We start from the raw sequence: 57,671 nt of genomic DNA, 5'->3' as shown, positions 1-57,671 counted from the left end.
TCGCGCCGCATCTTGCGTTTGTTGAGCCACGACAGCGGCCCAAGGCGAAAGTAATAGGCTTCACGCCCCAGAAAGATGTTCGATGGCACGTCCAGATGATCGGCAAGCGCAAGGTTTTGATACACCGTCTCGATCCCGTGGTTGCGCGAATCGATGGGCGCGCGGAACTGCACATCCTGGCCTTCGAACAGGATCGACCCCGAGGTCGGCCGCTCCACGCCGGTGATGTTGCGCACGAAGGTCGACTTTCCCGCGCCGTTGTCGCCGACGATGGCGACATGCTCGCCGCGGCGAATCGTGAAATCCGCCCCGGTCAGCGCCTCGACCCCGCCATAATGCTTGGTCAGGCCCCGCGTCTCGAGAACGACGCCTTCGTCAGTTGCCATGTTCTCCCCCCGCGCCCTGTCGGGCCTCGTCCCCGGCTTGACAGGCGCGGGGCAGTTGGTGTTGCTTGAAATATTATTGAATGCAATCGACAAAAGTGTCAAACGGGAGGAACAAGATGCTCAAGTCTCGTCTAGCGGCCGCGACCGCCATCGCACTGGCTCTGGCGGTGGGCACAGCCCATGCGCAAGACATCACCATCGGCTACATCACGAAATCGGCCACGAATGCGGGCTGGATGATGATCAACCAGGGCGCACGCGACGCGGCCGCCGAAGAAGGTGTGAACATCGTCGAGGTGGGCCCCGCCTTTGCCGATGACCTGACCAGCCAACTCGAGGTTTTCGAGAACATGGTGTCACAAGGGATCGACGCCATCGGCATCGCACCGGCCGACAGCGCGGGCATTGCGCCGGCGGTCAATGATGCGCTTGCAGCGGGCATTCCGATCATCGCCATCGACACCGGCGTTTCCGGGGCCGAAGTCACGTCTTTCGTGGCGACCGACAACCTTGCCGTGGCAAAGGTGCAAGGCGCGGTGGCGGCGACGCTGATCGAAGATGGCGACATGATCATCTACGTCACCGGCAGCCAGGCACAGTCCACGGGTCAGGATCGGCGCAACGGGTTCTTGGCGGGCTTCACCGCCGCGCGTCCGAATTCTCAGGTTCTCGAGGTTCCGACCGAGTGGAATTCCGAACAGGCTCAGGTCGGGGTTGAGGCGCTTTTGAACCAGAACAGCGACGTGAAGATGATCGTCCACGCATGGGATGGTGGCACGATGGCCTCTGTCGCGGCCCTGACAAACCTTGGATACGGTCCGGGCGACGTGAAGCTTGTGGGCTTTGACGGTGCCTCCGATGCCATCGCCGCGATGGATCAGGGCTGGGTTCATGCCAATACGGCTCAGATGCTCTATCAGATGGGCTATCAGGGCATCCGGGCCGCGGCCGCTGCGGCGCGGGGCGAACCGGTCGCCGCGCGGATCGACACGGGCTTTTTCCTGGTCACGCCTGCGACCTCTGGCGTCTACAAGCAGATGGTCGGCATCCAGTAATCCGCGACCACACGGCATCGGGGCCGGCCCTGTCGGGGCCGGCCCTTCGCGCATCACGGAGAACGAGCCATGGCCGACATCACCGGCGCAGAAGGCCAGCAAACGCACCCCGCCATGCGCTGGGCCCGGGATATCCTTTTGCGCTTTTTGCGGGCGGAATGGTCGGGCGCGCTGATCGCCATTGTCGTTCTTGCCATCGCGATCGAGATGGTGACCGACGGGCGCCCCTTTTTCCACCCGACCAACATCATGACGATCCTCAACAATTCGGCTGCTCTGGGCATTGTTGCGGGTGGCATGACGCTTGTCATCCTGACGGCCGGAATCGACCTTTCGGTTGGATCGGTCATGGGCATGACGGCCGCGTTGATGGGATATCTGGTCAGCTACCTCGGCGTCGATCCGTTGCTGGCCATCGCCATGGGCATCGCATGCGGGATGGGGGTGGGTTTCATCCACGGCGGGCTGGTCGCATGGTTCGGCATGCCGGCATTCATTGTCACCCTTGCGGGGCTTTCGGTGTGGCGTGGCACCGGCCATCTTGCAACCGGGGCGCAGGCGACACCGCAACTGCCGTCGACCTTTGACACATTCGGCCGCTGGAACCCGTTCGAGCCACTGCGCAGCGCCTATCAGGCGGGTGAATTGTCGGCCTTCTGGCAGCCCATGGGCGCCTTTGTCGATGACAACTGGGTCAACTTCTTTCGCACCTTTCAGATGAGCGCCCTGTTGTTTGTGGGCTTTTTCATCCTTCTGGCACTCATCACATCGAATACGCGCTTTGGCCGCTATGTCTATGCCATCGGCTCGAATCCTTCGGGTGCGCGGCAGGCGGGCATCCCCACCACGCGCTACATCGTCATGGTGTACATGGTCGCGTCGGTTTGTGCGGTTCTGGGGGCGCTGCTGTTTCTGGGGCGCGCGCCTTATGCCAAATCGGACTATGGGCTGATGTGGGAGCTTGAGGCGATCGCGGCCGTGGTGATCGGCGGCACCTCGCTTTTCGGCGGCCGTGGTTCGGTCTGGGGCACGTTCATGGGTGTGATCTTGCTCAAGCTGATCAACAACGGCCTGACCCTGGCCCAGCTCAACACCTTTTGGCAGATGGTGGTCACGGGGATCATCATCGTGCTTGCCGTCGCACTCGACATCGTGCGCCAGTCGCGCGACCCCATGCTGGTCAAGCGGTTCCTCGCCGCCCTTGCGGCCGCGATGACCTTTTTGACGCTGATGACACCCGCCAGCCTGTGGGTGCGCGCGACCATCGCCTTGATGGAACACAACGCGATGCAGGAGCTTCAGGCGACAGGCGCGACCCTGGCACCGCCGCAGGCGCAGCGTGTGATGAACCCGACCGCTGTGGAAGCGGCGCTGGCGGCACAAGCCGATGCCGGTTTGCCCTCGGCTGCGCTGATGGTGGTCTTGCTCGTGGCCCTTGCCGCGGTCGCGCGGCCCGACCACCGCGTGACGATCGCGGCACTCATGGCGCTGGGGGCTGGGCTCGCGGTCGTGCTGACGGCGGGCTATGCCACGGCGGCGCCCCTTGTGATGCTTGGGGCTGTCGCGCTGATCGCACAGGCCCTTGTCAAGCCGCTGGGCCGGCAGGCCCGCTAGAACCCATGGCTCTGCTGCCTGCGGTGTTGGGCCTGCCTGAGCGCCTGTGCGCGACCCCGACAGTGGCACAGGCGGCATGAACCGGGCCAAAAACCACGCGCAGCAGGGCGTCTTGAACCCGTTCGGTCAGACCCAACCGCCCGGGATTGTCAGTGTTGCGCCAGCAATGCGGCGCTGATGGGGGCTGTGGCCGCGTAGAGCTCACGAAACCGGGCAAAACGGGCCTCAGCACAAGATGCAAGGTCTTGATCGGGCTCAAAGACCTGTTCGACAGGCACAAGGTCTCGGGTTGTGGCCGCGAGGTCAAGAAAGCTGCCCGATGCCACGGCGCCCATGGCAAGTGCGCCCACTGCACCGGCATCGGCCACAGCCACGCGCGCAATCGGCCGCCCCAAGGCATTGGCCCTGATCTGGCACCATGCATCCGACCGCGACCCGCCCCCGCCATGGCGCAACACGGGCGCGACATGCGCACCCGAGCGTTCGACCGCTTCCAGCGCAAGACGTGCGGAAAAGGCCACGCCTTCCAACACCGCCGCAACAAGTTCGGCGGGTCCATCGGCCCCCGACAGCCCGGCGAAAGCGGCGCGTGAGGTCGCGGTCCAAAGCGGTGCGCGCTCGCCGTCGAGATGGGGCAAGAATAGCGGGCTGTCGCCCCTGATCCGGGTTTGTGCGGCCAGAGTGTCGAGTTGCGCGTGATCCAGCCCCAGCATCCGTGCAATCCAGTCGCGGGCGGCTCCGCCCGATTGGGTTGGTCCCGCATGCAGCGTGATGCCACGCCATTCCGGAAAGACGATGATCCCGGGCTCTGCGGTCCGCTTGGCCGAGATCAGCCCAAGGACCTCACTCGTGCCGGAAAGATACATGGCCTGCCCTTCATTGGCGACACCCAGCCCGATCATGGCCGCCCATGCGTCCATCGTGCCCGTGGCAATCGGCACGCCCCGAAAGGGGCCATCGCGGAGCGCGCCCGTGACGCAAAGCGGGTCGAGAAGCGGCGGCAAAACTTCGGCCGCGCGGGGGATGAGCGACAGCATCGTCTGCGCATACCGCAGATCGGTCCCCGCCAAGCCAATTGCGGAAAGCGGGTCAGACGCGACCGCACCCGTCAGTTGGGCGATCACCCAATCCTTGGGCAAAAGCACATGCCGCGTTGCAGCCCAGATTTCAGGCGCGGTCTGTGCCATCCACGCCATGCGGGCGAGGGCGTGGCTTGCATCAACGGGAATAGGGGCCCCCAACGCCTGAATGCGTTCTGCAAGGGTCAGACGACCGTCAATGTCACGCGCCACTTGCCCCGGTCTTGTGTCCTGCCACGTCAGGGCGGGTGCCAAGGCCGCCATGCTGGCATCGCAAAACACATGCGTGTTGACCTGTGAGGTGATCCCGATGCCCGAGACATCGCGCGCGCGCGGATGACGGGCAAACTGCGCCAGAGCAGCGCCCACATGCATGAGCCAAGTTGCCGGGTCCTGTTCGGCCATGCCGGGCATGCTGCGGCGCGTCGGGTGGGCCGCGCTATAGGAAGCAAGGCTGCGGCCCTCTTGGGTCAGCATAACCGCCTTGACTGACGTGGTGCCAATGTCGAGTCCGATCAGAACCTGTGAACCATGGGGCATTTCGATGGCTGTCCTTGGCAGTTTCGGGGCGCCGTCGGATCGTGGGGCGCGCGCTCAGGTCTGACAAGGGGTGATAGGGTGCCACCGCGTCATCGCGGGGTGCATGGGCGCGGCGACTTCTGGCTGGCCCGTGCAACGCAACATGGGGTCATCGGTCGGACCGTCCGGGCCGTCTGGTCCAGACGCTTGGAAAAATCTTTGCATGGCCTGTGCAGCAGTCTCATCATGCCATGGACCTTTGCGAAACTTCACGCCAATACTTTGGGCCTGATCAAGACCGCGACGCGAGGAGGCAGCGCAAATGATACGGATGACGGCTTGTGCGATGGTCACTTTAACTTTGGGCAGCGTAAGTGCCATGGCGCAGGATGTGGCGGTGATCACCCCCTATCTTGCGCAACCTGGAACGCAATTCTACGTGGATGGTTTCACCGCCCGGGCGCAAGAGCTGGGCTGGAATGTGAATGTCATCGATACCGCCGGCGATGTGGCGGCTGTGATCAGCCGGATCGAGGATATGGTGACCCAAGGGGTCGATGCCATCGTGATCAACGTCGACCCGGCACAGGTGGGCGCGGGGCTGCAAGCGGCGGCGGATGCGGGCATTCCCGTGGTCGGGATGGATGCCGGCAGCGATCCGCTTGTTGCGGCCAACATCACATCGAACGGCTATGCGATGGCCGCAGAGACGGCGGTTTATGTCGCCAATCGCATCGGCGGTCAGGGGAATGTGGTGATGTTCACCTTCGACCCGTTCCCGCCCGTTCAGGTGCGTGGTGTCATCGCGGATGCGGTGTTCGCCAACTTTCCCGACATCACGGTGTTGGACCGCATAACGCCCGATGTCAGCGATGGCGGCATCGCCGGCAGCCGCGCGGCGATGGAGGCTCTTCTGGCTGCAAACCCGGCACCGGGCAGCATCGCCGCGGTTTGGGCGGCATGGGATCAGCCAGCGCTCGGGGCGCTTCAGGCAATCGAAGCGGCAGGGCGCGCCAATGAGGGCATCGTGATCACGGGGATTGACGCAAACCCGCAAGCCCGGGATGCGATCGCCCAGGGTGGCAATTTCGAGGCATCCGTTGCGCAGGATTTCGTCGGCATCGGCACCACGGCCGCCGATACGGTTGCCCGGCTTCTGGCAGGCGAGCCCGTGGTTCAGCGGGTGATCTATGTGCCCACCCGCCTTGTCACCATCGCAAACGCAGAGTGACCCGGAATTGCTGACAGGCGCCCGCGTAGAGGACCAACTGCGCGGGCGCACGCTAAGGCTTGACGGGATCTCGCGCCATTTCGGTGCCCTGCGCGCGCTGGATGGGGTCCACATCGAGCTGCACGCGGGTGAAGTGCACGCACTCATGGGCGAAAATGGGGCGGGCAAGTCGACCCTCATCCGCATCCTCGCGGGATTGGAGCGCCCTGACGCGGGGTCCATCTTGCTTGATGGCGTGCCGGTGCCGCTTGGCCAACCCGCTGCGGCGCGCGCCGCGGGGCTGCGGTTCATCCATCAGGAATTGCATCCGGTACCTGCGTTGTCGGTCGGTGAGAACATGTTGCTCGATCACCCTTATCCGCATCGCTTCGGGCTGGTGGACTGGGCGGCGTTGAACAAGATCGCGGCATCGGCGCTGGCGCGGCTCGGTCTGGACCACCTCGATCCCCGGGGGCCGATGTCGGCGCTTGGCTCCGGCGATCAGATGCTGGTCCGCATCGCCGCCAGCCTGATCGGCGGGGGTGCCTGGCTCTATGTCATGGACGAGCCGACGGCAGCACTTACGACGACCGAATCAGAGCGCCTGTTCGCCGTGATGGCAGAGCTGGTCCAGCAAGGTGCCGCGATCTTGTATGTCTCCCACCGCATGGGTGAAGTCATGCGTCTGGCCGATCGCATCACGGTCTTGCGCGATGGGGTTCATATCGCCACACGGGCGAGGGCGGCGACGGATGTTGATCGCGTGATCGCGGACATGACGGGGCGCGATCTTGGCGGATTGTTTCCCGCACGCGCCGCACCCGCGGGTCAGGCGATCGTCTTGCAGGCCGAGGCGTTGTCATCGCCGGGCCTGGTTCGCGCGGATTTCGATTTGCGCGCGGGTGAGGTGCTGGGGCTTGCCGGTTTGTCGGGATCGGGCCGGGGGGCGCTGTTGCGCGCCGTTCTGGGGGATGGGCCACGGACCGGCCGCCTGACGCTTGGCGGCCAAGAGGTTGGGCGCAGCCCGGCCGACACCTGGGCCCAAGGCATCGCCTATGTCCCGCGGGAACGCCGTGCCCAGGGCCTGATCATGGGCCGCACCATCGCCGAGAATGTCGCGTTGCCCTATCTGACGCAATTTGCCCGGGCCGGTGTTTTCTTGCACGACCATCGCCAAAGGCAGCTTGCGCAGGACTTGGGCGAGCGGGTCCGGCTCAAGGCGGCGTCTGTCAGCCAAGCCTGTGCCGAGCTGTCGGGGGGCAATCAGCAAAAGGTGCTTTTTGCGCGTGCCCTCGCCGGGCGGCCGCGGGTGCTGCTGCTTGACGAGCCGACGCGGGGTGTTGATATCGGCGCGCGGTTTGACCTGTATCGGCTCATTGAAAGCCTGCGCAGCGAGGGGGTTTCCATCGTGCTCGCGTCATCGGACCTGCCCGAGCTTTTGGGCCTGTCGGACCGGGTCGGCGTGATGCGCGACGGGGTTCTGACCGAGATATTGCCGGCATCCGGTCTGACCGAGGCCGGCCTGTTGGCACGTTTTTACCACGGACAGGAGATGCAGGCATGACGGCCAGCTTGCGCCGATATGGTGGCGTATTGGGGATGGTGGCGATTGTCGCCTTTTTCGCGCTGAGCCTGCCCGATACATTCCTGACGGCCCGAAATCTGCTCAACATCACCCAACAGGTCAGCATGCTGGCGGTCGTGGCCGCGACCATGACGGTGGTGATGGTGATGGGGGATTTTGACCTGTCCGTCGGCGCCATGGCGTCGCTTGCGGGCGTTGTGGCGGGCGTGCTGTTTGTTCAGGGCTGGCCTGTGCCCCTTGCGGTTGGCGCCGCACTTGCGGTCGGCTTGGTCGGGGGGCTGTTGAACGGGATCCTGGTCAGTTTTGTGGGCATATTGCCCTTTGTCGCAACCTTGGCCACCCTGACCATCTTTAGCGGCACGGCGTTCATCATCAGCGATGGGCGTACGATTTTCGGGCGCGACATTCCCGCGTCCTTCAGCGGTTTTGCGCGTGATGGTCTTGCCTTGGGTATGGTCGATGGCCGGTCACTGGCATTGCCGAACCTGACCCTTGTGGCGCTTGGCGTCGTGGCGCTGGTCTGGGTGGTGCTTGAGCACACCAGTTATGGCCGGCGGCTCTATGCGATCGGCGGAAACCGCGAGGCCGCGCGTCTTGCCGGCATTCGTGTCGTGCAGCTTCGCTTTTCCGCTTTTGCCTTTACGGCGGTGGGTGCTGCAATGGCGGGGTTGATGACGGCAAGCCGTGTCGCATCGGCGAACCCGACACAGGGTGATGGGTTGATGCTGACGGGGATCGCGGCGGTGTTTCTTGGCATGACCCTCACACGCGATGGTCAGCCCCGGGTTTTGGCGAGCCTGGCCGGGGTCATGGTGCTTGGGGTGCTGGACAATGGCCTGACCCAAATGCGGGTGGATAGCTATCTGCGCGAGGTGATGGTGGGCTTGATCATTCTGACATCTGTCGGGGTGAGCGCGCTAAGCCAAAGACGGCGATAGGCAAAACTGTCAGGCCGGTCCACGCCACCATCATCACGCAGGCTGCCGTGACGCAGAGCGCGGGTCGCAACCGACTGCATGGCTGGCTGATTGACGCACCTCAGCATGGCATTTACCTATTTCGCCAAAAGGAGAGCCCAAGGTGAGCAGACCGACGGTACATGACATCGCGAAGGAGGCGGGCGTAAGCCTTGCTACGGTCGACCGGGTGCTCAACGCAAGGCCGGGTGTCCGTGGCAAGACGATCGAAAAGGTGCAGGCGGCCGTGGCCCGTCTGGGATATGTCCGCGATACCTATGCGGCGAACCTTGCAAGACAGCGGCAATATCGTTTTGCCTTTGTCCTGCCAGACGGTCCGAGCCAGTTCGCCCAGTCGCTCAAGGCTGCCCTTCAGGAAGCCTATGCCTCTCAGATCGCCGACAGAACCTTGGTGGGTATCATCCGGGTTCCAATCGGCGACCCACATGCCATTGTTCGCGCGTTGCAGACCAAAAGCGCCGAGGGTCTGGACGGGATCGCATTGATGGTGCCCGAAACACCGCAGGTGCGCGACGCCATCTCGCGACTGAAGGATGCAGGGGTCGCCGTGGTGACGCTGGTCTCTGATCTGCCAGATTCCAGACGGGATTTCTTTGTTGGAATCAACAGTGTCGCAGCAGGCAGAACCGCGGGTAGCCTGATGGGCCGCTTTGTGTGCGGCAAAGGAGAGATCCTTGTCGTGACAAACTCGCTCCGGTCTCGCGAAAGCGTCGAGCGGCGGCTTGGCTTTGATGAGGTCATGGCACGGGATTTCCCCGCGATCACCGTTCTGCCGTCGGTGGAAGCTCATGACGATCCCGCCCGCATGGCGCGTATCGTCACCGAAGTGCTTGCGCGGCGTCCGGGTCTTGTCGGCGTCTATTCGACAGGTTCAGGAAACACGACACTGATCGAGGCCTTGCGGGGCAGACCGCGCAGCGACCGGATCGTTGTCATCGCGCATGAACTTACCCCGGCCAGACGGCAGGCGCTGATCGACGGCGAGATCGATGCCGTCATTGCCCAGAACGTGGGTCACCTTATCCGAAGTTCGATCCGCGTGCTGCGCAATCTGTGCGATGACCGTCCGATCTATGCGGCACAGGAGCGTCTGCGCATCGAGGTCGTTTTGCGCGAAAACCTTCCCTGACACGCGTCGCAATCTGTCTTGCGGGACGAAAAGAGGTGCGTACCTCAGTTTTGCATTGTCATGAGGTACGTCCCTCTTCTAGGATGAGTGCGTAACCCGGCGACTCGTCCGGGGTCGGGTCCGCGCGGCGTGGGCCCAGGATGCGGGAGGAGCTTCACATGAAAACAAGACTATTTGCTGCGACAGCGCTTGCCAGCTTGTCAGCAATGGCGGCGACCGGGGCGAAGGCCGACGAGCTGACCCTGTGCTGGGCCGCGTGGGACCCGGCCAATGCGCTGATCGAATTGTCCAAGGACTTCGAGGCGCAGTCTGGCGTCAAGATGAACTTTGAGTTCGTGCCATGGCCGAACTTTGCCGATCGGATGTTGAACGAACTCAACTCTGGCGGGCAGCTTTGTGACCTGATGATCGGCGACAGCCAGTGGATCGGGCTTGGCGCAGAAGCAGGCCATTACATCAAGCTCAATGACTTCTTCGATGCCAACAGCATCTCGATGGATGATTTCATCCCGGCCACCGTAACGGGCTATTCCGAATGGCCGAAGGGCACGCCGAATTACTGGGCGCTTCCGGCATTCGGCGATGTGGTGGGCTGGACCTACCGGCGTGACTGGTTCGAGCGGCCCGAGCTTCAGGCCGAGTTCCGCGAAAAATATGGCCGCGATCTGGGTGTGCCGGCGACGCTGGCTGAGCTCAAGGACATCGCCGAGTTCTTTCAGGGCCGCGATATCGACGGCACGACCGTCTATGGTGCCGCCATTTATACCGAACGCGGGTCTGAAGGGATCACCATGGGGGTAACAAACGCCCTCTACAATTATGGCTTCCAGTATGGGAACCCGGCCAACCCCTACGATCTCGAGGGCTTCGTGAACTCGGCCGGCGCGGTCGAGGGGCTGGAGTTCTACAAGGCGCTTTATGATTGCTGCACGCCGCCCGGTTCGTCCAATTGGTACATGTCCGAAAACATCGACGCCTACCGCTCGGGGCAGGTGGCCATGCAGATGAACTTTGCCTTCATCTGGCCGGGTGTTCATGCCGATGCGACTGTGGGTGGCGACCGGTCGGGCTATTTCCCCAACCCCGCTGGACCCGCCGGTCATTTCGCCCAGCTTGGCGGACAGGGCATATCGGTCGTGGCCTATTCCGATAATCAAGACGACGCGCTCGAATACATCAAATGGTTCGCACAACCCGGCATTCAGGCACGCTGGTGGGAACTGGGTGGCTACTCGGCCCTGCGGGCCGTGGTCGAGGATCCGGGCTTTGCGGCAAGCCAGCCCTATGCTCAGACCTTCCTCGATTCGATGGCGATCGTGAAGGATTTCTGGGCCGAGCCGTCTTATGCATCGCTCTTGCTGCCGATGCAGGAGCGCGTCCACAACTATGTCATCGCCGGCCAAGGTACCGCGCAGGAGGCACTTGATGGCCTCGTGAAGGACTGGGTCGAGGTGTTCGAGGACGAAGGCAAGCTCTGAGCCGGGTCTGAGCGCGCGCCCGCTCCGCTAAGGGGCGGGCGCTTGCCAAGACCACGCGGGTTCGGCACGCATACCGCAAGCCACGGTGTCGGCACGTCTCGCCCCGAAAGGAAACCGCATGTCACATCTGAACATGGACAGCGTCGCACGCGCGACGCCGCGGCACCTGTCGCGCCGGATCAGGGGCCTGTCGGATCGCGCGATTGCATGGGTTTTTGTTGCGCCGACGATCTTTCTTTTGCTGGCGGTCAACATCTTTCCGTTGATCTGGACCATTCGGCTAAGCTTTACCAACTACGCGGCCAACCGCCCCAACGCCGAAGTGCAGTGGATCGGCCTGCGAAATTATGAACGCATCCTGAGCGATCCCGATACCTGGGCCACGATGCAGGCGACCGCGCATTTCCTGTTCTGGACCATCGTCTTTCAGGTCATGATCGGATTTGCCCTTGCGTGGCTGATCAACCAGAAGTTCCGCGGCAACGATCTGTGGACCACGATCATCGTGCTGCCGATGATGCTGTCCCCGGCGGTGGTCGGCAATTTCTGGACATTGCTCTACCAGCCGCAACTCGGTCTGTTCAACAGCATCGTCGGCTTCTTTTCAGGGGCCGATCCAACCTCCTTTTCGATGATCGGGGATGTGCATCTGGCGCCCTGGTCCATCGTGATCGTCGACACCTGGATGTGGACGCCCTTTGTCATGCTGATCTGTCTGGCCGGGCTTCGATCGATCCCGGACTCGATCTATGAGGCGGCCGAATGCGACAGGGCCTCGCGGTGGCGGCAGTTCTGGACGATCACTGTGCCCATGGTCCTGCCTTTCTTGATGCTTGCCGTGCTGTTTCGGGGCATCGAGAACTTCAAGATGTTCGACCTTGTCGTGCAACTGACCGGCGGCGGGCCGGGCAATATCACCACGCTGACATCGATCGAGCTCAAGCGTGAGGCCTTCGAGAAATGGCGCACAGGCTATTCGTCGGCCTATGCGGTCATCTTGTTCGTAACCGTCTTTGGGCTGGCCTCGATCTATGTGAAGGCTCTGAACCGGGTGAAAGACAGATGAGCGCGCATTCCATCACCGAACCGTCGGTCCGGCAAAAGTGGTTCGCGGGGGCCCTTGTGGCCGCCTATGCGCTGATCACGCTTCTGCCGTTGCTGTGGATCATCGCGACCGGGTTCAAATCCTCATCTGACGCCATCGCCTATCCGCCCAAGATCTTGTTCGAGCCGACCCTCGAAGGCTATGTGAACCTGTTCACGGCCCAGACCCGTCAGTCGCCGGAATACCTTGCCCAGAACCCGCCCGCGACGTGGTATGAGGCGATAGTGCATGACAAGGGCATGGTCATCGCCGGACCGTCGCGATACGGCGAGCGGTTCATGAATTCGGTGATCATCGGCTTTGGCGCGACCTTTCTGTCGGTGGTGCTTGGCACGCTCGCGGCTTACGCTTTCTCGCGCTATCGCATTCCGCTCAAGGATGATCTGCTGTTTTTCATCCTTTCGACCCGGATGATGCCGCCCATCGCGGTCGCGATCCCGATCTTCCTGATGTTCCGAAACCTGGGATTGTCGGATACGCATGCGGGCATGATCTTGCTCTATACCGCGGTGAACCTGTCGCTCGCGGTTTGGCTGCTCAAGGGCTTTATCGATGAAATTCCGCGCGAATACGAGGAAGCGGCCCTGATTGACGGCTATACCCGATTTCAGGCCTTCATGAAGGTTGTGCTGCCGCAAGCGGCGACCGGTATCGCGGCCACGGCCATCTTTTGCCTGATCTTTTCTTGGAACGAATACGCTTTTGCGGTGTTGTTGACATCTGGCACCGCCCAAACCGCGCCGCCCTTCATCCCCACGATCATCGGCGTCGGCGGTCAGGACTGGCCGGCGGTCGCGGCAGGCGCCACGATCTTTCTGGTGCCGGTGATGGTCTTCACGATCTTGCTGCGCAAGCATCTGTTGCGCGGGATCACCTTTGGGGCGGTACGCAAATGAGGGGGTTTTTGCATGGTCTTGTTCGCCTGCGCCGGGGCCCTTGGGAAATGGTCGCCTCGGTCTTGATTGCGACGGGTGTCTTCATGCTGATGCAACCCTTTGCGCTGTGGGCCTATAGCTGGTCCTTTCTCGTGACGTTGACGGGGACGGTGATGTTCATCGTCGTCAGCCATTTTCCGGAGTGAGCCGCGTGGCCGAGATCACCATTCGAAATCTCCGCAAGGAATTTGGCAGCTTCACCGCCGTGCAGGGCTCGACCTTTACCATCGCGGACGGGGAATTTTTCATGCTGCTCGGCCCCTCGGGCTGCGGCAAGACGACAACGCTCAGGATGATCGCGGGCCTTGAACTTCCGACAAGCGGCGAGATCTGGATCGATGGGGAAGAGGTCGGCCGCAAACCGGCCAGCCAGCGCGATATCGCCTTTGTCTTTCAGATGTTCGCGCTTTACCCGCATATGAATGTGCGGCGCAACATCAGCTATCCGCTGGTAAGCGAGGGCATGCCACGCGCCCGCGTCCGCGAGAAAGTGGACGAGGTTGCGCGCATCCTCGGGCTTGAACATCTGCTTGATCGGCCGGTCAGCGGGCTTTCGGGCGGGGATCGGCAGCGCGTGGCGCTGGGTCGCGCGATCGTGCGCAATCCAAAGTGCTTCCTGATGGACGAGCCGCTGGGCGCGCTTGACGCCGAATTCCGCGAACGCATGGCCGAGGAGTTGCGCGCGCTTCATGACCGGATGGGCGCCACGACGGTCTACGTCACACACGACCAGCTGGAAGCCATGCAGATGGGGGACAAGATCGTCGTGATGAACCACGGTGTGGTCGAACAATTCGGCACCCCGCAAGATATCTACGACAAACCCGCGACGCTGTTTGTGGCTGAATTCATCGGCTCGCCCCCGATGAACTTTTTGCGCTTTGGCGGCCATGTCGCTCATGGCGCGACCTCTGTCATGCTCCAGCACCATACGCTGGCCATACCCGCCGCACGGGAGACCTTTCACGGCGATCTGGTCTACGGGGTGCGCCCCGAACATGTGCGGTTCATCGATGATGGCCCCTATCGCGGTGAGATCGTCGCGACCGAATATCTTGGCACCACTCAGATCGTCACGCTTGAGACCGCCAACGGCGCGTTGAAGGCCCGCATCCCTGCCGACCGCCTGGCGCGTGTGGGTGAAACCGTCGGGCTCGACTTCAACGGCGCCACGGTCTCGCTTTTTGACGCAAGGACCGGCCGCGCGATCCGCTCGGACCTCAACGAAGGCATCCTTTCTCATGGCTGAGGTCGTGCTGCGCAATCTTGCCAAGTCTTTCGGCACCACGCAGGCGGTGCGCGATGTGTCCTTCACGGTTCCCGACGGCGCCTTTGTCGTTCTGCTTGGCCCCACAGGGGCGGGCAAGACAACGCTGTTGCGTCTGATTGCAGGGCTGGAAAGGCCCGATTGTGGCGAGATCATGATCGCCGGCCGTCCGGTTGCAAGCGACACCCCCGCCGAGCGCAACGTTGCGATGGTATTTCAGCAGTATTCGCTCTACCCGCACATGAGCGTGCGCGACAACCTTGCCTTTCCGCTCCGCTCGCCGATGTTGCGGACACCCGAGCCCGAGATCGCGCTCAAGGTGCGTGCGGTGGCAGAGACGCTGAAGATCGCCCACAAGCTTGACAACAAGGCAACCGCCCTGTCGGGCGGCGAGATGCAGCGCGTGTCGATCGGGCGCGCCTTGGTCCGCGCGCCCTCCATCTACCTGATGGACGAGCCGCTGAGCTCGCTTGACGCCAAGCTTCGTACTGACCTGCGGGTGGAACTCAAGCGGATCCAGACCAGTCTGGGCGCCACGTTTCTTTATGTCACCCACGATCAGATCGAGGCGATGACGATGGCCACCCATGTGGGGGTGCTGGATGAGGGGCGGCTTGTGCAGTTCGGCACGCCGCGCGAGATCTATGAAACGCCCGCAAGCCTTTATGTCGCCGGTCGCCTTGGCCTGCCGCGGATGAACATGCTGCCCGCCGCGCTTTTTGCCGGCGCGCCACCGGGCGCTCAGACAATCGGTCTGCGCCCCGAAAACATCGTGCAAGGCACGGGTCGCCCGGCGCGGGTGGTCCGGATCGAGCATCTGGGCGACCAGACGCGGCTTCATCTGGTCTTTGACGGCCATGAGATCGTGACATTGACCGACCCCCATACGGGGCTCGAACCCGGCGATCTGGTGCCGATCGAGCCGATGAACCCCCTTTATTTCGACGCGGATGGCGCGCGGATCGCCAGAGGAGATTACTGATGCGACAGTTCATCAACACCAGGGAAACGCTGGTCACCGAAGCGATTGACGGGATGCTGCGGACGGCGGGGGGGCGTCTGGCGCGGCTCGACGGCTATCCGCACATCAAGGTGGTGCTGCGCACCGACTGGGACAAGACCAAGGTTGCTCTGGTCTCGGGCGGCGGGTCTGGCCATGAACCCAGCCATGCGGGTTTTGTGGGTCAAGGCATGCTGACCGCGGCCGTCTGTGGTGAGGTCTTTGCCTCACCGTCGGTCGATGCGGTTCTTGCGGGTATTCTTGCCGTGACGGGCAAGGCCGGGTGCCTGCTGATCGTCAAGAACTATACCGGCGACCGGCTGAACTTTGGGCTTGCCGCCGAACGCGCCCGCGCGCAGGGGCTCAAGGTCAGCATGGTTGTCGTCGATGATGATGTGGCGCTGCCCGATCTGCCGCAGGCGCGCGGCGTGGCGGGCACGCTGTTTGTGCACAAGATCGCGGGTGCGCTTGCCGAACAGGGGGCTGATCTTGAGACTGTCACAGCCGCCGCAGCACAGGTGATCCATGGTGCTGTCTCCATTGGCATGTCGCTCGATACCTGCACCGTCCCGGGCTCACCCAAGGAAGATCGCATTCCCCCCGGCAAGGCCGAGCTTGGGCTTGGCATCCATGGTGAGGCCGGGATCGAGCAGGTGGATTTCTCCACCGCGCGCGATGCGATGACCATGGTGGTCGACCGGCTGGCGCCCAACATCGGCCCCGGGCCGCATGTGGCGCTGCTCAACAACCTTGGCAGCGCAACACCGCTTGAGATGTCGGTTCTGGCCGAAGAACTCATACGCTCCCGCATCGGCGACCGTATCCGCTGGCTTGTCGGACCCGCGCCGATGATGACATCGCTCGACATGCGGGGCTTTTCGGTCTCGCTGCTGCCGGTGGCACGCTCCGAGGAAGCGGCGCTTGTCGCACCCGTCGTACCCTGGGCCTGGCCCGGATGCCTGCCGGTGGGCGCCGTGCCGGTCGCGCCTTTGCCCGATGGTCTTGCCCCGATAAAGCCGATCCCGTCCCGGAACGCGGCGACCCATGCCCTGATCGACCGGTGCTGTGCGATCCTGATCGGGGCCGAGGCCGATCTGAACGCGCTCGATTCCAAAAGTGGCGACGGAGACACGGGCAGCACCCTTGCCACGGCGGCGCGTGCGCTTACCGGCGCGCTCGACCGCCTTCCGCTTGCCGATCAGACGCAGCTTTACCGCGCGATCGGCCAAGAGCTCAGCCAGACGATGGGCGGCTCATCGGGCGTTTTGCTGGCGATCTTCTTTTCGGCGGCGGGTGATGCCTCGGCCGCGGGGCGCGATCCGATCGGCGCGCTCAAGGCCGGGCTTGATCGCATCCAGCAGGTGGGCGGCGCCAGACCCGGCGACCGGACCATGATCGACGCACTGTTTCCGGCACTCGAGGCGCTTCCCTCCGGCTTGGCGGCGGCGGCCCGTGCAGCCCGCGAAGGGGCGGATGCGACTGCACGCATCACCCGTGCCCGCGCCGGGCGCGCAAGCTATCTTGCCGAGGCGAACCTTGCAGGCCACAACGACCCGGGCGCCGAGGCCGTGGCGCGCCTTCTTGAAGCGCTTTCGCAAGGCGCGGTGTCGGGGCTGGCCTGATCCGGTGCCCGGTGGGGAATGGGGGTGTGGGACATCCGGCGTCTGTCCCCCGCCCCCAATGTCCCCCATCACCATGCACCGTCCGGGTGACGGGCTTTGGCCCACCACCCATGGCGCGAGGCTTGGGATGATGTGCCACTGGGCAATTTGGCTCTTTTGCCATTCATGCTCGAGCCCGGTTGTGGCCACCTGCTGCGCAATTCCGCGGGCTGTGCAGGTGGCCGTCACCTTGATGCTGTCGCGTGGAGGGGTGTCGCTGGCGCTGATCGTGGCAGGGGATCAGCTTTACCTGGGCCGGGATGCCGCGACCAAAGCGGCGCTGCCTGGCTGATACCACCGGCCCAGCGCCGCATCGGCCGAGATCGGCCCGCCCCCGCGCAGCATCAACAGGATAAGCGGAAAAATCCAGAGCGCGCGGGTGTCGATCAACCCATCGGCGTGGCGGTCGAACCATGTGCCCAGAACCGCGCCATGGCCCATCACATCGACCCATGTTTGCACCAGGACAAAGCCGATCATGCCGAGTGCTGCAAGCCGGGTGAACAGACCCACAGCCAAAAGGATCGGCAGCACGAACTCTGCCCATGTGCCAAACAACACCACGGCGCGGGCCAGCGTGCCCAAGGCAGAGGGGTCATAGCCCACGGCCTCGACCGCGCGGGGCAGGATCTGGATGTAGGCCCCCGATGACAGTTGAAAGAGGCCCATCACCCCCTCGCCCGTTTTGGTCAGCCCTGCATTCCAATAGTACATGAAGAGCACGCCCACGAACAAAAGCCGGGCCAAGCCGGGCAGAAGGGCGGGGGCCAGATGGGTTTCAAGCGCCCCGAAGATGCGGTCATGGAGGGTGATCAAAAGGTTCATCATCAGGGTCCTTTCAGAGGCGTCAGGTGTCGCGCGTCAAGGCACCCGAGGTGAACATCAAGGATACAAGCGCCGCGATATCGGCGGTTGGATGATCGGCCAGCGTGCGGGTCATCGCCTCGGCCAGCGTCAGTCGCCCCTTGAGCGCGCGGGCGAGCGTCAGGCCGCCTTGCGGCAACAGATGCGGCACCGGGTCAAAACCCTTGCGCGCGATCATCACATCTTGCGGCACGGCGTCTGGTTTGGGCGCGTCGGTTTCGGTGTTGCAGCGCCAGATCGCAAAGACCGGGTGGCGCGAGGACAAAACCAGCGTCGCGGGCGCAAGGCGCGGCTTCAGCGACAAAACGGCGGCAGGCTCCAACCCCGAGGTGTCAAAGGGGGCTGCATCGGCGGCGTGGTAGGATTGGCGCATCCCAAGGTCAAGGCGCGCCACATCGGGCAGGTAGCGCAGGTGAAGCGCGGGCTCAAAGCGTGCCAGAAAGCCCGGAAAATGCGTGCCATAGAGCGCAAGGCGCGGATCGCTGGGCGGGTTGGCCCGCAGAAAAATGCCCGCCATCGCCCTGAAAAAAGCGTCGCCCACCAGCTTGCGCACGGTGGGAAAGCCGGTTTCCAAGGCTTCGGTCAATGAGACAGCCACCGTATTGCGATAGACGTCAAAGCGTTTGCCAGCAGGCCCACCAAAAGGGTTTGTCAGCCCCGCAGGCGCGGGCGTCGCGGGGTCAAGCAGCGCGGCGGTAAAGGCGGTCTGGCTGGTCATTGCGCCACATCCACCATGGTCAGGATCGTATTGGCGCGGGTCGCCTCTTGCATCAGTTCGGGCAAGGGCGGCACGTCGTTGTCCCATTCGATCAGTGTCGGGCGTGGGCCGCCGCGGGCGATGGTATGGGCATAAAGTGCCCAGACCGGGTCCACGACCGCGCGGCCATGGCTGTCGATCAAAAGCGGGCGACCCTGATCATCGGCATCCTCGTCATGCCCGCCCAGATGGATCTCACCCACGGCAGCGAGCGGGAAGGCATCGATATAGGCGCGCGCATCCCAGCCCTGATTGGTGGCCGAAACAAAGACGTTGTTGACGTCGAGCAATAGCCCGCAGCCGGTGCGCCGCGCGATCTCGGACAGAAAATCGACCTCGGCCATTTCGGAGCCTGCAAAGGCCAGATAGGTCGAGGGGTTTTCCAGCAGCATCCGGCGGCCAAGCACCTCTTGCACATGGTCGATATGGGCGCAGACGCGGGCAAGCGTCGCTTGCGTGTAGGGCAGCGGCAACAGGTCGTTCAGGAACCCCATGTCATGGGTCGACCATGCCAGATGTTCGGAAAAGCTGGCGGGGTTCAGCCAGTCGCACAGGTGGCGCAGGCGCCCGAGATGTTCGGCATCAAGCGCGCGCTCGCCTCCGATCGACAGGCCCACGCCATGAACCGAGATGGGAAAGCGCTCAGCCAGCGCGCGCAGTTGCGCCAAGGGCCTGCCGCCCGCGCCCATGTAGTTCTCGGCGTGGATCTCGAGCCAGGCGACAGCCCCCGGGGCTTCCATCAGGCCGCAGAAATGCCGCGCCTTGAAGCCGATGCCGGCAGCAGTGGGCAGGAGGTTGGGGGCGGACGTGTCGAGCATGGTCGGGCCTTGGGTCATGCGTGGAAAGATCCCGCGGCGGGGATGCCGCGGGATCAAGCGGTTGCGCCCCGGCGCAAGGGCCGGGGGCAAGGCTTACGCGGGCAGATCGCGATCAAGCGCTTCGAGCGAACCCATGCGCCCTTCGGGCAGTTCGATATCGGCACAGGTGCCAGCGGGAACCAAGCTCCAGGCATTGCCCTGATAATCGACGCTCGAGGAACCGGCGCAGGTCGTGCCGGGGCCAGCGGCGCAGTCATTCTCGCCGGCAAGCGACACGCCGTAGCATTTTTCTGTCGCCTGCGCCTGGGCTTCGGTCGTGCCATGCGCGGTCAGGGCGGCGGCGGCAGCACCGAAAAGGGCGAGGTATCTGGTGTGGATGGTCATGGTCAGTAAAACTCCCGGTGTTGGGTTTTGCAATCGTTATGGATCAATCCGGCCCGTTCGGGCGGATGACCTGAACCTGCCTCAGAGGGCCGATCACCGGCCAATCACGACGCCGTCAAGCACGCGGCCGTGAAGGCCGCGCGCCGGTGGTCTGGCCCGGTGCAGGCGAAATATATATTATTTTTCAATGGTTTTGGCGGTGTGGGGTGGGGCGCGCCCGCGCGGCGGCCTGTCCGGCGGGCTTGGCGATTGCCGGGGGAATTGTTACAGCCACGCCATTCGTGACCCGCCCCCGGCAATGGCTGGGGGGACGGGTTTCATCCGGTTCGTGATCCCGGCCTTAGCGCAGATCGGGTGCAACGGCCTCGGCACCGAGGTCGGCCACCACCTCGGCCAAGGGGCGCAGCTCGGTCCGGGTGTCGCCCAGACGGCGGATGGTCACCGTGCCTGCCTCGACCTCGTTGCGACCGATGGCAAGGATCACGGGCACCTTGCCCACCGAATGTTCGCGGATCTTGTAGTTGATCTTTTCGTTGCGGATGTCAGCCTCGGCGCGCACGCCAGCCGCCCGAAGCTGGGCCACGGCCTGATGCACGACATCATCGGCCTCGGACACGATGGAGGCCACGACGACCTGGCGCGGCGCCAGCCAAAAGGGCAGGCGGCCCGCATGTTCTTCGATCAAGATGCCGATGAAGCGTTCGAACGATCCCAGACAGGCGCGGTGCAGCATCACGGGGCGATGTTTTTCACCGTCTGCGCCGATGTAATTGGCGTCCAACCGCTCGGGCAGAACGAAATCCACCTGATGGGTGCCGCATTGCCATTTGCGCCCGATGGCATCGGTCAGGGTGAATTCCAGCTTGGGGCCGTAGAAAGCACCCTCGCCGGGGTTGAGGACCGGCTCGATGCCTGCGGCCCGGGTGGCGGCCAGCAATGCCGCCTCGGCCTTGTCCCAGACCGCGTCGCTGCCTGCGCGTTGTTCGGGGCGGGTGGAAAACAGCACTTCGAACTTGGGAAAGCCCAGATCGCGGTAGATGTTGGACAAGAAGTTGATGAAGCGGGCGGTCTCGGTCTCGATCTGGTCCTCGGTGCAAAAGATATGCGCGTCATCTTGCGTGAAGCCGCGCACGCGCATGATGCCATGCAGCGACCCTGACGGCTCGTAGCGGTTGCATGATCCGAATTCCGCCATTCGCAACGGCAGATCGCGATAGGATTTCAGGCCCACATTGAAAATCTGCACATGGCAAGGGCAGTTCATGGGCTTGAGCGCATTGATCGCCTTTTCGCGCGCGTGATCTTCGTCGACTTCGACGAGGAACATGTTTTCCTGATATTTCTCCCAATGCCCCGAGGCTTCCCACAGTTTGCGGTCCACCACCTGTGGGGTGTTCACCTCGACATAGCCACCGCGCTTTTGCTGGCGGCGCATGTAATCTTGCAGCGTGGTGTAGATCGTCCAGCCATTCGGGTGCCAGAACACCTGACCGCGGGCTTCCTCTTGCATGTGGAACAGGGTCATCTCGCGGCCAAGGCGGCGATGATCACGCTTTTCGGCCTCTTCCAGAAAGGTCAGATGTGCCTTGAGGTCATCGCGGTTCTGAAAGGCCACGCCATAGATGCGTTGCAGCATCGGGCGGGTTGAATCGCCGCGCCAATAGGCACCCGCCACGCTCATCAGCTTGAAGGCATCGGCGGGCACCTGACCGGTGTGTTGCAGATGCGGGCCACGGCACATATCCTGCCAGTGGCCATGCCAATACATGCGGATCGGCTGGCCTTCGGGGATCATGCCGACCAGTTCGACCTTGTAGGGTTCGTTGCTGGCCTCATAGTACCTGATCGCGCGCTCGCGCTCCCAGATTTCGGTCGTGACCGGATCGCGGCGGTTGATGATCTCGCGCATCTTGGCCTCGATCTGGCCCAGATCCTCGGGGGTAAAGGGATCGCGGCGGTCGAAATCGTAATACCAGCCATGCTCGATGACCGGGCCGATGGTGACGCGCACATCGGGCCAGATTTCCTGCACCGCGCGGGCCATGATATGGGCAAGATCATGGCGGATCAGTTCCAACGCCTGCGCGTCATCCTTGATCGTGTGAATGGCCAGTGTGCCATCGGTTGCAATCGGCCATTGCAGATCCCAATGCGCGCCGTTCACCGTGGCGCTGATTGCGCGCTTGGCAAGGCTGGGCGAAATATCGGCGGCCACATCGGCGGCCGTCACGCCAGCGGGAAAGCTGCGTGCATTGCCATCGGGAAGGGTCAGGGTGATCTGGGCCATCTATGGCCTCCTCGTCGGTTTGGCGCCCACGGAACGCCCGGTTGCGGGTATGTTGCGGGTGGCTTTGTGGCCGGATGATGACGCCAAGTCAACGCCCCCTCGGGATGCCGAAGGGGGATTGTCCCTCGCGGGGCGCTGGCGCAGGATTTGGCAAAACGGAGGCATGGGCATGGTGCAGTATCTCGAGACCGCCGCGGGGCGCAGGCTGGCCTATCATCGGCTGTCGGGCCGGGGGCCGGGGGTGGTGTTTCTGGGGGGCTTGCGCTCGGACATGAGCGGGACAAAGGCGCTGTATCTGGAGGATTGGGCGCGTGCCGCGGGGCGGGCCTTTCTGCGTTTCGACTATTCGGGGCATGGGCAAAGCAGCGGCGCCTTCAGCGATGGCTGCATCGGCGATTGGGCCGAGGACGCGGCCGCCGCGATCACGGGCTTGACGGATGGGCCACAGATCCTGGTCGGCTCATCCATGGGCGGGTGGATCAGCCTGCTTCTGGCGCGCCGGATGCCCGGGCGGCTGGCGGGTCTGGTCACCATCGCCGCCGCGCCCGATTTCACCGAGCAGATGTGGGCCAACTGGTCCGAGGATCAGCGACAGGCCTGTCTGACGGTGGGGCAGGTGGCGCTGCCGTCGGACTATGGCGATCCCATGATCATCACGCGGCACATGATCTTGGACGGGCGCGATCATCTGGTCTTGCGCACGCCCTTGCGGCTGGATGTGCCGGTGCGGCTGTTGCAAGGGACGGCGGATGCCGATGTGCCGATGGCGGTGGCCTTGCGGCTTTTGGACCATCTGTCGGGTGCCGATATCGGGCTGGAACTGGTCAAGGGGGCCGATCACCGCTTTTCCGATGCGCGCTGTCTGGCTACCATCGCCCGCGCGGTGGCGGAGGTTTCGGGCGATGCGTAAACTGGCGGTAGGGGTGGTGGCATTGGTTGCCCTGATAGGGGGGCTGTGGCTGTTTGGCCGCGAGCCCCTGCGCGTGCCCGAGGTGCCGGGTTTCGATGATCCGGTGGCCTTTCTGGCGGCGCGCGAAGGGGCGGTGGATGATCTGCGCCCCGGTGCGGAGGCGCGGATCGTCTGGGCCGGCGCGGCGGGCCAGCGCAGCGATCTGGTGGTCCTGTATCTGCACGGATTTTCTGCCGGACCCGAGGAAATCCGCCCTGTCCCCGATTATGTCGCCGCCGCGCTGGGGGCCAATCTGGTGTTTGCCCGCCTGTCCGGCCATGGCCGCGACGGGGCCGCCATGGCCGAGCCGCGCGCGGGCGACTGGGTGGCCGATACGGCACTGTTTCTGGACATCGCGCGCGCAATCGGCGATCGGGTGGTGATCATCGGCACGTCGACCGGCGGAACGCTTGCGGCCTATGCCGCGCTCGATCCCGCGATGGCGGCGGATCTGGCGGGGATCGTGTTCGTCTCGCCCAATTTCGCGCTCGCCGACCCTTTGGGCGCGCTGTTGCAATGGCCCCTTGCACGGCATTGGGTGCCGCTTGTGGCGGGCGCAGAGCGTCGCTTTGACCCGATCAATGCGGGGCAAGCGGCGCATTGGACCACGCAGTATCCGACGGTGGCGACCGTCACGCTTGGCACCCTGATGCGCCATGTGACAGACCGCGATCCCACTGCGACCGATGTTGCGGCGCTGTTTGTGTTTTCCGACGCCGATCAGGTGGTGTCTGCACAGGCGACGCGCGCGCTGGCGGCCCGCTGGGGCGGCGCGGTGACGCTGGCGCCGCAAACCATGCCGCGCAGCGGGGCCGATCCTTTTGCCCATGTCATTGCGGGCGATATCCTCAGCCCGGCCATGACCGCCCCGATTGCTTCAAGGATGGTGGCATGGATTTCCGCCTTGCCCGATCCATGAGCATGATTGCAGATGCGATCGCACCCGCGCAGTCGCGGCCTTGGGCGGTGATGGCCTATAGCGCGGCTGCGGCGCGGGCGGCCTGATCATAGCTGCCGGAAAGAGCGCGCAAAAGCGCCGCAAGGCGGCTGATATCATCGGGATCATGACCCAGCTGTCTGGCCGTGCCGATCAACAACGCCTCGCGCACCTGTTTGTAGCGCCCGCAAAGCGCCGCGCCGTCGGGCGTGATTTCGATGCTTTTTTCCTTGCCCATGCGGCCCGGCTTGACCAACCCGGCCTGCGTCAGCTTGCGGATCGCGTAATTGGCCAGATGGGTGTCTTCGATGTTGAGGATCAAACAGACCTCGGCCAAGGTCTTGGGCCGTCCGCGATGATGAACCAGATGCAAGATCAGCACCTCCAGCGGCGCCATCACCGGCCCGCCGGCGGCCGCCATGCAGCGCGTGATCCAGCGCTGATAGGCATGCCCCATCATGGTCAGGGCAAATTCCACCTCGGACAGGGCGGGCAAGGCGCTGTCGGCCAGATGCGCCGAGGAAACGACAGGCCCGACACGCGGCGCATTTGATTGGCCTTCAGCCATGGAAACGGCCCTTTCCGGGGGGCGAATGCACAGGATGCTTGACGCTTCGATGACAATTTGTCAACGAATTGTCATCGAAGCCGGGGGCAAGCGCCACCCGATGGGAGGCCGACATGCCACAAGTGACCGCAGCCGGGGTTTTGGATTTCTGGATCGACCGGGGTGGCACATTCACCGATGTCGTGGGGCGCGCGCCCGATGGGGTGCTTTGTGCATTAAAGCTTCTGTCGGAAAATCCCGAAGCCTATGATGATGCCGCGATCGAAGGCATTCGGCGCCTGCTTGACGGCACGATCGACCCGTCTCGTATCGGCACGGTCAAGATGGGCACCACGGTGGCCACCAATGCGCTGCTCGAGCGCAAGGGGGATCGCACGCTGCTCTTGATCACGCGCGGCTTTCGCGACGCGCTGCGCATCGCCTATCAGGCGCGGCCCGACATCTTTGCCAAGGACATCATCCTGCCCGAACAGCTTTACGAGCAGGTGATCGAGGTCGACGAACGCCTGCGCGCGGATGGGGCGGTCGAAGTGGCGCTTGATGCCGCGCCCCTTGGCGCCCCTTTGGCCGAGGCCAAGGCCCAAGGGATCGAGGCCGTCGCCATCGTCTTGATGCATGCGTGGAAGAACCCTGCCCATGAGGCCGCGCTGGCCGATCTGGTCCGCGCGATGGGCTTTGGACAGGTCTCGGTCAGCCATGAGGTCAGCCCGCTGGTCAAGCTGGTCGGGCGCGGCGACACCACGGTGGTCGATGCCTATTTGTCCCCGATCCTGCGCCGCTACGTGGCACGTGTGGCCGATGCGCTGGGTGCAACGCCAGCGGGCGCGCCGGGACCGACGTTGCAATTCATGATGTCCTCGGGTGGCATGACGGCGGCCGAACGCTTTCAGGGCAAGGATGCGATCTTGTCCGGCCCTGCGGGGGGTGTCGTCGGCATGGTGGAAACGGCCGCGGATGCCGGGTTCGAGCGCGTCATCGGCTTTGACATGGGTGGAACGTCGACCGATGTGGCGCATTTTGCCGGCGCCTATGAGCGCGCCTTTGACACCGAGGTGGCGGGCGTGCGCATCCGTGCGCCGATGATGCGGATCAACACGGTGGCGGCGGGTGGCGGGTCGATCTTGCATGCCGAACCGGGGCGGTTCCGTGTGGGGCCCGATTCAGCGGGTGCCAATCCGGGGCCTGCGTGCTACCGGCGCGGCGGGCCGCTGACGGTGACAGACGCGAATGTAATGCTGGGCAAGCTGCGCCCCGAATTTTTCCCCCGCGTGTTCGGCCCCGGTCAGGATGCGGCGCTGGATGCCGATGTGGTGCGCGCGCGGTTTGCCGATATCGCTGCGGCGGAGGGCAAATCCCCCGAGGCGGTGGCCGAGGGGTTCTTGACCATCGCCATCGAGAACATGGCCAATGCGATCAAGAAGATCAGCGTGCAGCGCGGCTATGATGTGACGAAATACGCGCTGAACGCCTTTGGCGGGGCGGCGGGCCAGCATGCCTGTCTGGTCGCTGACGCCTTGGGAATGGAGGCGGTCTTGATCCATCCGCTGTCGGGGCTCTTGTCGGCCTATGGGATCGGGCGGGCGACGGTTGCGGCCAGCCGCCAGCAGGCTTTGGTCGAAGCGTTGGGTGCGCAAAGCCTTGCATCCATCGCCGCGCTCGCCGACAGCTTGCGCGCGGCGGTGGCGGGGGAATTGACCGAACAAGGCGTCGATCCCGGGGCGGCCCATGCCGTGACGCGGCTGCATCTGCGCTATGCGGGCACAGACACGACCCTGCCTGTGGTTTGGGGGGGGGTGGCGCAGGCCGCGCGCGCGGAATTCGAACTGGCCCACAAGGCGCAGTTCGGCTTTGTCAGCCCCGACAAACCCGTCACCGTCGAAGCCGTCGAGGTCGAGATGCGCGAAGCGGCCCGCGACAGGGTCGCCGTGACGCCCCTTGCCACCACGGCGCGCGATGCCGCAAGCGATCGTCATGTGCCGATCTTTTGCAAGGGCGAATGCGTGCAGGCCGCCGTTTTCGCGCGCGCGGCGGTGTCGCCCGGCGACCGGGTCCGGGGCCCTGCGCTGATCATCGAGGACAATCAGACCATCGTGGTCGAACCGGGCTGGACCGCTGAAGTGACCCAGCGCGACGATATCGTGATGCGCCGACACGCCCCCATCGCACGCGGCATGGCGGCGGGCACGCTCAACGCTGATCCGATCTTGCTTGAGGTGTTCAACAATCTCTTCATGAACATCGCCGAGCAGATGGGCGTGGCGCTGCAAAACACCGCCCATTCCGTCAACATCAAGGAACGGCTCGATTTCTCTTGTGCGGTCTTTGATGCGACCGGCGCGCTGGTGGCGAATGCGCCGCATATGCCCGTACATCTTGGATCGATGGATCGCAGCGTGGAAACCGTGATCCGGCTGAACGCGGGCCGCATCCATCCCGGCGATGTCTTTGCACTGAACGCGCCCTACAATGGCGGCACGCATCTGCCCGACATCACCGTTGTGTCGCCGGTCTTTGACAATGCGGACGAAACCATCTTGTTCTGGGTGGCAAGCCGGGGACACCACGCCGATGTGGGCGGCACGGCACCCGGATCGATGACTCCGCTTGCCACCACGGTCGATGAGGAAGGCGTGCTGTTCGACAATTTCCTGGCTGTCGAACAGGGGCAGTTCCGCGAGGCGGCGCTGCGTCATCTGCTGACCGATCACCCATACCCTGCGCGCAATCCCGACCAGAACATCGCCGATCTCAAGGCGCAGATCGCCGCCAATGCGCGCGGTGCTGCCGAGTTGCACAAAATGGTGGCGGAATTCGGCCTGCCCACGGTGCAGGCCTATATGGGCCATGTGCAAGACAACGCCGCCGAAGAGGTCGCGCGCCTGATCGGACGCCTGTCGGATTGCGCCTATGACTATCCGACCGATACCGGCCAGATGATCCGCGTCAAGATCACCGTGGATCGGGCCAAGCGCGAAGCGACGGTGGATTTCACCGGCACGAGTGCTGCGATGGGCAACAACTTCAACGCCCCCGAACCCGTGACGCGGGCGGCGGTCTTGTACTGCTTTCGCGTGATGGTCGAGGCGCCGATCCCGATGAATGCCGGGTGCTTGCGCCCCATCAAGATCATCATCCCTGAAGGCTCGATGCTGAAACCCGCCTATCCGCGTGCTGTGGTGGCGGGCAATGTGGAAACCAGCCAGCATGTCACCAACGCGATCTTTGGGGCGCTGGGCACGCTGTCCAACAGCCAGGGGACGATGAACAACCTGACCTTTGGCAATGCGACCTATCAATATTACGAAACCATCTGCTCGGGCGCGCCTGCGGGGGTGATGAATTCGGGGCGGGGTTTTGCGGGCACATCGGGCGTGCATACGCATATGACCAATTCGCGCCTGACCGATCCCGAGGTGCTGGAGATGCGCTTTCCAGTGCTGTTGGAGCATTTCGGGCTGCGCCATGGCTCGGGCGGGCAGGGGCAGTTTCCAGCAGGCGACGGCACCGAGCGGCGCGTGCGCTTTTTGGAGCGGATGGATTGCGCGATCTTGTCATCGCACCGCGCGGCGCCCCCAAGGGGCCTATCTGGCGGCCAGGACGGTCAGGTGGGCCGGACCGAGGTGCGGCGCAAGGATGGAACGACAGAGGTGCTGCGTGCCTGTGATCAGACCGTGCTGGAACCGGGCGAGGCGGTGACGGTGATCACCCCCACGGCCGGTGGTTACGGCAAGGCCTGAAGGGGCGTGGGGGGGGGGCGTTTTCGCTGGCGAAAACGCACGGGAAAACTCGAGTTTTCCCGTGCGGAAAACCCGGGTTTTCCGCCCCCGCCTTGCGTCGGCGCGCGCCGCGCCGCAAAAGGACCGCGCCACATCAACCAGGGGAGGGGCCATCATGCCCAAAGGTTACATCATCGGCCATATCACCGTGAAAGATCCCGAAGCCTACAAGGAATATGTCGTGCGAGATACGCCGATCCTGCAGGCTTTGGGCGGGCGGTTCATCGTGCGCGGGGGACAGTCGCAGGTGATGGAGGGCGAAAGCCTGTTGCGCCACGTGGTGATCGAGTTTCCCAGCTACGAGGCGGCCCTTACAGCCTATAACGACCCCGAGTATCAAGCGGTCGCCGACATCCGGCGGCGCACCGCCGACAGTGTGATCATCGTGGTCGAAGGCGCTCCATAGGGCCAAGCGCCCGATCCGGAAAGGCGCGCGCCCGGCAAAGGCCCGGCGCGCGCGGGTTTTTTCATTGACCGTACAGCCCCGCGCTGCGCGCGCGCAGCGTGACCAGGGCCAGCACCGTGTCGATGGTGGGTGTTGCGGTCTCCGTCACGCGGCCAAGTTCTTGCACCGATCCCAAGAGCGCATCGATTTCCATCGGGCGCCCCGCGTCGAGATCTTGCAGCATCGAGGTGCGATGCGACCCCACGGCCGCCCCGCCATCGATCCGGCGATCGACATCGATGGGAAACTTGACCCCAAGCTTTTCCGCGATCTCCTGGGCCTCGAGCATCATGCCGCGCGCCACCGCACGGGTGCCGGGATCGGTGCACAGCACATCAAGCGTCGCATGGGTCAGCGCCGAGATCGGGTTGAACGACAGATTGCCCCAGAGCTTGACCCAGATCTCATCACGCAGGCGCGGACGCACCGGCGCCTTGAGACCCGCCCGGCCCAGGGCCTCTGACAATCGCATGGCGCGATCCGATTTCGATCCGTCGGGTTCGCCCAGGCTGAAGCGGTTGCCCTCGATATGCTTGACCACGCCCGGTTCGATGACCTCGGCCGCCGGGTAGACCACGCAGCCCAGCACCCGGTCGGGGCCAAAGCCGTTCCATTGCGCATCGCCCGGATCGACCGTCGCCAGCCGCGTGCCTTCCAGAGGTCCGCCATTCTTGTGGAAATACCACCAGGGCACGCCGTTCACCCCCGAGACGATGGTGGTGTCGGGCCCGATCAGCGGCGCCATCTTGCCCACCACAGGGGGCACCGAATGGGCCTTGAGCGTGACGATCACATAATCTTGCACCCCAAGGGCCGCCGGATCATCCGAGGCATTGACCGGGTAGGTCCGGGTCTGGCCGTCTTCGATCAGCGTCAGGCCATTGGACTGCATCGCCTTGAGATGCGGGCCGCGCGCCACAAGGCTGACCTCGGCCCCGGCTTCGGCAAGTTTTGCGCCCATGTAGCCGCCAATGGCGCCCGCGCCGAAAATGCAGATCTTCATGCCTGTTCAACCAGCCCCAGTTTCTCGGCCAAACCGATGCGCTGCAACTTGCCGGTCGCCCCTTTCGGGATCTCGGTCAGGATGACCACCTTGCGCGGCACCTTGAAGGCCGCAAGCCGCTCGCTTGCAAAGTCGCGGATTTGCGCTTCGGTCGCCTCCGCGCCTTCCTTGAGCACGACGGCCGCGCCCACCTCTTCGCCCAGTTTGGGGTGGGGAATGGCAAAGGTCACGACCTGTGCCACGGCCGGATGGGCCGACAGCACGCCATCCACTTCCAGCGGCGACACCTTTTCACCACCCCGGTTGATGATTTCCTTCAAGCGCCCGGTCAGCGACAGATAACCCTCATCATCGAATTGTCCCTGATCGCCGGTGCGGAACCAGCGCCGCCCTTGGGCTTCGAAGAAATTCTTGGCATTTGCCTCGGGGTTGCCTTCGTAGCCCGGGGTGACATTGGGGCCCGAGATCACGATCTCGCCCACGCCCTCGATCAGACGGTTCTCGATCTCATGGGCGATGCGCACCAGCGGTCCGGCCGCAATGCCGACCGATCCGGGCTTTTGCGCGCGCGGGGGCAGCGGGTTGGACGCCATCTGGTGTGCCGCTTCGGTCATGCCGTAGCCCTCGATCACGGGGGCGTTGAAGGTGGCGGCAAGCTGTTCCATCACCGGGCCGGGCAAGCTGGCCGAAGAGGACCGCAAGAAGCGCAGCGGCACGGACTTGATCGTCTCGGCATTGCGCGACGCGCGCGCAAGGATCGTCTGGTGCATGGTCGGCACGGCCGTGTACCATGTGGGTCGTGCGTCTTCCATCCAGCCGAAGAATTTCATCGCGTCAAAGCCCGGTGCGCACCAGACCGAACCACCGGCGGCAAGGCTGGAGGATATGGCGGCAATCAGCCCGTGGATATGGAACAAGGGCATCACGTTGAGGCAACGATCAGCCGGCGACAGCGCCAGCGATGCACCGATGTGGCGCGCCGAGGCCGCAACGTTCGATTGCAGCAGCGGCACGATCTTGGGCCGCGATGTGGTGCCGGATGTATGCAAGATCAGCGCCACATCATCGGCGCCCGGTGCGGATGTGTCGGCGGTTCCGGCATGGCCTTCCGGGGTCAGGGTAAAGCTGCCCGCAGGCATGCCCGCATCAAACGACAGGCGGATCACCGTCAGACCCTGGGCCACCGCGGCGGCATGGGCGGGGCCCGTTTCGCCTGCCGCCAGAATGATCGCCCTCGCCTTGAGATCCTCGAGATAAAAGGCAAATTCGTCCTGCCGATAGGCGGGGTTCAGCGGACAGGTGGTCGCCACCCCCGCGACAGTGACAAAGGCCACAGCCATTTCCGGCCCGTTGGGCAGCACGATCGCCACCCGGTCGCCTCGCCCGATGCCCGCACCATGCAGCGCGGCCGCGACCTGGGTGCCTTGCACGGCCAACTCCCCATAGCTGAGCCAATCGCGCCCCGGCGCGCCGATCGCGCGCGCGCTTTTGTCTTGTGCGCCGATCAGTCCGGCCAAAGTATCCGTCATGCTGTCCCCTCCGTCAGCTTGCGTCTTTTGCGTGGCGGACCTTGCCAGATAGATCGCGCCGCGCCAAGGGCGAGGGGCCAAATCCGGATCGCGATGAACGCGGCGCAGATTGTCAATTGCTGACAAAGCGGATACCACGATCAGGACAACCACTCATCAAAGGCCGCCGCCATGCATCTTGCCCGTTTTCCCCGCGTCTTTCTGGCACATTTGCCTACGCCGCTCGAGCGGATGGATCGCCTGTCCAAGGCGCTGGGCGGCCCGGAAATCTGGATCAAGCGCGATGATTGCACCGGCATGTCCACGGGCGGCAACAAGACGCGCAAGCTGGAATTCCTGATGGCCGAGGCTATGGCCGAGGGCGCCGATCTGGTGATGACGCAAGGCGCCACACAATCGAACCACGCCCGCCAGACTGCGGCCTTTGCCGCCAAGCTTGACATGGGCTGCCATGTGTTGCTCGAGGATCGGACAGGTTACCAAGACCCCGATTACACCGAAAACGGCAACGTGCTGCTGGACCATCTTCATGGCGCCACGACCGAAGTGCACCCCGGTGGTACCAACATGCCCGCCGCGATGGAGGCAGCAGCCCAAGCCGCGCGGGCCGCGGGCCACCGCGTCTATGTCATCCCCGGGGGCGGATCGAACCCCACGGGTGCGCTGGGCTATGTCAATTGTGCGCTTGAAGTGCTGGCCCAAGCCAATGAGCGCGGGCTGGTGATCGACCATCTGGTCACGGCCACCGGATCGTCCGGCACGCAGGCCGGGCTTGTCGCGGGGTTCAAGGCGCTCAATGCGGGCATTCCGGTCTTGGGCATCGGCACGCGTGCGCCCAAGGAAAAGCAGGAACAGATGGTCTATGATCTGGCCTGCCGCACGGCCGAAAAGCTGGGCTGTCCGGGCGTGGTCGAGCGGGCAGATGTTGTGGCAGATACCGATTATGTCGGCGCGGGCTACGGCCTGCCGCGCGCCGATACGCTGGACGCGATCCGCATGTTTGCAGAGCTTGAAGGCATCTTGCTTGACCCTGTCTATTCCGGCAAGGGCGCGGCGGGTCTGATCGACTGGTGCCGCAAGGGCCGCTTCAAGCCGGGTGAGCGGGTGGTGTTCTTGCACACCGGCGGCTCGGTCGGGTTGTTTGCCTACAAGGGCGCATTGGCGCGCGGATGATGCGGCGGGTCGGTATCCTTGGCGGTATGGGGCCAGAGGCGACGGTTTTGTTGATGCAAAAGATCATCGCCGCAGTGCCCGCGCGCGATGATGCCGACCATATTCCGCTGATCGTGGATCAGAATTCTCAGGTGCCATCGCGCATCGCCCGGCTGATCGAGGGTAGGGGCGATGATCCCGCCCCGGTTCTGGTCGCCATGGCGCAGCGGCTCGAGGTGGCAGGGGCCGAGGCGCTGGCCATGCCTTGCAACACCGCCCATCACTATGCCGACGAGATTCGGGCGGCGGTACGCATTCCGTTTCTCGATATGGTGGCGGCCTCTGCGCAAGCGGCCCGCCGGTTGGCTCAGACAGGGGCCAAGGTGGGATTACTGGCCTCGCCCGCGGTGGCCCGGGTGGGGCTGTTTGACCGTGCGTTGGGGGCTGTCGGGCTGTCGGTGATCCATCCCGAAGATGGTGCGGGCATGCTGGCCGCGATCCGGTCGATCAAGGCGCATGGGCCGAATGATGACGCGCGCGCGGCGCTTCTGGGGCAATCACAGGCGCTATTGGCCAAGGGCGCGCAGGTGCAGCTGATCGCGTGCACCGAGTTTTCGCTGATCCCTGATGCGGTCAGCCCCGAGGTTCAGGCGATCGATACGCTGGATGTGCTGGTGGCCGAGGTCGTGAGGTTTGCGCGCCTTTCGGGCTAGGCGCCCACGCGGTTTGCAAACCGCGTGCAAAGGCCTTTCGAAAGGCCTTCTGCCCGCTCAATCCGGCCGTGTCGCGGCATACATCGCTTCAGCAGACTGGCGCACCACCTCGGCCAGATCGCGCAGATCGGCAGCCAAGGGGCTTGTGCGGCGCCAGATCATGCCGACCGTGCGCGCCGGCGGTCCTGCATCAAAGCGTTGCACGGTCACAGCGGCGCCACGCGTTTCCACGCTTACCGCCATCTCGGGGATCAGCGTCACGCCGATGCCCGCCCCCACCATCTGCACCAGTGTCGACAGCGACGAGCCATCAAGCCCCGCATGGCGCGCCCCTGTCCTCAGGCCGCAGACTTCGAGCGCCTGATCGCGAAAGCAATGGCCTTCCTCCAGCAGCAACAGCTGCATGTCGGGCAACGCGGCGGGGGCGGGCACGGGGCGGCCTGCATCCGCCTCGGGGCGCACCAGCACGAAGCCTTCCGAAAACAGGGCCACTTCGGTCAAGCCGGGCTCCGATACCGGCAGCGCCACCAGCGCCGTATCCAGTCGCCCCTCGCTCAATTCCGTGATCAGGCGCTCGGTCTGGGTTTCGCGCACCTGCAGATCGACGCCACGGTAGCGCGTTCCAAGATCGCGGATCAGCCGGGGCAACAGATACGGCGCGATGGTGGGAATAACCCCCAGCCGCAGCCGCCCGCCCGGCCCGTCGCGGCGCGTGCGGGCCAGCTCTTCCAATTCATCGACCGCGCGCAAGATGTCGCGGGCGCGCGCCGCGATGTCCTCGCCCAGACCGGTCAGCCGGATCTGGCGTGTGCCGCGTTCGAACAGCTTGGCCCCAAGCCCCTCTTCCAACTCCTTGATTTGCATCGACAGCGCCGGTTGGGTGACCGAACAGGCCTCGGCGGCCAGCCCGAAGTGGCGATAACGGGCCAGCGCCGCGGCATAGCGCAATTGGCGAAGGGTGATGTTTGTCATAAGATCTTCTTATCATTATTATCAGGAAATACAACTTATCCTGATTGATCATCTTTGCTAAGGGCAATGCAGGATGTGGGAATCGCTGCTACGCGATCCCACAGGCGACGCGAAGCCACGCAGTCTTTCAGCGAAAATGGAGACCACAAAGATGATGGACGGAGATGACAGATCGGCGGGCAAGTGCCCGGTGATGCATGGTTCGATGACCACCCAAGCCACCGGCGTGACCGAGTGGTGGCCCAAGACGCTCAACCTTGACATCTTGCACCAGCATGACGCGAAATCGAACCCGCTTGCGGGCTTTGATTACCGCGAGGCGGTCAAGGCGCTCGATTTTGACGCGGTCAAGGCCGATGTGGAGGCGTTGATGACCGACAGCCAAGATTGGTGGCCGGCAGACTGGGGTCATTACGGCGGTCTGATGATCCGTCTGGCATGGCATTCGGCGGGCTCCTACCGTCTGCAAGACGGGCGCGGTGGCGGTGGTGCCGGCAATATCCGCTTTGCGCCCCTGAATTCCTGGCCTGACAACGGCAACCTCGACAAGGCCCGCCGCCTTTTGTGGCCGGTCAAGAAAAAATACGGCAACGCACTCAGCTGGGCAGACCTGATCTTGCTTGCGGGCAACGTCGCCTATGAATCCATGGGGCTGAAGACCTATGGTTTCTCCTTCGGTCGTGAAGACATCTGGGCGCCTGAAAAAGACGTGTATTGGGGCTCTGAGCAGGAATTCGTGGGCGATGCGGCGCAGCGCTACGAAGACATCATGAAGCCCGACACGCTCGCCAACCCGTTGGCGGCCGTGCATATGGGCCTGATCTATGTGAACCCCGAAGGCGTGAACGGCCAGCCCAACCCGCTCAACACTGCCGAACAGGTGCGCGTCACCTTTGCCCGGATGGCAATGAACGACGAGGAAACGGCGGCGCTCACCTGTGGTGGTCACACGGTCGGCAAGGCGCATGGCAATGGCGATGCGGCCGCACTGGGTGCCGAACCCGAGGCCGCCGGGATCGAGAACCAGGGCTTTGGCTGGATCAACCCCAACCTTGGCGGCAAGGCAACCAATGCCATCACCAGCGGCATCGAGGGCGCATGGACGACCCATCCGACCAAGTGGGACATGGGTTATTTCGACCTCTTGTTCGGCTATGAGTGGGAGCTGACGAAATCTCCCGCCGGGGCCAACCAGTACCGCCCCATCAACATCCGCGAACAGGACATGCCGGTCGATCCCACCGATCCGACCAAGCGCGTCATGCCGATGATGACGGATGCCGACATGGCGATGAAGCTCGACCCGGCCTATAACGCGATCTGTCAGAAATTCATGGCCGATCCGGCCTATTTCGACGACACCTTCGCGCGCGCCTGGTTCAAGCTGACCCATCGCGATCTGGGCCCCCGCACCCGCTATATCGGCCCCGATGCCCCGACCGAGGATCTGATCTGGCAAGATCCGATCCCTGCGGGTCAGACCGGCTATGATGTGGCCAAGCTGAAATCCGCCATTGCGGCATCGGGCCTGTCGGTTGCCGACATGGTTGCCACCGCATGGGACAGCGCGCGCACTTTCCGCCAGTCCGATTTGCGGGGCGGGGCCAATGGCGCGCGTATCCGTCTGGCACCGCAAAAGGATTGGGCAGGCAATGAGCCCGCGCGTCTGGCGCATGTGCTGTCGGTGCTGGAACCCATCGCCGCCGCCCATGGGGCATCGGTTGCCGATACCATCGTTCTGGCGGGCAATGTCGGTGTGGAACAGGCCGCGAAAGCCGCCGGTTTCGACGTGACCGTGCCCTTCAAGGCCGGGCGTGGCGATGCGACCGCAGAGCAGACCGATGCCGAAAGCTTTGCGGTTCTCGAACCGCTGGCCGATGGCTTCCGCAACTGGCTCAAGGCCGATTATGTCGTGGGCGCGGAAGAGCTGATGCTTGACCGGACCCAGCTTTTGGGCCTGACCGGGCCGGAAATGACAGTTCTGGTCGGCGGCATGCGGGCGATGGGCACCAACCATGGCGGCACGGCGCATGGGGTGTTCACCGATCGTGTCGGTGCGCTCACCACGGATTTCTTCGTCAACCTGACGGATATGTCGTATTCGTGGGTGCCGACCGGGGCCAACACCTACAACATCGTGGCGCGCAAGACCGGTCAGACCAGATGGACCGCCACGCGCGTCGATCTGGTGTTCGGCTCGAATTCGATCCTGCGCGCCTATGCCGAGGTCTATGCCCAGGATGATGCGGCCGAAAAATTCGTGACGGATTTCGTCGCGGCATGGGCCAAGGTCATGCACAACGACATGTTCTGATCGCCCCTTGGGTGATGAGACACGAAACGGCCCGGGGGCAACCCCGGGCCGCTCTTGTTTTGGTGGTGGCGTGAAATCATCCCTTTTGGAAACTCACGACCAGGCAAGGGCGGTGGAGGGTCGGGGTCTGCCACCCGCTGCCCGGTCGGGGCATGCGTGCCGCATGCTGTTTCCAACCGGGCGGAGATGGTTCTATTGATTACCCCAGACCCGCCAGCCGCGCCGCCTGACGGGTCATCAGCGTTTCGATCTCGGCGATGGTGGCGGCTGACAGCGCCGGGCCGGGGCGGCGGACGGTCGGATGGGCAATCGCCCCGCGCCGGGCCAGAACATGCTTGCGGATCGACAGGCCCAGCCCCGGCTGGCTTTCATAGCGGATGAGCGGCAGATAGGCGTCAAAGATATCGCGCGCGCGCGCCTCATCGCCCGCTTTCACCAGACGCACCACATCGGCCATCATCTCGGGATAGGCAAAGCCCGTCATCGCGCCATCGGCCCCGCGTAATACCTCCTCGAGCAGGAATTGCCCGCCATTGCCGCACAGGATCGAGATGCGGCGCGCGCCCGATGCCTCTTGCGCGCGCAAGGTGGTGATCTTGTCGAGGCCCGGCCAATCCTCATGCTTGAGCATCACGGCCGTGGGGCAGGTGTCAAAGATCGTGCGGATGACCTTGGGCGTCATCTGCACACCCGTGACCAGCGGGAAATCCTGCACCACCCAAGGGGTCGGGCCCAGAACATCGGCCACCATCTGGAAATAGCTGGTGATCTGGTCGTCGCTGCGCAGATGGCCGGGCGGGGCCACCATGACGCCCGCAGCCCCGCGCACCATGGCGCTGTCCGACATCGCCTTGATCGCGGCCAGACCCGGGGCGGAAACGCCCACCACCACCGGCACCGTTGCGCGCGTGGTGACACGGTCGATCACGATGGTGCTTTCTTCGGCCGACAGCTTGCCCGCCTCGCCCATGATACCAAGGATGGTCAGCCCCGTGGCCCCCTTTTCCTCATAGAAATCGACCATGCGATCGATGCTGATCAGGTCGAGCGACCCATCGGGCAGAAAGGGGGTGGCGGCGATGGTAAAGACACCGGCGGCGGTTTCATCGAGCAGTTTGGCCATGTCAGGCTCCGGGTTTGTGGGTCTGTGACAGCGCGATCCGTCCCAGCGCCATGGCAACGGCAGCCTGACAGGGATCGATGACGGGGATCTGTAGCACCTGTTCCAAGACAGCGCGATAGCGTGCCATGCCGGCGCATCCAAGGATCAGCACCTCGGCGCCATCCTGGTCGCGCAAGCGGCGCCCCGTGTCGATCAGGCGTTCTTGCGTGATGGCGGGATCTGCCAGTTCGGCCACCCCCAGACCCAGCGCGCGGTCGCCCGCCACCCGGTCCAGCACCCCCATCGCGCCAAGGGCGCGCAGATGGCGGGGAACAGATGCGGGCAAGATCGCGATGATGCCAAAGCGTTGGCCAAGCGTCAGCGCGGTTGACACGGCGGCCTCCTGTATGCCCAAGACCGGCTTGGCGGTTCGATTGCGCAGCGCATGCACCCCCGGATCGCCAAAACAGGCGATGACAAAACCGGCCGCGTCGTGTTCCAGACGGGCCGCCAGCCGCAGCATGGGCGCGATGGTCTCATCGGCCTCAGCCTGGCTTTCGATGCCGGGCGGCCCTTCGGCCAGCGTCAGACAGGCGATGGGTGCCCCCATCCCCTGCAAGGGCGCAAGGGCGGCGGCGATCCCGTCGGTGACGGTCTGGCTGGAATTGGGGTTGATGACGAAAAGCGTGCCCATCATGCCCCTGTCCGCGTGGCTTGCTGGATCTCGATCTGGTAGCCCTCGGGGTCGCGAAAGACAAAGGCGCGGATCCCAAGCTTTTCATTTTCGAACATTCTTGACAGGTTATCCACAGCCATTTCCTGCAAATAGGCATACCAGGCCTGCACATCCGCGACACGGATGCAAAGCTGGACGCATTTTTCGGCCTGCCAGCGGTTCATGCCCTTTGCCTCATCGACCAGCCCGACATGGGCGCCCGGCGCGATGCGCAGGATCTTGGCCAGATCGCCCTGATCGATGGCCAGCGGCAAGCCCAGCACATCGCGGTAAAACGCAAAGGCGCGCGGCAGGTCGCGGTAATAGAGAAAGGTGATCGCCAATTCATGCGGGGCGTCGGGGCGGTCGGTCATGGGGGGGTCCCTGTCAGATCATGGGGATGGGCGCCGATGGCGGCGCGATCAAGCCAGCGGCCCGCGCCGGGCTGGCCCAGATAGTCGCCTTCGCGCATCACGGCCGTGCCGCGTACGAAAACGGCCACCGGCCAGCCGGTGAGTGTGGTGCCTTCCCAGGGGTTGTAGCCGACATTGTCATGCAGATCATCGGCACCATAGCTGACATGGCGGGCGGGGTCCCACAACACCAGATCGGCATCATGCCCCGGCGCGATGCGGCCCTTGGCCCTTAGGCCATAGAGCGCGGCGGGGGCCTCGGCGGTGATCTGGGCAAAGCGCGCCAGACCCAAGCGCCCGCGCGTCACCATCGCATCGAACATCAGCGGTTGGCGCACCTCCAGCCCCGGCATGCCATTGGCGATGGCGGAAAAGGGCGCATCAAATCCATTGGCGAATTTCCCCGTTTCGTCAAATCGATAGGGCGCATGGTCCGACGATACGACCTGAATGTGCCCCGCCGCGATCCCGGCCCAGAGGGCTGCCTGATCGGCCCTTGTGCGTTGTGGGGGCGAACACATCCATTTCGCCCCCTCGCGCCCCGGTCTGTCCAGCACGTCTTCGGTTTGAAACAGGTAATGCGGACAGGTTTCGGCCCAGATCGGCGCACCGCGCGCGCGGGCGGCGGCAATCCCGGCCACCGCCTCACGGGTCGAGACATGAAAGATCATCACCGGGGCGCGGGCCAGTTCGGCCAGATGGCACATGCGCGCCACCGCCTCGATTTCCGCCGCCCGGGGGCGCGATGCGGCGTGGTCAATGGGTCTTGTGCGCCCTTCGGCCAAAGCCCTTGCGCGGGCATCGGCGATGATCGCATCGCTTTCGGCATGGATGCAGGTCAGCGCCCCCGCATCCCCCGCAATGCGCAGCACCCGCAGGATCGCGTCATCCGACAACCCGATGTTGTAGGTGGTGAACAGCTTGATCGAGCGATGCCCGGCCCGGATGAGCGCGCGCAGATCCGCTTCGAAATCGGGCACATCGGGGTCGCTGATCAGAATGTGAAAGGCATGATCCACCGCCGCCCCGCGCGCGGCCCGCGCGGCATAATCGGCCATTGCATCGCACAGGCGCTGGCCCTTGGCCTGTGCCGAAAACGAGATGACGCTGGTGGTGCCCCCCATCGCCGCCGACCGTGTGGCGGTCTCGAAGGTGTCGGCATTCATCAGCCCCATGCCGGACATCTGTTCGATATGGCAATGCGGATCGACCCCGCCGGGGGTGACGATCAGGCCTGTCGCATCAATCCGCGTGGCCCCGTCAAACCCCTGACCTATGGCCGCGATCTGCCCGCCCGTGATGGCGATATCGGCCGCCACCACCGCCCCGCCGGTAACGATGCGCCCGCCCGCGATGACCGTTTCATATGCCATGCCGCCCCCCGTCCGGGCAGCATGATCGCGCGGGGGCGGCTTGTCCAGACCGCGCTCAGCCTTCGATAAGCGCCCGCATCTCGGCCAACCTGGCAGTCACCAGATCGGGCTTGCCGCGCGCCTCGATGTTGAGCCGCAACAGCGGTTCGGTGTTTGACGCGCGCAGATTGAACCGCCAGTCGCCAAAGGACAGGCTCAGCCCGTCGATCTCGTCGCGCGCATGGGCGTGGGGGCCAAAGCGGGCCTCGATCGCGGCGATGGCGGCCTTCTGGTCGGCGACGCGGAAATTCACCTCGCCTGACGAGGGATAGGCCGCGCGGCGTGCGGACAACAGATCCCTGAGGCTTTGGCCCCGACGGCTGACCAGCTCGATGATCAGCAGCATCGGGATCATGCCGCTGTCGCAGGCCATGAAATCGCGGAAATAATGATGCGCCGACATCTCGCCGCCATAGACAGCGCCGGTGTCGCGCATCACCTGCTTGATGAAGGAATGGCCGCATCTGGATGCGATCGCCTGACCGCCCAGATCGGTCACCACATCTTGCGTGGCCCAGATCACGCGCGGGTCATGGACAATCATTTGCCCCGGTTCGCGCGCCAGAAACGCCTCGGCCAGCAAGCTCACGACATATTCGCCCGGCACGAAACCGCCCTCATGATCGAAGAAAAAACAGCGATCGAAATCGCCATCCCAGGCCACGCCCATATCGGCGCCATGGGCCACCACCGGGGCGGCGGTCAGCGGCTGGTTTTCTTCCAGAAGCGGGTTGGGAATGCCTGCGGGAAAGCTGCCGTCGGGGTCATGGTGGATGCGGATGAAGTCGATGGGCGCGCCGGCCGTCAAAAGCGCCGTGGCCAGCGCGTCAAAGCTGGGCCCTGCCGCGCCGTGACCCGCATTGACCAGCACCCTCATAGGTATCAGCGCCGCGACATCGACAAAGCTCATCAGCTTGGCCACATAGGCCGCCCGGGTGGCGCCGGCATCGGTGATGCGCCCACCGGGGCGGGCAGGGGCGAAGGCGCCGCTTTCGGCCAGATCCTTGATCGCGGCCATGCCATCGGCCTGCCCGATAGGGGCCGAGCCCGCCCTGACCATCTTCATCCCGTTGTAATCCATCGGATTGTGGCTGGCCGTCACGCAGATGCCGCCACAGGCCCCAAGATGGCTGGTGGCGAAATAGGTCTCTTCCGTGCCCGACAGGCCCAGATCCAGCACCTCGACCCCGGCATCCATCAGACCTTGGGCCACGGCATGGGCCAGCGCCCTGGAACTGGGTCGCACATCGCGGCCCAGCACCACACGGCGCGCGCCCAACACCTCGGCAAAGGCGCGCCCGATGCGACAGGCGATGTCATCGGTCAGTTCGGTCTCCAATCGGCCGCGAATGTCATAGGCCTTGAAACAGCTCAGCGGTCCGATACGCGTCATGGGGGGCATCCTGAAAAACGGGTCAGGCGATCCTTAGCGCACGCAGGCCTCAGGCGCAAAGCCGTGAGGTGCGGGCTGCGCGGACAGATGCCGAAGCCGGGCCAGCCCCGATACCGGCCGGGCGCGGGCCGCGTGCGCAACGGGGGGGGTGTTTTCAACCGCGCGGCGCGCTAGCTAGGCCACAATGCTGATCGTGACCGACGCCACCATCGCCAATGCCGGGGTTCTGGAAACCCGCAGCCTGCCCAAGAAATTCCTGGGCCGGGTGCAGCTTGTTCCCAAGGGGGCAGGCCCGGGGCTATGGGCACGGATGATCGTGGAAATCCAGATCCTGCGCTATCTGGCGGCGCTGTTGCCCTTTGTTGCCATCCCGCTCTTGTCGCGCGATCTGGCCTTGCCGGTGACGCAAGCGCCTCTGGCCATGCTCATCGTCATCGCCCTGGTCGAGATGAAGGTGCTGCGCCTGTCGAAAGCCGCACGCGCAAGGGCCGTCGATCAAGATGAGGCCGCCCGGCGGCTTGATGCGCTGGCCTTTCGCGCGCGCGCGGCCTTGCGCAAGATCGCGGCGCGGCAGGGGATCACAGAGGGGGAACTGCGCCTCGTGATCGAGCAATCCGAACTGGCGCGCATCGCGCCCCTGACGCTGGTGTCGGTGCAGACCGACCGGCCCAACCCCCGGCTCCTGGCGCTCGATGCCGAGGATCGGGCGGCTCTGGCCGGGCTCTTCGATGCCGCCCTGACCGAGCGCGATCTGCTGGCGGTCAATCACCGTGACGACCGCTATATCCGTGACATCGCGCAAGAGGCGCGCGGCGTGTCGGCCCATGCCCGGCTGACGGCCGCCTTGGAACGGCGGGGGGCCATGGCATGAGTGTGAACGCAACGACCGTGTCAGCCGGTGAGGCGCTGCGCGTGCTGGAGGCGGGATGGGCTGCCCAGACCACAGGTGGGTTGGTGGCCAGCTGGATGCTGCATGGGCGCCCCGGTGTCGGCAAGACCGAGGTGGTCCAGACGCTGGCCGCCCGCATCGGGGCGGAATTGTTCGATCTGCGCCTGACCACGATCGAGCCGCAAGATCTGCGCGGATTGCCCTATTTCGATCACGCATCCGCCAAGACGATCTGGTACCGCCCCGAGGATCTGCCCGATACCGACGCGCCCGCGATCTTGTTTCTCGATGAATTGACGGCGGCGGCGCCTGCGTTGCAGCCCACGGTCTATGGGCTGTTGCAGGAACGCCGCGTGGGCCGCCACCGCTTGCCCGGCAGCGTGATGATCGTGGCGGCGGGCAACCGGGTCGAGGATGGCGCCATCGCCTATGACATGGGCACCGCCCTGTCGGATCGGCTGATCCACATGATCGTGCAGGCAAGCCCCGAGGATTGGCTGACATCCTATGCCCTGCCTGCGGGCATCCATCCTGCGGTCGCGGCCTTCATCCGCACGCGCCCCGATCTTCTGGAGACGACCGAAGACAGCCTGAGGCGTGGGCAGATGATCGCCTGCACCCCGCGCAGCTGGACCCGGGTCAGCAAGATCATTCAGACTGTCGCCGATCGAACCCTGCGGCAGGTGATGATCGCGGGCACGGTGGGGGCGGCCCCCGCGGCCGAGTTTGCGCTTCTGGCCGATGAGATTGCGGCCAGCGTGCAGATCGACGCCATGCTGGCCGCGCCGCGCCGCGCGCGTGCGGCGATGTATCCGCGCAGCCTGCATGGGTTGACGGCGCTGGTCTACGGGCTGCTCGGCGCGGTGCGGCGCGACAATCTGGGCGTGGCGATTGAGCTTCTGGCCGATCTGCGCGGGCTGTCCGGGCCGGGCTTTGCCGGTCTGCCGGTGCAGGAACTGGCGAGTTTCGGCTTCGAGATGCTGATCGGTCGCGCGCTGGAGCGCGGCTGGGAAAGCGGTTTTGCCGAAAGCCCCGATTACGCGGCCTATGCCGCCGAGCGGCAGGCGGCCGGTTTGCCGTGAACGGGCATTCCACCCGCGCCGCCCGTGCGCTGGCCCATCTGGGCGAGGTCGATCCGGCGCTGGCGGTGCTGGCCTTGTGGTGCCGACACCGCGACGGTGACGGGGCAACGCGGACCGATGGCGACACGATCCGCTATGGCCCCGGTTTTGCCACGCTGGGTTTGCCCGAACAGGTGGGGCTGGTGGCCCATCACGTGCTGCATGTGGCGCTGCGCCATTCCAGCCGACAGGCAGGCCTGGCTGAACGGCTGGGCGCGGGCTTTGACGCATCGCTTTTCGGATTGGCGGCGGATGGGATCATCAACGAGACGCTGATCCTGGCGGGCCATGCGGTGCCGCGGCCTGCGGTCACCGTGAGCGATCTGTTGGCCGAAGCCGGGATGCCCGCGAAAAGTGCCGTCGAAGCCCTGGAACGGTGGGATGCCGGCCGGCTGGCGATGGCGCTGCATTCCGACCCCAAGCGGGCCGAAAAACTCCGCGAATGGGGGGCCACCCGTGGTTTTGCGGTCGATCTGGGGCTTGGAGAGCCAGATGAGGCAGGCACGATGCAAAAGGCCGCCGATTGGCGCAACCAGATCCTGCGCGCGCTTGAGGCAGGGCGCCGTGCGGGGGCAGGGATAGGAAAACTGGGCGTGATCCTGGGCGATCTGGCGCCCGCCGCCGTGCCGTGGGAGGTGCATTTGCGGGGGCTTCTGGCCCGCGCGCTGACCGAACGGCCCCATCGCAGCTGGCGCCGCCCCGCAGGCGCATGGGTGGCGCAAATGGCCGAGGCCGAACGCCGTGGCGGGCCGGTGCCTGTCTATCAGCCGGGGCGCGCGCGCATGGACAGCCGCCCCCGGCTGGTGGTGGGGATCGACACCTCATCCTCGATCGACGCGCAAGCGCTGCGGCTTTTCACCGCCGAGGCCGAGGGCATCGCGCGCCGCAGCGGCGCCGAGGTGCATCTGATGGGGTTTGACACGGCGGTCTTTGTTGAAAAACGGCTCGATCCGGCGGGCTGGCCGGGGCTGCGCGATCTGCCGATGCGCCGGGGTGGGGGCACGGATTACGCCGATCTTTTCGACAAGGCCGGGCGCAAGGCGCCGTCGCTTCTGATCGTGCTGAGCGATCTGGATGCGGCCCTGCCGCCGCAGCCGGGCTTTGCCGTGGTGTGGGCGGTGCCCGAGAAAGTCGCACCCCCGCCCTATGGCCGGGTGCTGGTGATCGGCCAGGGGTAGCGTTTTCCTTGCGGAAAACGCGTGGAAAATCTCGAGATTTTCCGCCGGGAAAACGGCCGTTTTCCCGGCTAGTTGGCCACCGTTGCCCGCAAGGCTGCTTGGCGCTGGGTCTCTTGCCAGTCGGGCGCAATCCAGGGTTGCAGGTTTTCCGCCGGCAAAAGCGTGCGCCCAAGAATATGGTCGGCCGCCTTTTCGCCCACCATGATCGAGGGCGCGTTGAGATTGCCATTGGGAATTTGCGGAAAGACCGAACTGTCGGCCAACCGCAGGCCCGCCACGCCGATCACGCGGGCCTCGGGGTCGACCACTGCCATAGGGTCATCGGCGCGCCCCATCCGGCAGGTGCCGCAGGGGTGATAGGCGCTTTCGGCATGTTCGCGGATCACGGCGTCAAGCTCTGCATCGCTGTGCGCGGCGGCGCCGGGCTGGATTTCGTGAGCGACATAGGCGGCCATGGGATCGGTCGCGAAAATCTCGCGCGTCAGGCGGATGGCGGTGCGGAAATCCTGCCAATCCTCGGCCTGCGACATGTAATTGAAGCGGATGCGCGGCGCATCTGCGGCATGGGCCGAGCGCAATCTTACCGTGCCGCGGCTTTTCGAGCGCATGGGCCCGACATGGGCCTGAAAGCCATGGCCTTTGGCGGCGGTCTTGCCGTCATAGCGCACCGCGATGGGCAGGAAGTGATACTGGATATCGGGGTAGTCGACACCTGCGCGCGACCGGATGAAACCGCAGGCCTCGAAATTGTTCGACGCGCCCAGACCCTTGCGGGTCAAGAGCCATTGCGCACCCACCAGCGCCTTGCCCCAGAGCGACCAGTAGGGCGCAAGGCTGACGGGTCTGGTGGATGCGAACTGGACGTAGATTTCCAGATGATCTTGCAGGTTCGCACCCACGCCGGGGCGGTCAGCCACAGGTGCTATGCCGTGCTCGGCCAGATGCCCCGCGGGGCCGATGCCGCTTTGCATCAAGATCTTGGGCGAATTGATCGCACCGGCGGCCAGCACCACCTCGGCGCGCGCGGTGATGATCTGCCCATCCGCCAGCCGCACGCCCGTGGCGCGGCCCTCGGCGATCTCGATGCGGTCGACCAGACCGCGCGCCATGGCGCAATTGCCGGTTTTCAGCGCGGGTCGCAGATAGGCCTTGGCGGCCGACCAGCGTTCGCCTTGCCAGATGGTCATCTCGAAGGCGCCGAACCCTTCCTGACGGTGGCCGTTGTAATCCTCGGTCGCGCCATAGCCCGCATTGGCCCCGGCCCGGATAAAGGCATCAAAGAGAGGGTTCTTGCGCGGCCCCCGCGTGATGTGAAGCGGCCCGTCATGGCCCCGAAAAGCCGGATCGCCCGCATCGCCATGCCAGGTTTCCGCACGTTTGAAATAGGGCAGCACATCGGCATAGGACCAGCCGGTGGCCCCCATGTCCGCCCAGGTGTCGAAATCGCGCGCATGGCCGCGCACATAGATCATGCCGTTGATCGACGACGACCCGCCCACCACCTTGCCGCGCGGGCAGGCCATGATGCGCCCGCCCATATGCGGCTCGGGGTCGGTCACATAGCCCCAGTCATAGCGCGGCATGTTCATCGGATAGGAGAGCGCGGCGGGCATGTTGATGAAGGGCCCCCAATCGCTGCCGCCATGTTCGACGACGATCACGGATTTCCCCGCCTGGGCCAAACGGTAGGCGATGGCGCAGCCCGCGCTGCCCGCGCCGATGACGACATAATCGGCTTGCATGCGGTCGGGCATCAATAGGCTGCCTCTACCGGGGTCATGCCGACATAGACGGTCTTGAGCTGGCTATAGGCCTCGATCGCCGCGCGGGCGTTTTCGCGCCCAACGCCCGATCCCTTGACGCCGCCAAAGGGCAGTTCGACGGGCGTGAGGTTGTATTGGTTGATCCAGACCGATCCCGCCTCGAGCGCATGCACCACACGGTGGCCGCGCGCGAGATCGCGGGTAAAGACCGCCCCCGACAGCCCCAGATCGGTGGCGTTGGCGCGCACGATCACCTCGGCTTCGGTGTCAAAGTCGAGGATGGACATCACGGGGCCGAAAATCTCTTCGCGGGCGATGGTCATGTCATCGGTGACGTCGGCGAAGATCGTCGGTTCGATAAAGGCGCCGGGCCGGTTCGGGCGGGCGCCACCATGCACCAGCCGCGCGCCCTCGGATTTGCCTGTTTCGATGTAGGAACAGACAACGGCAAGCTGCTCTTCGCTGATCATCGGGCCCAGCGTCGTGGCCTCGTCGCGGGGGTCGCCGATCACGGCTTGCGCCACGCGCGCCACCAGACGGGCCAGAAAGGCATCCTTGACACCCCGGTGCACGAACACCCGCGTGCCATTGGAACAGACCTGTCCGGTCGCAAAGAAATTGGCATTGATCGCCGCTGAAACGGCGCTGTCCAGATCGGCGTCGTCAAAGATGATCAGGGGCGATTTGCCACCCAGTTCCATCGTGACATGCTTCATCTGGGCTGCCGCGCTGGCATAGACCTTTTTGCCGGTCTCGGCCGATCCGGTGAGTGAGACCTTGGCCACGCGGGCATCCTCGACCAGCGCGCGGCCCACGCCGCCTGCGCCCTGGATCACGTTGAACACGCCCGGCGGCGCGCCGGCCTCGATCAGGATTTCCGCCAGTTTCAAGGCACAAAGCGGCGTTTGTTCAGACGGCTTGAACACCATCGTGTTGCCGCAGACCAGCGCCGGCGCGGCCTTCCACGCGGCCACCTGGGTGGGGTAGTTCCACGCGCCCAGCCCCACACAGACGCCCAAGGGAATGCGCATCGTATAGGCCCAATCGGCGCCCAAGGGCACATGATCGCCGGTCAGGGTCGCAGCCATGCCGCCGAAATATTCCAGCGCATCGGCGGCCGATGTCGCGTCGGCCACCAGCGTCTCGGAAATCGGTTTGCCGGTGTCGAGGGTTTCAAGCTCGGACAAGGCGCGGTTGCGCGCGCGCATGATGTCGGCGGCGCGGCGCAGGATGCGGCCCCGTTCCACGGGCTTGAGCGCAGCCCAAGGCCCTTGCGCGGCTTTCGCGGCCGCAAGGGCCGCCTCGATCACGGCGGGCGTTGCTTCGTGCAATGCTGCGATCTGTTCGCCGGTGCCGGGAAAGATCACGGGCAGGGCCGCGCCCTTGGCATCGTCCAGATAGGCGCCGTTCACGAAATGGCTGGCGGTCGGTTGGGCAAGCATGATCCCCCCTTTGCAATGGCTCTGGAGCTATTCGCCCCTTGGAAATCGTTGATTTTCCTCAAGGACATTGAGGTCCATGTGGTTGCGCATGAAACGCTCGGAGGCCGCGCGCAGCGGCTGGAAATCCCAAGGGAAATAGGCGCCGTTCCGCAGCGCCTCATAAACCACCCAGCGACGCGCCTGGCTTTCGCGGACGCAGGCATCAAACGCCTCGAGATCCCAGCGCTCGGCGGCCATGCGGCGGAACCGTTCCAGCGTGGCGGCATGGGCCGGATCATCGGCCAGGTTCACCCGCTCGTGCGGATCGGCCACAAGGTCGAACAATTGCTCGGGATCTGCCGCACAGTTGGTGTATTTCCAGCGATCCTGACGCAGACCCACCAGCGGGGTGATGCTTGCCTCGGCGGCGTATTCCATGGCCACGGGGCTGTCGCGGCGGCGGCCATGGGCCAGGGGCACAAGGCTTTCGCCATCGGTCCATGGCATCACTTCGGCCATCGACACCCCCGCCAGATCGCACAGCGTCGGGCAAAGATCGATGGTGGAAACCGCATCATCGATCAGCCCCGGTGCCAGATCCGGGGCGGCAATCATCAAGGGCACCCGGGCCGCGCCCTCGTAGAAGTTCATCTTGAACCACAGGCCACGCTCGCCCAGCATGTCGCCATGATCCGACACAAAGACCACGATCGCATCTTGCCGGGTGCGATCCAGCACATCCATCAAGCTGCCGATCTTTTCGTCGAGATAGGAGATATTGGCGAAATAGGCACGGCGCGACCGGGCGATATCCTCATCCGTGATGGTAAAGTTGCGCCAGTCATTGGCATCAAGAATGCGCTGCGCATGCGGGTCATGTCCGGCGTAGCGCAAGGCTGGAACATCTGGCTGCAAGTACTTGCAATCCTGATACATATCCCAGAATTTCTTGCGCGCCACATAGGGGTCGTGCGGGTGGGTGAAGCTGACGGTCAGACACCATGGGCGCCGATCCGACCCTCGCGCCAGATCGTAGAGCTTTTGCTCGGCCGCAAAGGCCACCTCGTCGTCATATTCCATCTGGTTGGTGATCTCGGCCACGCCCGCGCCGGTGACCGAGCCGAGGTTGTGATACCACCAGTCGATCCGCTGGCCGGGCTTGCGATAGTCCGGCGTCCAGCCGAAATCAGCGGGGTAGATATCGGTGGTCAGGCGCTGTTCGAAGCCGTGAAGCTGGTCGGGCCCGACGAAATGCATCTTGCCCGACAGACAGGTGGCATAGCCCGCCCGGCGCAGGTGATGGGCATAGGTCGGGATCGACGAGGCAAATTCGGCGGCATTGTCATAGACACCCGTGCGCGAGGGAAGCTGGCCCGACATGAAGCTGGCTCGCGCGGGCGCGCAGAGCGGGCTTGCGGTGTAGCTGTTGGCAAAGCGAACGGACCGCGCGGCCAGCTTGCGCAGGTTCGGCGCATGCAGCCAATCCGCCGGACCATCGGGAAAGAGGGTGCCGTTCAACTGGTCGACCATGATGACCAAGATATTGGGGCGCATCATCTTGGCCCTTTGGTCGCAAGGTCGAGATAGCGTTCGACGGTTGCTGTCGCGGCACCCGCATCGGGCGGCCCGGCTTCGGTCAGCGCATGGCGGATGTAAAGCCCGTCGATCAGCGCCGCGGTGGTTGCCGCGATCGCCACGGGATCCGGGCACAAGGGGCGCAGCGCATGGATCAGGTTTGAGACAAGCCGCTGTTGATAGACCCGCAGCAGCCTTGCGGCCTGAGGCTGGGTCTGGGCCAGGACATAGAAATTCAGCCATGCCGCGATCACGTCGGGCTGGAAGTTATGTCCGCCAAAGCTGGCGCGCACCAGCGCGGTCAGGCGTGCGCGCGGCGTCCGGGCGGCGGTCAGTTCGCGCCGCGCCTCCAGCCCGAAATCAGACAGAATCGCCCGCATCGCGGCAAGAAAAAGATCATCCTTGGACCCGAAATAGTGATGTGCCAGCGCCGACGATACGCCCGCGGCCCGTGCGATCTGGCCCATGGTCACATCCAGCGACCCTTTGCGCCCGATCACGCCAATCGCCGCGTTGACAAGCGCATCTTTCCGAAGTGCCATCATGCCCGTACGCGGCATCGCAATTCTCCTATTGCTTGCAAGGCCGCAAGACACATGATTTTAATTGACTGGTCAATCAACAAAACGACCAAAACAGGGAGACTGACGACCATGACGATGATCACCCGGACCGCTTGCAGCGTACTGGCCCTTGGGCTGAGCGCCGGCGCGGCCTTGGCGCAAGATGACTGCGCAACCGTGCGTTTTTCCGATGTTGGCTGGGCCGACATTACCGCGACCACCGCGACCACCAGCGTGGTGCTTGAGGCGCTGGGCTATGAGACCGAGACCCTGATGCTGTCGGTTCCGGTGACCTATACCTCGCTTGCGTCGGGTGATGTCGATGTGTTTCTGGGCAACTGGATGCCATCGATGGAGGGCGATCTTGCGCCCTATCGCGACGCGGGCACGGTGGACATCGTGCGCGCCAACCTGACGGGTGCGAAATACACGCTGGCCACCAATGCTCATGGCGCGGCGATGGGGATCGCGGATTTCGCCGATATCGCGGGTGCCGCCGAGGCGCTGGACGCACAGATCTATGGCATCGAGCCGGGCAATGACGGCAACCGCCTGATCCTCGACATGGTGGCCGCCGATGCCTTTGGGCTTGGTGCGGCGGAATTCGCTTTGGTCGAAAGCTCTGAGCAAGGCATGCTGGCACAGGTCGCCCGTTCGGTCGAGCAAAACGAGCCCATCGTGTTTTTGGCCTGGGAACCGCATCCGATGAACGCAAGTTTCGACATCACCTATCTGACGGGCGGCGATGATTGGTTCGGCGCCAATCTGGGCGAGGCGACCGTGTTCACCAACACCCGTGCCGGATATGTCGAAGCCTGCCCGAATGTGGGCGCGCTGTTGTCCAACCTTGAATTCACGCTGGCCATGGAAAACGAGATCATGGGTGCGATCCTGAACGATGGGGTTGATCCGCGCGATGCGGCCACGGCGTGGATGGCGGCCAATCCCGATCCGGTCATGGGCTGGCTTGCGGGCGTGACAACGATCGATGGCGGCGACGCGGCGGCGGCCGTGCGTGGCGCGCTGGGGCTGTGATCGCCTGAAACCACAGCAAGGGGCGGGGCGGCACCGGTCTGGTGGTATGCCCCGCCCCGCCCTGATGGGGGTGTGTCATGCTGAGCCGGATGACGGAATGCGACCAGGGGCTTCCACAAGGGATGGGGCCGCTTGCGCTGTTGTCGGAATGCAAGCTGCGCGTGGGCGATGCGGCCGAGGCCGTCTTTGACGGGTTGCAGGACAATCTGGCCGGCGTCTTTGACGCCATGGCGGCCGTACTTGAGGTCTTGATCGATATCATCCTTGCGCTGTTGCAGCAGCCGCCCAACACCGGGTGGATCTGGGATCTGCGCCGCTCGGAGATCACCTATCTTTATTCGCCCGATTGGCACCCCATCCTGATCAGCGCGATCTTTGTGGCGCTGGCGTGGTGGCTGCACCGCAGTTGGCGGGTGCCGGTGCTGATCGCGGTCGGCCTCTTGTTCATCATCAATCAAGGCTACTGGAAGGAAACGACCGAAAGCCTGACGCTGGTCTTGTCGGCCTGTGCTGTGTGCATGGGTTTGGGCGTGCCCATCGGTATTGCAGCAGCGCATAGGCCCCGGCTTTATGCCGGTTTGCGCCCGGTGCTGGATTTGATGCAAACCTTGCCCACCTTTGTCTATCTGATCCCGGCAATCGTGTTTTTCGGCATCGGCATGGTGCCCGGCCTGATCGCCACGGTGATCTTCGTCTTGCCCGCGCCGATCCGGCTGACGCATCTTGGCATATCCTCGACGCCAACGGCCCTGCTCGAGGCGGCTGATGCCTTTGGTGCCACACCGCGCCAAAAGCTGTGGAAGGTCGAACTGCCCTATGCCACGCCACAGATCATGACGGGGCTGAACCAGACCATCATGCTGTCGCTTTCGATGGTGGTCATCGCGGCCCTGGTCGGGGCCTCGGGGCTGGGCGTGCCGGTGGTGCGCGCGCTCAATACGGTCAACACCGGCCTCGGGTTCGAGGCGGGGCTGATCATCGTCGTGGTGGCGATCCTTTTGGACCGCGTGTTGAGGATACCACCCAAATGAGCGCTGCCGTCCGCTTTCATCAGGTTTGCATCATGTTCGGCGATGATCCCGCGCCGGCACTGGCGCTGGCCGATCAGGGCCATGACCGCGCCGCGATACAGGCCAGCACGGGGCAGGTGCTGGGCGTGCATGAGTGTTCCCTGACCGTCGAGGAGGGCGAAATCCTTGTCTTGATGGGGCTGTCAGGGTCGGGCAAATCCACGCTGCTGCGTGCGGTCAATGCGCTGAACCCGGTCGTGCGCGGCCATGTTGACGTGCGCGTGGGCGGGGCCATGGTCAATGTAACCGCAGCGCGCGGTGCGGCGCTGCGCCAGTTGCGCCAGACAGCGGTTGCGATGGTGTTTCAGCAATTCGGTCTGTTGCCATGGCGCAGCGTGGCGCAAAATGTCGGACTTGGGCTGGAATTTGCGGGGCTGGATGCGGCGACGCGGGCCACACGGGTGCGGCAGCAGTTGGAACTGGTCGGGCTGTCCGACCGTGCCGATGCGCTGGTGGGCGAATTGTCGGGGGGCATGCAACAGCGGGTGGGGCTGGCGCGCGCCTTTGCGACCGAGGCGCCGATCTTGTTGATGGACGAGCCCTTTTCCGCGCTTGATCCGCTGATCCGGACGAAGCTGCAAGATGAGTTGCTGGATTTGCAGCGCGATCTGAAACGGACGATCATCTTTGTCAGCCATGATCTGGACGAGGCCTTTAAGCTGGGCAATCGCATCGCGATCATGGAGGGCGGGCGCATCATTCAATGCGGCACCCCGCGCGAGATTTTCTCGAACCCCGCAACGGCTTACGTCGCGGAATTTGTGGCCAACATGAACCCGTTGGGGGTGTTGACCGCGCGCGATGTGATGGGGCCCGGACTGGCGGAGGGGGCTGTGCGCATCGCTCCTGAATTGGCGTTGCGCGAGATCTTGACCCGCTTCGCCAAAAGCCCCGATCCTTTGGCGGTCGAGGCGGCGGGCCAGGTGATCGGTACCGTCACCCCCGCAACAGTCGCCGCGCGGTTGGGGGCGTGAGGGTCCGAATTTTCGTACGAAAATTCGGGGTTGCGATTATTCGTACGAATAATCGGTTTCAGAAAAATGCCTGAAGTCCGGTTTGCGCGCGGCCAAGGATCAGGGCGTGCACATCATGCGTGCCCTCATAGGTGTTCACCGTCTCGAGGTTCTGTGCGTGGCGCATGACATGGTATTCCGCCATGATGCCATTGCCGCCATGCATGTCGCGCGCGCCCCGCGCGATATCGAGCGCTTTGCCGCAATTGTTGCGCTTGATGAGGGAAATCACCTCAGGCGCACAGCTGCCATCCTCCAACATGCGGCCCGCACGCAGCGCCGCTTGCAGCCCCAGCGCGATCTCGGTCTGCATATCAGCCAGTTTCTTTTGGAACAGTTGCGTCTGCGCCAAGGGGCGCCCGAACTGCACCCGGTCAAGCCCGTATTGGCGCGCGCGGTGCCAGCAATCTTCGGCCGCCCCCATCACCCCCCACGCAATGCCGTAGCGCGCACGGTTGAGACAGCCAAAAGGCCCCTTCAAGCCTTCGACGCCGGGCAAGAGCGCGTCTTCGCCGACCGCCACATCCGTCATCACGATCTCGCCGGTGACGCTGGCGCGCAGGGACAGTTTGCCGCCGATCTTGGGCGCGGACAGCCCTTTCATGCCTTTTTCCAGAACAAAGCCGCGGATTGCGCCGCCATGTGCTTCTGATTTTGCCCAGACGATAAACACATCCGCGATGGGGCTGTTGGAAATCCACATCTTGGCACCGTTGAGCACATAGCCATCAGCGGTTTTCTTCGCCACTGTCTTCATCCCTGCGGGGTCGGAACCCGCATCGGGTTCCGTCAGGCCAAAACAGCCAATCAACCGGCCCGCCGCCAGACCGGGCAAGTACTTTTGCCGTTGCGTTTCCGAACCGTAGGCATGGATGGGATACATCACGAGGCTCGATTGCACGCTCATCATCGAGCGATAGCCGCTGTCGACACGCTCTACCTCGCGGGCGACAAGGCCATAGGTGACATAGCCCGCGCCCAAGCCGCCATAGGCTTCGGGGATGGTCACGCCCAGCAGACCCATCTCGCCCATTTCGGCAAATATCTCGGGCGCGACGCGTTCATTCAAATAGGCATCGCTCACGCGCGACATCAGCTTGTCTTGCGCATAAGCGCGCGCGCTGTCGGCGACCATGCGCTCTTCCTCGGTCAGTTGCGCTGACACGTGGAAGGGGTCGGCCCAGTCAAAGGGCGCAAGCGAAGGGCCGGTGTGGCGGGTCTGTCCGTCGGGCATGGCGCGATCTCCTGTAGGCTTGGCACGATTCATATCATTTGCACCGATTGTGCAAGCCTTGCTGCTTTGGCTGCGGCTGGTCATGGCACGCGGCCCGGTCGCAGGGAACGGGTCGAAACCGGGTGTTCCTGGCATCATTCCCAGATTTTCCTCTGGTTTCAACACTTCCAAATATCATGAAAATTTCGCCTATACCGTGAAAAAAAGATCAATAAATATCAATTTTACAACCTATCTCCAGCTTATCCACAGATGTACGTCATAGCCTTTGAATCAGATCGGGTATCTGCTCCTTGAAGCGGAAAAATCCCGCCGTGGCATGGGGCCATGCAGCGTGGTCAAAGGCCCTGATCCGCCGCACCAGCGCAATGCCCTGTGCCGCCCACAGTGTTTCTAGCCGCTCGAGCGCCGCGGCGGCGGGGCCGGTCGGGGTGTAGGGGGCGATGATCTGGCCCAATCCCAAGCCCGATGCCTAGTCCGCAATCTTGGAAGCGCGCGGCGCGGTGGGGGGCGGGCCAGACAAGGGGGCAGGATCGGTGACCAAAGCTTTGGGCGAAAACCGGCCTTCGGTGTAGCGCGCGATGTTGTCGGCTGTCGCCACGTAATGTTTGCCTGGCGTCTGCAGACCCGCCACCCAGCGCCACGACAGCGTGTTGGACGCCGGATCGCCATCAAGCAGGTGGCGCAGAAACAGATCGGCCCCCGCCTCCCACGGCAGGCGCAGCGTAAAGACCCAGATCGAGGCTGCCCACATCCGTGCGTGGTTGTGCAGATAGCCCGTGGCGGTCAACTCGGCCATCCAGGCATCGAAACAGTCGATGCCGGTCTGCGCGCCTTCGGCGCGGGCAAGGCGGTCGGCCAGCGCGGGATCTGTCAGCGCGCGATCAAGGCCCGCACGGTAATCATGCCAGACACTTGGGCGCAGTTCCAGCCAGCCCTTCCAATAGCTGCGCCAGAACACTTCTTGCACGAATTTCTCGGCTGCCATGAGCGAATGGCGGGCAAGAACCGCCTCCAGAACCTCGGCCTCGGTGATCAGGCGGTGGCGGATGTAGGGCGACAGCGTCGAGACATGCGGATGCCCCTGCTGGGGGCAATCGAAATTGCGCCGCGCGCTATAGTCGCGCCCTGCCAAGGGCAAAAACCGCTGCAAGCGTGTGAGCGCTTGGGTGCGTGTGGCAAGATGGGGAACGGGGCTGGTCATCATGGCGCAGAGGTAGGGGCCGTGCGCCCCCCCGTCCATGGAAATCGCCCCGTGCCCTTGCAGCCCCCCCCACCCACCACTAAGACTGTTGGCGAACAGCAAAACGATTTTGGGACAGGCCACCATGAAAGATCCTCTTGACCTCTACATGAACACCCTCGTCCCCATGGTGGTCGAACAGACCAGCCGCGGTGAGCGGGCCTATGACATCTTTTCGCGCCTGCTGAAGGAGCGGATCATTTTCATCTCGGGGCCGGTGCATGATGGTATGGCCACTTTGGTCGTGGCGCAGCTGTTGCATCTTGAGGCGGAAAATCCGTCCAAGGAAATCTCGATGTATATCAACAGCCCCGGTGGTGTGGTGACCTCGGGTCTGTCGATCTATGACACGATGCAATACATCAAGCCCAAGGTGACCACGCTGGTCATCGGTCAGGCCGCGTCGATGGGATCGCTCTTGCTGACGGCGGGCGAAAAGGGGATGCGCTTTTCCTTGCCCAATTCGCGCATCATGGTCCATCAGCCCTCGGGCGGATATCAGGGGCAGGCCACCGATATCATGATCCACGCCCGCGAGACACAAAAGCTCAAGGATCGTCTGAACCAGATTTACGTCAAGCACACCGGCCAGACCTTTGAAACCGTGGTCGAAGGGCTTGAGCGCGACAACTTCATGGATCCCGAACAGGCCAAGGCCTGGGGTCTGATCGACGAAATCGTGGAAAGCCGCGTGCCGGCCGGTGGTGCCAGCGCGTGATCGGGTCCGGCCCCGCATGTGGTGCGGGAATTTGACATTGTGGTGTCGGCGAGCCTGTTCTAGGCTTTCCGATATGCCGCATGTGGGCGCCAGTCTGCATCCGGCGTGGAACGGCCCAAAGGACCGGTTGAGGTAAACACTATGGCGAATTCATCCAGCGGCGATTCCAAGAACACGCTTTATTGTTCGTTCTGCGGCAAAAGCCAGCATGAGGTGCGCAAGCTGATCGCCGGGCCCACCGTGTTCATCTGCGACGAATGTGTTGAGTTGTGCATGGACATCATCCGCGAGGAAACGAAATCCTCGGGGCTGAAATCCTCGGACGGCATGCCCACCCCGCGTGAGATCTGTGACGTGCTCGATGATTACGTCATCGGCCAGCGCCACGCCAAGCGGGTCTTGGCGGTGGCGGTTCACAACCATTACAAGCGGCTGAACAACGCGGGCAAATCCGATATCGAGCTGTCGAAATCCAACATCTTGCTGATCGGCCCCACGGGCTGCGGCAAGACGCTGCTGGCGCAGACGCTGGCGCGGATTCTGGATGTGCCCTTCACCATGGCCGATGCCACCACGCTGACCGAAGCGGGCTATGTCGGCGAGGATGTGGAAAACATCATCCTCAAGCTGTTGCAGGCCAGCGAATACAATGTGGAACGCGCCCAGCGCGGCATCGTCTATATCGACGAGGTCGACAAGATCACCCGCAAATCCGACAATCCGTCGATCACGCGCGATGTGTCGGGCGAAGGCGTGCAGCAAGCGCTTTTGAAGATCATGGAAGGCACCGTTGCCTCTGTGCCGCCGCAGGGCGGGCGCAAGCATCCGCAGCAAGAATTCCTGCAGGTCGACACCACCAATATCTTGTTCATCTGTGGCGGGGCTTTCGCGGGGCTCGACAAGATCATCGCCCAGCGCGGCAAGGGCAGCGCCATGGGCTTTGGTGCCGATGTGCGCGACCCGCAAGACAAGACCCCCGGCGAGCATTTCAAGGATCTCGAACCCGAGGATCTGTTGAAATTCGGCCTGATCCCGGAATTCGTCGGCCGCCTGCCGGTTCTGGCCACGCTCGAGGATCTGGACGAACCCGCCTTGGTCACCATCCTGACCGAGCCCAAGAACGCGCTGGTCAAGCAGTATCAGCGCCTGTTCGAGCTGGAAGATGTGAAGCTCAGGTTCACCGATGATTCGTTGAAGGCCATCGCCAAGCGTGCCATCGCGCGCAAGACCGGCGCACGGGGTCTGCGGTCGATCATGGAAGATATCTTGCTGAACACCATGTTCGATCTGCCCAGCATCGAGGGTGTGCAAGAGGTCGTGGTGAACGAAGAGGCCGTGACCTCGG

General features: G+C 64.0%; 51 protein-coding genes (1 of these 51 running past the window's edge). 28 read left to right on the top strand and 23 right to left on the bottom strand.

The genetic code is table 11. The annotated features are described in order from the left end of the window. On the bottom strand, positions 1–386 hold the 5' end (the start) of the coding sequence (locus tag Q0094_RS06325; RefSeq protein ID WP_297616513.1) for an ATP-binding cassette domain-containing protein. The gene continues 397 nt to the left of window position 1, outside the view; only the first 386 of its 783 coding nucleotides appear in the window; the start codon lies at positions 384–386; its stop codon lies beyond the left edge, outside the window. A gap of 116 nt (positions 387–502) precedes the next feature. Here Q0094_RS06325 and Q0094_RS06320 point away from each other — a divergent pair, with 116 nt between their 5' ends. After that, entirely contained in the window at positions 503–1,441 is a 939-nt protein-coding gene (locus Q0094_RS06320) for a sugar ABC transporter substrate-binding protein (protein WP_297616511.1), read from the top strand. A gap of 69 nt (positions 1,442–1,510) precedes the next feature. After that, positions 1,511–3,055 (top strand): ABC transporter permease, encoded by a 1,545-nt coding sequence (locus Q0094_RS06315; RefSeq protein ID WP_297616508.1) that lies wholly within the window; start codon positions 1,511–1,513, stop codon positions 3,053–3,055. A 149-nt stretch (positions 3,056–3,204) separates the two neighbouring features. On the opposite strand, the gene Q0094_RS06310 is transcribed toward Q0094_RS06315, so the two are convergent. Beyond that, entirely contained in the window at positions 3,205–4,674 is a 1,470-nt protein-coding gene (locus Q0094_RS06310) for an FGGY family carbohydrate kinase (RefSeq protein ID WP_297616506.1), read from the bottom strand. 301 nt (positions 4,675–4,975) lie between these two features. Between Q0094_RS06310 and Q0094_RS06305 the strand changes: the two genes are divergently transcribed. The 11 genes from Q0094_RS06305 (at position 4,976) to Q0094_RS06255 (ending at position 16,961) form a co-directional block, all read left to right on the top strand. Then, positions 4,976–5,884, top strand: a complete 909-nt coding sequence (locus Q0094_RS06305; protein WP_297616504.1) for a substrate-binding domain-containing protein — start codon at positions 4,976–4,978, stop codon at positions 5,882–5,884. Between the two features lie 7 nt (positions 5,885–5,891). After that, on the top strand, positions 5,892–7,427 hold the full coding sequence (locus Q0094_RS06300; protein ID WP_297616501.1) for a sugar ABC transporter ATP-binding protein: 1,536 nt from the start codon (positions 5,892–5,894) through the stop codon (positions 7,425–7,427). Further along, the gene (locus Q0094_RS06295; RefSeq protein WP_297616499.1) at positions 7,424–8,386 is read left to right on the top strand and encodes an ABC transporter permease; all 963 of its coding nucleotides are present in this window, start codon (positions 7,424–7,426) and stop codon (positions 8,384–8,386) included. The genes Q0094_RS06300 and Q0094_RS06295 overlap by 4 nt, the downstream gene beginning before the upstream one ends. A gap of 142 nt (positions 8,387–8,528) precedes the next feature. Continuing rightward, a complete protein-coding gene (locus tag Q0094_RS06290) occupies positions 8,529–9,554 on the top strand; it encodes a LacI family DNA-binding transcriptional regulator (protein ID WP_297616496.1) in 1,026 nt (341 codons plus the stop codon). Positions 9,555–9,712: 158 nt separating this feature from the next. After that, positions 9,713–11,032, top strand: a complete 1,320-nt coding sequence (locus Q0094_RS06285; RefSeq protein WP_297616493.1) for an extracellular solute-binding protein — start codon at positions 9,713–9,715, stop codon at positions 11,030–11,032. A 118-nt stretch (positions 11,033–11,150) separates the two neighbouring features. Beyond that, positions 11,151–12,098 carry a carbohydrate ABC transporter permease gene (locus Q0094_RS06280; RefSeq protein WP_297616490.1) on the top strand — a complete coding sequence of 316 codons (948 nt, stop codon included), beginning with the start codon at positions 11,151–11,153 and terminating at the stop codon, positions 12,096–12,098. Continuing rightward, positions 12,095–13,033, top strand: a complete 939-nt coding sequence (locus Q0094_RS06275; RefSeq protein ID WP_297616487.1) for a carbohydrate ABC transporter permease — start codon at positions 12,095–12,097, stop codon at positions 13,031–13,033. Before Q0094_RS06280 ends, Q0094_RS06275 begins: the two co-directional genes overlap by 4 nt. Next, complete coding sequence (locus tag Q0094_RS06270; protein WP_297616485.1) at positions 13,030–13,218, top strand: hypothetical protein; 189 nt, start codon at positions 13,030–13,032, stop codon at positions 13,216–13,218. Before Q0094_RS06275 ends, Q0094_RS06270 begins: the two co-directional genes overlap by 4 nt. 5 nt (positions 13,219–13,223) lie before the next feature. Beyond that, complete coding sequence (locus Q0094_RS06265; RefSeq protein WP_297616482.1) at positions 13,224–14,321, top strand: ABC transporter ATP-binding protein; 1,098 nt, start codon at positions 13,224–13,226, stop codon at positions 14,319–14,321. After that, positions 14,314–15,321 carry an ABC transporter ATP-binding protein gene (locus Q0094_RS06260; protein WP_297616479.1) on the top strand — a complete coding sequence of 336 codons (1,008 nt, stop codon included), beginning with the start codon at positions 14,314–14,316 and terminating at the stop codon, positions 15,319–15,321. Before Q0094_RS06265 ends, Q0094_RS06260 begins: the two co-directional genes overlap by 8 nt. Beyond that, on the top strand, positions 15,321–16,961 hold the full coding sequence (locus Q0094_RS06255) for a dihydroxyacetone kinase subunit DhaK (protein ID WP_297616476.1): 1,641 nt from the start codon (positions 15,321–15,323) through the stop codon (positions 16,959–16,961). The genes Q0094_RS06260 and Q0094_RS06255 overlap by 1 nt, the downstream gene beginning before the upstream one ends. A gap of 285 nt (positions 16,962–17,246) precedes the next feature. On the opposite strand, the gene Q0094_RS06250 is transcribed toward Q0094_RS06255, so the two are convergent. The 5 genes from Q0094_RS06250 to thrS all read right to left on the bottom strand — a co-directional run bounded on the left by Q0094_RS06250 (position 17,247) and on the right by thrS (position 22,110). After that, on the bottom strand, positions 17,247–17,825 hold the full coding sequence (locus Q0094_RS06250; RefSeq protein WP_297616473.1) for a DoxX family membrane protein: 579 nt from the start codon (positions 17,823–17,825) through the stop codon (positions 17,247–17,249). Between the two features lie 22 nt (positions 17,826–17,847). Further along, positions 17,848–18,582, bottom strand: a complete 735-nt coding sequence (locus tag Q0094_RS06245) for a DNA-binding domain-containing protein (protein WP_297616470.1) — start codon at positions 18,580–18,582, stop codon at positions 17,848–17,850. After that, positions 18,579–19,439: a DUF692 domain-containing protein gene (locus tag Q0094_RS06240; RefSeq protein WP_297616466.1), complete on the bottom strand. Its 861-nt coding sequence runs from the start codon at positions 19,437–19,439 to the stop codon at positions 18,579–18,581. Before Q0094_RS06240 ends, Q0094_RS06245 begins: the two co-directional genes overlap by 4 nt. Before the next feature lie 93 nt (positions 19,440–19,532). After that, entirely contained in the window at positions 19,533–19,823 is a 291-nt protein-coding gene (locus Q0094_RS06235) for a DUF2282 domain-containing protein (protein WP_297616462.1), read from the bottom strand. Positions 19,824–20,163: 340 nt separating this feature from the next. Beyond that, positions 20,164–22,110 carry a threonine--tRNA ligase gene (gene thrS / locus Q0094_RS06230; RefSeq protein ID WP_297616460.1) on the bottom strand — a complete coding sequence of 649 codons (1,947 nt, stop codon included), beginning with the start codon at positions 22,108–22,110 and terminating at the stop codon, positions 20,164–20,166. Positions 22,111–22,279: 169 nt separating this feature from the next. On the opposite strand from thrS, the gene Q0094_RS06225 reads away from it, so the two are divergent. Beyond that, the gene (locus Q0094_RS06225; protein ID WP_297616555.1) at positions 22,280–23,020 is read left to right on the top strand and encodes an alpha/beta hydrolase; all 741 of its coding nucleotides are present in this window, start codon (positions 22,280–22,282) and stop codon (positions 23,018–23,020) included. After that, positions 23,013–23,978 (top strand): alpha/beta fold hydrolase, encoded by a 966-nt coding sequence (locus Q0094_RS06220; protein WP_297616457.1) that lies wholly within the window; start codon positions 23,013–23,015, stop codon positions 23,976–23,978. Before Q0094_RS06225 ends, Q0094_RS06220 begins: the two co-directional genes overlap by 8 nt. A 55-nt stretch (positions 23,979–24,033) precedes the next feature. Here the strand turns inward: Q0094_RS06220 and Q0094_RS06215 are convergent, their stop codons facing one another. After that, positions 24,034–24,564 (bottom strand): winged helix DNA-binding protein, encoded by a 531-nt coding sequence (locus tag Q0094_RS06215; protein WP_297616454.1) that lies wholly within the window; start codon positions 24,562–24,564, stop codon positions 24,034–24,036. Between the two features lie 113 nt (positions 24,565–24,677). Between Q0094_RS06215 and Q0094_RS06210 the strand changes: the two genes are divergently transcribed. Together Q0094_RS06210 and Q0094_RS06205 are read left to right on the top strand one after the other, a co-directional pair. Further along, a complete protein-coding gene (locus Q0094_RS06210) occupies positions 24,678–28,301 on the top strand; it encodes a hydantoinase B/oxoprolinase family protein (protein ID WP_297616451.1) in 3,624 nt (1,207 codons plus the stop codon). A gap of 154 nt (positions 28,302–28,455) precedes the next feature. After that, entirely contained in the window at positions 28,456–28,746 is a 291-nt protein-coding gene (locus Q0094_RS06205; protein ID WP_297616448.1) for a DUF1330 domain-containing protein, read from the top strand. 61 nt (positions 28,747–28,807) lie between these two features. Here the strand turns inward: Q0094_RS06205 and Q0094_RS06200 are convergent, their stop codons facing one another. Both Q0094_RS06200 and Q0094_RS06195 read right to left on the bottom strand, forming a co-directional pair. Then, entirely contained in the window at positions 28,808–29,788 is a 981-nt protein-coding gene (locus Q0094_RS06200; RefSeq protein ID WP_297616445.1) for a 2-dehydropantoate 2-reductase, read from the bottom strand. Further along, positions 29,785–31,317 carry an acyl--CoA ligase gene (locus Q0094_RS06195; RefSeq protein ID WP_297616442.1) on the bottom strand — a complete coding sequence of 511 codons (1,533 nt, stop codon included), beginning with the start codon at positions 31,315–31,317 and terminating at the stop codon, positions 29,785–29,787. The genes Q0094_RS06200 and Q0094_RS06195 overlap by 4 nt, the downstream gene beginning before the upstream one ends. Positions 31,318–31,488: 171 nt before the next feature. Between Q0094_RS06195 and Q0094_RS06190 the strand changes: the two genes are divergently transcribed. Beyond that, entirely contained in the window at positions 31,489–32,490 is a 1,002-nt protein-coding gene (locus tag Q0094_RS06190; RefSeq protein ID WP_297616439.1) for a D-cysteine desulfhydrase, read from the top strand. Next, positions 32,487–33,182: an amino acid racemase gene (locus tag Q0094_RS06185; RefSeq protein ID WP_366940227.1), complete on the top strand. Its 696-nt coding sequence runs from the start codon at positions 32,487–32,489 to the stop codon at positions 33,180–33,182. The genes Q0094_RS06190 and Q0094_RS06185 overlap by 4 nt, the downstream gene beginning before the upstream one ends. 57 nt (positions 33,183–33,239) lie before the next feature. Here Q0094_RS06185 and Q0094_RS06180 read toward each other — a convergent pair whose 3' ends face one another. Further along, positions 33,240–34,154 (bottom strand): hydrogen peroxide-inducible genes activator, encoded by a 915-nt coding sequence (locus tag Q0094_RS06180; RefSeq protein ID WP_297616434.1) that lies wholly within the window; start codon positions 34,152–34,154, stop codon positions 33,240–33,242. A 154-nt stretch (positions 34,155–34,308) separates the two neighbouring features. Here Q0094_RS06180 and katG point away from each other — a divergent pair, with 154 nt between their 5' ends. After that, positions 34,309–36,468 carry a catalase/peroxidase HPI gene (gene katG / locus Q0094_RS06175; protein WP_297616552.1) on the top strand — a complete coding sequence of 720 codons (2,160 nt, stop codon included), beginning with the start codon at positions 34,309–34,311 and terminating at the stop codon, positions 36,466–36,468. Between the two features lie 199 nt (positions 36,469–36,667). Here the strand turns inward: katG and Q0094_RS06170 are convergent, their stop codons facing one another. From Q0094_RS06170 to Q0094_RS06150, 5 genes are read right to left on the bottom strand one after another with little or no spacing between them, the layout of a single operon-like run. Next, positions 36,668–37,591: a dihydrodipicolinate synthase family protein gene (locus Q0094_RS06170; RefSeq protein ID WP_297616431.1), complete on the bottom strand. Its 924-nt coding sequence runs from the start codon at positions 37,589–37,591 to the stop codon at positions 36,668–36,670. Position 37,592: 1 nt separating this feature from the next. Beyond that, positions 37,593–38,267: an aspartate/glutamate racemase family protein gene (locus Q0094_RS06165; RefSeq protein ID WP_297616428.1), complete on the bottom strand. Its 675-nt coding sequence runs from the start codon at positions 38,265–38,267 to the stop codon at positions 37,593–37,595. After that, complete coding sequence (locus tag Q0094_RS06160) at positions 38,264–38,659, bottom strand: VOC family protein (RefSeq protein WP_297616425.1); 396 nt, start codon at positions 38,657–38,659, stop codon at positions 38,264–38,266. Before Q0094_RS06160 ends, Q0094_RS06165 begins: the two co-directional genes overlap by 4 nt. After that, positions 38,656–40,071, bottom strand: coding sequence for a dihydropyrimidinase (gene hydA / locus Q0094_RS06155; protein WP_297616422.1), 1,416 nt, complete (start codon positions 40,069–40,071; stop codon positions 38,656–38,658). The genes Q0094_RS06160 and hydA overlap by 4 nt, the downstream gene beginning before the upstream one ends. Before the next feature lie 55 nt (positions 40,072–40,126). Continuing rightward, positions 40,127–41,494 (bottom strand): phosphomannomutase, encoded by a 1,368-nt coding sequence (locus tag Q0094_RS06150; RefSeq protein WP_297616549.1) that lies wholly within the window; start codon positions 41,492–41,494, stop codon positions 40,127–40,129. A 193-nt stretch (positions 41,495–41,687) separates the two neighbouring features. On the opposite strand from Q0094_RS06150, the gene Q0094_RS06145 reads away from it, so the two are divergent. From Q0094_RS06145 to Q0094_RS06135, 3 genes are read left to right on the top strand one after another with little or no spacing between them, the layout of a single operon-like run. Further along, complete coding sequence (locus tag Q0094_RS06145; RefSeq protein ID WP_297616419.1) at positions 41,688–42,374, top strand: hypothetical protein; 687 nt, start codon at positions 41,688–41,690, stop codon at positions 42,372–42,374. Next, positions 42,371–43,474: a MoxR family ATPase gene (locus Q0094_RS06140; RefSeq protein ID WP_297616416.1), complete on the top strand. Its 1,104-nt coding sequence runs from the start codon at positions 42,371–42,373 to the stop codon at positions 43,472–43,474. The genes Q0094_RS06145 and Q0094_RS06140 overlap by 4 nt, the downstream gene beginning before the upstream one ends. Next, complete coding sequence (locus Q0094_RS06135) at positions 43,471–44,691, top strand: VWA-like domain-containing protein (protein ID WP_297616413.1); 1,221 nt, start codon at positions 43,471–43,473, stop codon at positions 44,689–44,691. Before Q0094_RS06140 ends, Q0094_RS06135 begins: the two co-directional genes overlap by 4 nt. 68 nt (positions 44,692–44,759) lie before the next feature. Here Q0094_RS06135 and betA read toward each other — a convergent pair whose 3' ends face one another. Genes betA through betI form a run of 4 tightly spaced genes read right to left on the bottom strand, consistent with a single transcriptional unit; the run spans position 44,760 to position 50,010 of the window. Continuing rightward, positions 44,760–46,433 carry a choline dehydrogenase gene (gene betA, locus Q0094_RS06130; protein ID WP_297616546.1) on the bottom strand — a complete coding sequence of 558 codons (1,674 nt, stop codon included), beginning with the start codon at positions 46,431–46,433 and terminating at the stop codon, positions 44,760–44,762. 11 nt (positions 46,434–46,444) lie between these two features. Beyond that, on the bottom strand, positions 46,445–47,896 hold the full coding sequence (gene betB, locus Q0094_RS06125) for a betaine-aldehyde dehydrogenase (RefSeq protein WP_297616410.1): 1,452 nt from the start codon (positions 47,894–47,896) through the stop codon (positions 46,445–46,447). A 27-nt stretch (positions 47,897–47,923) separates the two neighbouring features. Next, complete coding sequence (gene betC, locus Q0094_RS06120; protein ID WP_297616407.1) at positions 47,924–49,432, bottom strand: choline-sulfatase; 1,509 nt, start codon at positions 49,430–49,432, stop codon at positions 47,924–47,926. Beyond that, positions 49,429–50,010: a transcriptional regulator BetI gene (betI, locus tag Q0094_RS06115; protein ID WP_297616404.1), complete on the bottom strand. Its 582-nt coding sequence runs from the start codon at positions 50,008–50,010 to the stop codon at positions 49,429–49,431. Before betI ends, betC begins: the two co-directional genes overlap by 4 nt. 99 nt (positions 50,011–50,109) lie before the next feature. Here betI and choX point away from each other — a divergent pair, with 99 nt between their 5' ends. The 3 genes from choX (at position 50,110) to choV (ending at position 53,092) form a co-directional block, all read left to right on the top strand. Then, positions 50,110–51,048: a choline ABC transporter substrate-binding protein gene (gene choX, locus Q0094_RS06110; protein WP_297616543.1), complete on the top strand. Its 939-nt coding sequence runs from the start codon at positions 50,110–50,112 to the stop codon at positions 51,046–51,048. A 77-nt stretch (positions 51,049–51,125) separates the two neighbouring features. Beyond that, positions 51,126–52,079, top strand: coding sequence for a choline ABC transporter permease subunit (choW, locus tag Q0094_RS06105; RefSeq protein WP_297616402.1), 954 nt, complete (start codon positions 51,126–51,128; stop codon positions 52,077–52,079). Beyond that, the gene (choV, locus tag Q0094_RS06100) at positions 52,076–53,092 is read left to right on the top strand and encodes a choline ABC transporter ATP-binding protein (protein ID WP_297616399.1); all 1,017 of its coding nucleotides are present in this window, start codon (positions 52,076–52,078) and stop codon (positions 53,090–53,092) included. Before choW ends, choV begins: the two co-directional genes overlap by 4 nt. Before the next feature lie 58 nt (positions 53,093–53,150). Here the strand turns inward: choV and Q0094_RS06095 are convergent, their stop codons facing one another. From Q0094_RS06095 to Q0094_RS06090, 3 genes are all read right to left on the bottom strand, one after another. Beyond that, positions 53,151–54,365 (bottom strand): acyl-CoA dehydrogenase, encoded by a 1,215-nt coding sequence (locus tag Q0094_RS06095; protein ID WP_297616396.1) that lies wholly within the window; start codon positions 54,363–54,365, stop codon positions 53,151–53,153. Positions 54,366–54,624: 259 nt separating this feature from the next. Further along, the gene (locus Q0094_RS14485) at positions 54,625–54,828 is read right to left on the bottom strand and encodes a hypothetical protein (RefSeq protein ID WP_366940225.1); all 204 of its coding nucleotides are present in this window, start codon (positions 54,826–54,828) and stop codon (positions 54,625–54,627) included. 9 nt (positions 54,829–54,837) lie between these two features. Further along, positions 54,838–55,572, bottom strand: a complete 735-nt coding sequence (locus tag Q0094_RS06090) for an FAD-binding domain-containing protein (protein WP_366940224.1) — start codon at positions 55,570–55,572, stop codon at positions 54,838–54,840. A 121-nt stretch (positions 55,573–55,693) separates the two neighbouring features. On the opposite strand from Q0094_RS06090, the gene Q0094_RS06085 reads away from it, so the two are divergent. Further along, positions 55,694–56,326, top strand: coding sequence for an ATP-dependent Clp protease proteolytic subunit (locus Q0094_RS06085; RefSeq protein WP_297616393.1), 633 nt, complete (start codon positions 55,694–55,696; stop codon positions 56,324–56,326). Positions 56,327–56,467: 141 nt separating this feature from the next. Beyond that, positions 56,468–57,671: ATP-dependent Clp protease ATP-binding subunit ClpX (gene clpX, locus Q0094_RS06080; RefSeq protein WP_297616391.1), on the top strand; the 1,204-nt coding region annotated here is incomplete at its 3' end.

It is taken from the genome of uncultured Roseicyclus sp. (genome assembly GCF_937892565.1).
GTDB lineage: Bacteria > Pseudomonadota > Alphaproteobacteria > Rhodobacterales > Rhodobacteraceae > Roseicyclus.
The sequence above is the reverse complement of the archived record's forward strand: the minus strand, read 5'-3'. Positions and strand labels throughout refer to the sequence as shown.

Coding starts and splice junctions, on each gene's coding strand:
- Q0094_RS06205 (WP_297616448.1), top strand. CDS start 28,456: ATGCCCAAAGGTTACATCATCGGCCATATCACCGTGAAAGATCCCGAA.
- Q0094_RS06250 (WP_297616473.1), bottom strand. CDS start 17,825: ATGAACCTTTTGATCACCCTCCATGACCGCATCTTCGGGGCGCTTGAA.
- Q0094_RS06190 (WP_297616439.1), top strand. CDS start 31,489: ATGCATCTTGCCCGTTTTCCCCGCGTCTTTCTGGCACATTTGCCTACG.
- Q0094_RS06225 (WP_297616555.1), top strand. CDS start 22,280: ATGGTGCAGTATCTCGAGACCGCCGCGGGGCGCAGGCTGGCCTATCAT.
- Q0094_RS06255 (WP_297616476.1), top strand. CDS start 15,321: ATGCGACAGTTCATCAACACCAGGGAAACGCTGGTCACCGAAGCGATT.
- Q0094_RS06315 (WP_297616508.1), top strand. CDS start 1,511: ATGGCCGACATCACCGGCGCAGAAGGCCAGCAAACGCACCCCGCCATG.
- Q0094_RS06295 (WP_297616499.1), top strand. CDS start 7,424: ATGACGGCCAGCTTGCGCCGATATGGTGGCGTATTGGGGATGGTGGCG.
- choV (WP_297616399.1), top strand. CDS start 52,076: ATGAGCGCTGCCGTCCGCTTTCATCAGGTTTGCATCATGTTCGGCGAT.
- Q0094_RS06095 (WP_297616396.1), bottom strand. CDS start 54,365: ATGCCCGACGGACAGACCCGCCACACCGGCCCTTCGCTTGCGCCCTTT.
- Q0094_RS06240 (WP_297616466.1), bottom strand. CDS start 19,439: ATGCTCGACACGTCCGCCCCCAACCTCCTGCCCACTGCTGCCGGCATC.
- Q0094_RS06280 (WP_297616490.1), top strand. CDS start 11,151: ATGTCACATCTGAACATGGACAGCGTCGCACGCGCGACGCCGCGGCAC.
- Q0094_RS06260 (WP_297616479.1), top strand. CDS start 14,314: ATGGCTGAGGTCGTGCTGCGCAATCTTGCCAAGTCTTTCGGCACCACG.
- Q0094_RS06165 (WP_297616428.1), bottom strand. CDS start 38,267: ATGATGGGCACGCTTTTCGTCATCAACCCCAATTCCAGCCAGACCGTC.
- betC (WP_297616407.1), bottom strand. CDS start 49,432: ATGATGCGCCCCAATATCTTGGTCATCATGGTCGACCAGTTGAACGGC.
- Q0094_RS06180 (WP_297616434.1), bottom strand. CDS start 34,154: ATGACAAACATCACCCTTCGCCAATTGCGCTATGCCGCGGCGCTGGCC.
- Q0094_RS06145 (WP_297616419.1), top strand. CDS start 41,688: ATGCTGATCGTGACCGACGCCACCATCGCCAATGCCGGGGTTCTGGAA.
- hydA (WP_297616422.1), bottom strand. CDS start 40,071: ATGGCATATGAAACGGTCATCGCGGGCGGGCGCATCGTTACCGGCGGG.
- Q0094_RS06185 (WP_366940227.1), top strand. CDS start 32,487: ATGATGCGGCGGGTCGGTATCCTTGGCGGTATGGGGCCAGAGGCGACG.
- Q0094_RS06210 (WP_297616451.1), top strand. CDS start 24,678: ATGCCACAAGTGACCGCAGCCGGGGTTTTGGATTTCTGGATCGACCGG.
- betB (WP_297616410.1), bottom strand. CDS start 47,896: ATGCTTGCCCAACCGACCGCCAGCCATTTCGTGAACGGCGCCTATCTG.
- Q0094_RS06170 (WP_297616431.1), bottom strand. CDS start 37,591: ATGGCCAAACTGCTCGATGAAACCGCCGCCGGTGTCTTTACCATCGCC.
- Q0094_RS06085 (WP_297616393.1), top strand. CDS start 55,694: ATGAAAGATCCTCTTGACCTCTACATGAACACCCTCGTCCCCATGGTG.
- Q0094_RS06275 (WP_297616487.1), top strand. CDS start 12,095: ATGAGCGCGCATTCCATCACCGAACCGTCGGTCCGGCAAAAGTGGTTC.
- katG (WP_297616552.1), top strand. CDS start 34,309: ATGGACGGAGATGACAGATCGGCGGGCAAGTGCCCGGTGATGCATGGT.
- Q0094_RS06220 (WP_297616457.1), top strand. CDS start 23,013: ATGCGTAAACTGGCGGTAGGGGTGGTGGCATTGGTTGCCCTGATAGGG.
- choW (WP_297616402.1), top strand. CDS start 51,126: ATGCTGAGCCGGATGACGGAATGCGACCAGGGGCTTCCACAAGGGATG.
- Q0094_RS06235 (WP_297616462.1), bottom strand. CDS start 19,823: ATGACCATCCACACCAGATACCTCGCCCTTTTCGGTGCTGCCGCCGCC.
- Q0094_RS06305 (WP_297616504.1), top strand. CDS start 4,976: ATGATACGGATGACGGCTTGTGCGATGGTCACTTTAACTTTGGGCAGC.
- Q0094_RS06320 (WP_297616511.1), top strand. CDS start 503: ATGCTCAAGTCTCGTCTAGCGGCCGCGACCGCCATCGCACTGGCTCTG.
- Q0094_RS06160 (WP_297616425.1), bottom strand. CDS start 38,659: ATGACCGACCGCCCCGACGCCCCGCATGAATTGGCGATCACCTTTCTC.
- betI (WP_297616404.1), bottom strand. CDS start 50,010: ATGCCGCGTACGGGCATGATGGCACTTCGGAAAGATGCGCTTGTCAAC.
- Q0094_RS06200 (WP_297616445.1), bottom strand. CDS start 29,788: ATGAAGATCTGCATTTTCGGCGCGGGCGCCATTGGCGGCTACATGGGC.
- thrS (WP_297616460.1), bottom strand. CDS start 22,110: ATGGCCCAGATCACCCTGACCCTTCCCGATGGCAATGCACGCAGCTTT.
- Q0094_RS06090 (WP_366940224.1), bottom strand. CDS start 55,572: ATGATGACCAGCCCCGTTCCCCATCTTGCCACACGCACCCAAGCGCTC.
- Q0094_RS06140 (WP_297616416.1), top strand. CDS start 42,371: ATGAGTGTGAACGCAACGACCGTGTCAGCCGGTGAGGCGCTGCGCGTG.
- Q0094_RS06270 (WP_297616485.1), top strand. CDS start 13,030: ATGAGGGGGTTTTTGCATGGTCTTGTTCGCCTGCGCCGGGGCCCTTGG.
- Q0094_RS06285 (WP_297616493.1), top strand. CDS start 9,713: ATGAAAACAAGACTATTTGCTGCGACAGCGCTTGCCAGCTTGTCAGCA.
- Q0094_RS06245 (WP_297616470.1), bottom strand. CDS start 18,582: ATGACCAGCCAGACCGCCTTTACCGCCGCGCTGCTTGACCCCGCGACG.
- Q0094_RS06195 (WP_297616442.1), bottom strand. CDS start 31,317: ATGACGGATACTTTGGCCGGACTGATCGGCGCACAAGACAAAAGCGCG.
- choX (WP_297616543.1), top strand. CDS start 50,110: ATGATCACCCGGACCGCTTGCAGCGTACTGGCCCTTGGGCTGAGCGCC.
- betA (WP_297616546.1), bottom strand. CDS start 46,433: ATGCAAGCCGATTATGTCGTCATCGGCGCGGGCAGCGCGGGCTGCGCC.
- Q0094_RS06310 (WP_297616506.1), bottom strand. CDS start 4,674: ATGCCCCATGGTTCACAGGTTCTGATCGGACTCGACATTGGCACCACG.
- Q0094_RS06215 (WP_297616454.1), bottom strand. CDS start 24,564: ATGGCTGAAGGCCAATCAAATGCGCCGCGTGTCGGGCCTGTCGTTTCC.